Origin of the sequence: Lentzea sp. CA-135723 (assembly GCF_050936595.1) — a bacterium.
Classification (GTDB): domain Bacteria; phylum Actinomycetota; class Actinomycetes; order Mycobacteriales; family Pseudonocardiaceae; genus Lentzea.
In genome coordinates this window covers 6,069,327-6,125,069 of the sequence record NZ_JBNJMK010000001.1, presented here as the reverse complement: position 1 = coordinate 6,125,069, position 55,743 = coordinate 6,069,327, and the positions used below count along the sequence as shown (strand labels likewise).

The following is a 55,743-nucleotide window of genomic DNA, read 5'->3' as shown; positions in this document are numbered from 1 at the left end:
TGCCGGACGCCGACCTCGACGTGGCCGCAGACGCCGCCGTTTCGGCTGGTTATGGCTCTGCCGGCGAACGGTGCATGGCCATCTCGGTCGTGGTCGCGGTGGGCGACACGGGTGACGCGCTCGTGGAGAAAATCGCCTCCCGCACCCGCGACCTGCACCCGTCCGTGCTGCCCGGCACCGACCCGTCCGCGCAGATGGGGCCTCTGGTCACCGGGATCCACCGCGACCGGGTTCAGTCCTATGTGGACGCAGGGGAGGCCGCCGGTGCCTCGCTGGTCGTCGATGGGCGCGGGCATGCGCCTGAGGGTGCCGAGAACGGGTTCTGGCTGGCGCCTACGTTGTTCGACCACGTGACTACTGACATGACGATCTACACCGACGAGATCTTCGGGCCGGTGCTGACGGTCGTGCGCACCGACACGTTCGAGGACGCGTTGGAGCTGGTCAACGCCAACCAGTACGGCAACGGCACGGCCATCTACACCGGTGACGGGCTGGCGGCGCGGGAGTTCCAGCGACGCGTCCAGGTCGGCATGGTCGGCATCAACGTGCCGATCCCCGTGCCGATGGCCTACTACTCGTTCGGCGGCTGGAAGGACTCGCTGTTCGGCGACACGCACGTGCACGGCGCGGAGGGCGTGAAGTTCTACACGCGCGCCAAGGCCGTGACGGCCCGGTGGCCGCAGCAGCACGGCGTGAACCTGGGCTTCCCGACGCACGGCTGAGCCGTTCGGATCAACGACCGCCCCATTCGCATTACGCGAATGGGGCGGTCTTTTCCATTCCAGAAGGACTATTCACTCGATTGTCGTACTAATTCCAATTTAACTTGATCATGGAATACATGCGCGCGAACAATCTCCTCCACGCATGCGCATACCGGCTGTAGTATCGCCATTCGATACCCGACGACCCTTTCCATGAGAACCGCACTCTCACCCCGAATGAGAGAGCAGGCAGCAGGAGGACCCGCCACGATGCCGCCCCGCGAGGACACTCGTCCGTTCGAGATGGCATGTCGCGCGACCTGCAAAGCCGAGTTCGTCAGCGCATTGATCCTGCTCTTCGAGAAAAGCGGGTTGTCATACCGGCGGCTTGCCTTGAAGACCGGCAGACAGGTACCGAGAACCACTGTGTACAACCTCATCAAGAAGAAGCAGTTCCCAGCACGTGAGGTCCAGCTACGAGCGTTTCTCGCAGGCTGCAACGTGCCCCAGGAAGCCATCATCCTGTGGGTCAAGGAGTGGCAACGGCTACTGGCCGACTGAGCGGCCGACTCACCTGAAGCGCGCGACGGCCTCCTGCGCCAACAGGAGGCCGCACCCCGCTGCTCAGCTGGTCCATAGCTCGGCCAGGGGCTTTCGAGACCGAATACTCCGGTCTGACGCAAGAGTAGTACCGCGAACAGCGCAGGGCCAGCAATTGGATCCAGTTTGGACACATAGCCACCCGCAGCCGAGTGGAATGTCCGCCCTCACCTGCATGAGAACATGACAAAGACTGGTCAGTTGGACTCGGTTGGACCAGATTGGACTTTGCCACACGGCGTGGACTAACTGGGACACCTGATGCTCGCGAGACGCTTGCAATCCTCCGAGCGGGTGAGAGCATTGGCTTGCCGGACGGTGCGAGGTCCCACGGTATCGCCAAATACCTCCAGGACCGTTCCCCGCACCCGGTAGTTCGCCGTACTTCGAACTCAGCTGGTCCACCCGGCGTGCGGATTCGCACGCCGGGCTCTCACGTCAGGAGAAAACATGCGTTCCGCCACCAGCGGGGAGCCTCGGTCGTACAAACGGCCTGATCCGCCCAACGCAGGCGCCGTCGCGCTCGCGTTGATCGCTTTCGCGTTCACCGGCTGGATGCTGACCCAGGGCCACTCGCCCGCCGTGTCCGTCGCCACCGCCAGCTCCATCATGGCGGTGACGATGACTCTGAGCCGGGGTCGCATCGTGGGCTTCAGGCCGGTGATCTGGGAGAAGGACGCTCGGTGAGCCCAGAACTCGATCGCTTCCACACGTTGGTTCGCTCCGCGTCCGGGGAGCACCGGCCTGCTGGCCCTCTTGCCCTGTTGCTCGATCGCGCGGAACCGGCTCCCTGGCCCGAGTACGCGGCAGCGATGTTCGAGATGCCGATCGAACTGAGCTTGAAGAGATCGCTGCGCCAGGCCTGGCAAGAAGCAGCTCGAAAGTGCACTCCGCCAGGACGACGTGCGGTCCAGCCCTCGATCCCCACGACGTTGGACGAGCTCCACGCGTCGACCGTGCCCGAGTTCCTCGGGCTGCTGAAGAAGATCCGCGGCCGGTCGGGGCTGTCGCTGCCGAAGATCGCAGGGCTGGCAGGACTGCCTCGCAGTCAGGCCTACTCGATGTTGAGCAGGGGAAACCTGCCGACCAAGCCCGAACAGGTGCGGGCCTTCGTCACCACGTGCGGGCTGCCTGAGCCGCAGGTGGTCCGGGTGATGGAGTTGTGGGCGAAGTTGCAGTGAGGCAACGAGAAAGCCCCCGCCGGGAGAGCGGGGGCTTTCTCGTTTCGTGCCGCGATCAGGCGTCGACCTTCTCGCGTTCCTCGGCCGCCGCCGCAGGGGGCATCGGCTTCGGCAGGAACCGCCTGATCAGCGGGAAGAACAGGATCAGCAGGATGATCACGTACACGACGATCGCCATCGGGCTGTTCACCAGGCCGGTCAGCGAGCCGTCGGAGAGCTGCAACGAGCGGCGCATCTGTTGTTCCGCGGCCGGGCCGAGGATCACGCCGATGATCGCCGGCAGCACCGGCAGGCCGTAGCGGCGCATGCCGAAGCCCAGCAGGCCGATCACGAACATCAGCAGCAGGTCGAAGATGTCCGCGTTGACCGCGTAGGCGCCGACCGAGGCGAAGAACAGGATGCCCGCGTACAGGTACGGCCGCGGGATGCGCAGCAGCTTCGCCCACAGCGGGGCCAGCGGCAGGTTCAGGACCAGCAGCAACGTCAGGCCGATGAACAGCGACGCGATCAACGCCCAGACCAGGTTGGCCTCGCGCTGGAACAGCAGAGGGCCGGGCTGGATGCCGTAGGTCTGGAACGCCGCGAGCATCACGGCCGCGACGGCCGTGGTGGGCAGGCCCAGCGTCAACATCGTGACCAGGGTTCCCGCAGCGGAGGCGGAGGCCGTGGACTCCGGGCCCGCCACGCCTTCGATGGCTCCCTTGCCGAACTCGTCCTTGTGCTTGGAGAGGCGCTTCTCCGTCACGTACGACAGGAACGTCGGGATCTCCGCGCCGCCTGCCGGGATCGCGCCGAACGGGAAGCCGATCACCGGGCCGCGCAGCCACGGCTTCCAGGTGCGCTTCAGGTCCGCCCGCGACAACCAGGGACGGCCGACCGGGATCGGCGTGAACGGCTTGCGGCGCAGGTGGGCGGCCACCCACAGGGCCTCGCCGACCGCGAACAGGGCGACCGCCACGACGATCACGTCGATGCCGTCGGCCAGGTGCAGGGAACCGAACGTCAGGCGCTGCTGGCCGGTCATCTCGTCCAGGCCCACGAGGCCGAGGGTCAGGCCGATCAGCAAAGACGCCACGCCGCGGATGCGGGACGCACCCAGAACCGAGGTCACCGCGATGAACGCCAGGACCATGATGGCGAACAGGTCCGGGGCGCCGATGTCGACGGCGTGCTTGGCGACGAACGGCGCCAGCAGGACGATCAGCAGAGTGCCGATGATGCCGCCGGTGAAGTGGCCGATGGCAGCGGCGGCAAGCGCTTGCGAGCCGCGGCCCGCCCGTGCCATCGGATTGCCTTCGAACGCCGTGACCACAGCGGCTGATTCACCTGGTGTGTTCAGCAGGATCGATGTCGTCGAGCCGCCGAACATGCCGCCGTAGTAGATGCCCGCGAACATGATGAACGCGCCGGTCGGCTCCATGCCGTAGGTGACGGGCAGCAGCAGGGCCACCGCCATGGCCGGGCCGATGCCCGGCAGGACGCCGATCGCGGTGCCGAGCAGCACGCCGATCGCGGCCATCAGCAGGTGGGTCGGCGTCAGCGCGGTCGCGAAGCCGTCGAGAAGTTGGTCCACCTAGAACACCTCCATCAACGGGCCGCCGGGCAGGGGGACGCCGAGCAGGTTGTTGAAGACCGCGAACGTCACGATCGACATCGCCGCGGCGATCAGCGGGTCGCGGACGTAGGCACGGCTGCCGAGCGCGTAGGCCGCGCCCCAGAACAGGATCGCGCCGGAGATCGGGAAGCCGACGACGCCGATCAGCGCGGCGTTCGCCAGGAACGCGCCGCACAGCAGCAGGACCGTGCGCCAGTCGGCGGGTTCGGTCAGGTCGACGTCCTCGCCGCCTTCGGCCTCGCCCTTGCCGCCGCGCAGGACGTCGCGGGCCAGCAGGGCGGCGACGACCAGCAGCAGCGAGCCGACCAGGATCGGCACGGCCTTCGGGCCGACCGGGCCGCGCTGGGCGAAGTCGGTCGGGATCTGCACCGCGTCGGTGAGCACCAGCAGGCCGAGCACGACCAGCAGGACGCAGATGCCCAGCTCGGAGTGTTCGCGAAGCCAGCTCTTGGCAGAAGGCTTCGAAGTCGCGGTCGTCATGCCAGCCCCAAGTCCTTGAGCACCGTTGCCACCCGCTTGTTCTCGTTCTCCAGGAAGGTCCTGAAGTCGTCTCCCGGCGCGAAGGCGTCCGTCCAGCCGTTGCGCTGCAGGGCTTCCGCCCACTGCGGCGTCTTCTGGAGGTTGCGGAACACCTCGACCAGCTTCGCCTTGTCGGTCGGCGAGATGCCGGGCGGCGCGACGATGCCGCGCCAGTTGGTGAACTCGACGTCCACACCGGACTGCTGAAGCGTCGGCGCGTCGATGCCGTCGATGCGGTTCTTGCTGGTCACCGCGAGGACGCGCAACGTGCCGGCCTGGATCTGGTCGCGGTACTCGCCGACGCCGGAGACGCCGAACGCGACCTTGCCGCCCAGCACGGACGCCAGCAGCTCGCCGCCGCCGTCGAACGGGATGTAGTTGACGGTCTTGGGCTGCAGGCCCACGGCCTTCGCGATCAGCATCGGCGCCAGGTGGTCGGGGCCGCCGGGGGCCGAACCGCCGCCGACGGTCACCGTGCCGGGGTTCGCCTTCCACGCGTCGACGAGCTGTTGCATCGACGTGTACGGCGAGTCCTTCGCGACCACGACGATGTCCGGTTCCTCGATCAGCTTCGCGATCGGGGTGGTGTCGAGCAGCGAGTTCGGCGACTTGTTCGTGTACACCGCGCCCACGACGCCGAGGCCCATCGACATGATCAGCTTGCCGTTGCCGCGCTCGCCGACCGTGCGGCCGAGCCCGACCGTGCCGCCCGCGCCGGGGAGGTTGAACACCTCGGCGTTGCGCAGCAGGTCAGCGTCCTCCATGGCCTTCGCCGCCGTGCGGGCGGTGATGTCGTACCCGCCGCCGGGCGCGTTCGGCACGAGCACGCGCAACGACCGCACCTGGTTGCTCTCACCGCTGTCCGCACCGGGCGACAGCAGTGGCGGCACCAGCAGGACGGCGAGCAACGCCGTCGCCACCGACACCCACACCTTCACCGGCACTGTGATCCCCGCCTCTCATCCGCGTGGTTGGACATGTTGCTCTCGTGTAAACCTTGATGTCGCTCTTGCGCTTCTAAGGTTTCTTTCGGTCTTTCTGGTCACGGGAGGTCTCATGCGTCGCCGCCGTTCCCTGGCCAGTCAGCTCCTCGCCTGGCAACTCGTAGTCGTCACGCTGCTACTTTGCGCAGTCGGCGCGCTGACTGTCGTCCAGACGGGCAGCAACTTTCGCTCCAACGAGGAACGCCGGATGCTCTCGGTCGCCGAGACGGTGGCGGCGAACTCGCTGGTCCAGGAGGAGATGGGCAACTGGCGGCTGCTGTCCGCGCCCGCCGAGACCGCGCGCAGCCTCTCCGGCGCCTCCTACGTGCTGATCCTCAACGACAAGCGGCTCGTGATCGCCTCCCCGGACCCGGCGCAGATCGGGACCACTTTGGACACCCGCACCACGGCGCTGGAGGGTCGTTCCTGGACCGGGACCGTGAAGGACTCGATCGAGGCGCACGTGCCGGTGTTCGACCCGACGAGCCGCCAGGTCAACGGCATGGTGATCGCCGGCGCCGAGGACCCCGGCATCTTCGCCGGCGCGCTGGAGCAGCCCGTCGACGTGGTGCGGTACCTGGCGATCGCGCTGGTCATCGGCGTCACCGGGTCGTTGCTGCTGGCGCGCAGGGTGAAGAACCAGACGCTCGGGCTGGAGCCGCACGAGATCACCGCGCTGGTCGAGAACCGCGAGGCGTTGCTGCACGGCATCCGCGAGGGCGTCGTCGGCCTCGACGGGCAGAACCGGATCACGCTGGTCAACGACCACGCGAACGACCTGCTGGCGTTGCCGGAGGACGCCGTCGGCCGGTCCGTCGACGAGCTGGAGCTCAACGACCGCCTGCGCGACGTGCTGACCGGCCGCGCGACCGGCGTCGACCAGCTGGTGCTGCGCCAGGGCGTCGTGCTGACGCTGAACCGGATGCCGATCGACGGCGGCGACGGCGCGGTCGTCACGTTGCGGGACCGCACGGAACTCCTTGCGCTGCAACACGAACTCGACGCCTCGCAGCACGCGACGGACACCCTGCGGGCGCAGGCGCACGAGTTCGCGAACCGGCTGCACACCATCGCCGGGCTGATCTCGTTGAAGGAGTACGACGAGGTCACCAACTACATTCACCAGATCAGCTCGGCGCAGGACCAGTGGCGGACGGAGGTCAGCTCGTCGATCGGCGACCCCGCCGTGGCCGCGCTGCTGATCGCCAAGGCGTCGCTCGCCGCCGAACGCGGCACGGCGCTGCGGATGGCTCCGGACAGCGTGCTGGGCAGGGTCGACGAGGCGTTGTCCGCGGATCTGGTGATGGTGCTGGGAAATCTGGTCGACAACGCGTTGGACGCGCTGAGTTCGTTGAGCACCAACGGGACCGGGAAGTGGATCGAGGTGGGTGTGGTGCAGCTGGACGACGAGGTCCAGGTCGTCGTGCGGGACTCGGGGCCGGGTGTGGCACCGGAGCTCGCGGAGGAGGTGTTCCGGCACGGGTTCACGACCAAGGCGGCATCGCACGGCGAACGCGGCATCGGGCTCGCGCTGATCAGGCGGGCATGCCTGCGGCGCGGCGGTTCGGTGACCGTGTCCGGGTCCGTCTTCACGGCAAGGCTGCCCCGATGATCCGCGTGCTGGTCGTCGACGACGACTTCATGGTCGCGAAGGTCCACAGTGGATACGTCGCGCGCACGGACGGGTTCGAGGTCGTCGGGGTCGCGCACACCGGCGGTGACGCGTTGAAGATGGTCTCGTCGTTGAAACCGCACCTGGTGCTGCTGGACATCTACCTGCCCGACGTCAGCGGACTCGAAGTGCTGAAGTCGTTGCGCGCCAACGAGGACGTGGACGTCATCGTGATCACGGCGGCGACCGACGTCGAGACCGTGCGCAGTGCCATGCGCGGCGGCGTGCTGCACTACCTGATCAAGCCGTTCGACTACTCGGCGCTGCGCGACCAGCTCGCGCACTTCGCGTCGTTGCGGGAGAAGCTGCACCGGCTCGACTCGGCCGGGCAGGCCGACGTGGACCAGGTCTTCGGCGCGCGGCCGACCTCGAAACCGTTGCTGCCCAAGGGGTTGACGCCGGAGACCGCGCGGCTCGTGGAGAACGCCCTGCGGTCACACCCGGACGGGCTGTCGGCGTCGGAGTGCGCTTCCTCGACGGGTGTCGCCCGCGTGAGCGCGCGCCGGTACCTGGAGCACTTCGTGTCGACGGGACGGGCCGAGGTCCGGCTGCGCTACGGCGGAACCGGGCGCCCGGAACGGATCTACGGGTTAGTCCCAGGAGCCTGAACGGCCGCGCTTGGTCTCGGCACGCCGCTTCTTGCCGGCGATGCGGCGTTCCTTCGAGCCCTTGGTCGGCTTGGTCGCCCTGCGCACCGGAGGCGGCGGCGCCGCGGCCGCGCGGAGGATCGCGGCGAGCCGTTCGCGGGCTGCGGCACGGTTCTGCAGCTGCGCGCGGTGCTCGGACGCGGCGATCGTGAGCACGCCGTCGACGAGCCTGCCGGCCAGCCGGTCGAGCATCCGCGCCTTGAGGTGCTCGGGGACGCTCGGCGAGGCAGCCAGGTCGAACGAGAGCTCCACGCGGCTGTCCGCCGTGTTCACTCCCTGCCCGCCCGGCCCACCTGACCTGGAAAAACGTTCGCGCAACTCGGACGCCGGCAGCACCAGCGTCCGAGTCACGGTCACGTCGTTCATGCCTCCAGGTTAGAAGGTGAGGCCCGGCAATGTCGCGATCTTTATCAGGGCGTCCCGGCCGAGGAGCGGTTCCGCCCGCCCGGCCGGACCGTCGTAGGAGGCGCCCATGAAGGGAGATTCCCCTCTGAAGCGCCCGACGTTGTCGCTCCAGATGGCGACGTGGGTGCCGTCGGGCCGGATCGCGATCAGCCTCCAGATCGTGTGCTCGTTCGGCAGGCGGTCGACGAAGGTCACGAACCTGAAGCCGTCGACCTCGCCGTACTGGCACTCGGCGCCCCCGCTGCAGGTGACGTCCCCGGCGCCCTCCCTGCTCAGACTGATCAGCAGACCGCTCGATCCGGCGGCGTCGTCCAGCCGCCCGACCGCCATCCTGAACTCGGCTCCGCCGACGTTGTAGAACTGCAGTGCTTTCGCATAGCCCACGTCCTCGGTGGTGACACCCGCCGGAATGACCTTCGAGTCGCGCAGGATCCGGGTCAGCTCGGCGTTGCGGTCGATCTCGGCGCCGCCCGAGTTGTCCGCCGAGGTCGCCTGGGTGCTGGAGGCCTTCTGGGGCATCGCCAGGTACCCGGCCGTGCCGAAGCCCGCCAGCAGCACGAACGCCAGCGCGCCCGCGATCGCCGCCCGCCTCCGGACCAGCTTCGTCCTGCCCTTGCGGATCACCTCGGAGGTGTGGATCCGCGACGCGGGCTCGTTCTCCAGCAGGTCGCGCAACGCGGCGAGCCCCTTGGCTGCCTGGCTCTTCACCGTGCCCTCCGTCCTGCCGAGGATGCGGGCGGTCTCGGTGATGCTCAGGTCCTCCCAGTAGCGCAGCACGACGACCGCGCGTTGCCCGGCGGGCAACGCGTCGAGTGCCTTGCGGAGGTCGAGATCGGTGGTCGCGTCCGTGACGGCGCGTTCCGGCAGCGCGTCGACGATGCGTTCGCGCTGGAAGAAGCCGCGCCGGGTCTCGTCGATCGCGGTGCGCACCAGCACCTTGCGCGCGTAGGCGTCGACGCTGTCCTTGCGCACGCGCGACCACGCGACGTACATCTTGATCAAGGCCGACTGCACGATGTCTTCCGCGCGGTGCCAGTCGCCGCACAGCAGATAGGCCGTGCGGCGCATGACGAGCGCGCGTGCGTCGACGAACTCCCCGAACTCGCTGTCGCGGTCCAAGTGCCCCCTCCTCGGTCGCCGCTTAGTACGCGACGACCGGGTCAGGAGGTTGCCTCAGAAACGCGGGTGGTCGCCGACGAGGGAGGCGCCGCCCTCGGCGGACTTGGTGATCTCGCCCAGCACCCACGCCGGGACGTGGCGGGCCGTCAGCACGGCGAGCGCGCGGTCGACGTCCTCGGGCGCGACGACGGCGACCATGCCGACGCCCATGTTGAACGCCTTCTCCATCTCCTCGCGCTCCACCCGGCCGCGCTGGGCGATGAGCTGGAAGACCGGCGCGGGCGTCCAGGTGCCGCGGTCGAGCTGGGCGTGCAGGCCCTCCGGCAGCACGCGGGCCAGGTTCGCGGCCAGGCCACCACCGGTGACGTGGGAGAACCCGCGGACCTCCGTCTCGGCGATGAGCGCGAGGCAGTCCTTGGCGTAGATCTTGGTCGGCTCCAGCATCTCCTCGCCGAGGGTGCGGCCGAACTCCTCGACGTGGCCCTCGAGCGGCATCCGCGCGATCTCCAGCAGCACGTGCCGCGCGAGCGAGTAGCCGTTGGAGTGCAGGCCGGACGAGCCCATGGCGATCACGACGTCGCCGTCGCGGACGCGGTCGGGGCCGAGCAGCTTGGACTGCTCGACCACGCCGACGCCGGTGCCGGAGATGTCGTAGTCGTCGTCGCCCATCAGGCCGGGGTGCTCGGCCGTCTCGCCGCCGAGCAGCGCGCAACCGGCCTGGACGCAGCCCTCGGCGATGCCCTTGACCAGCGACGCGATCCGGTCCGGCACGACCTTGCCGACGGCGATGTAGTCCTGCACGAACAGCGGTTCGGCACCGCAGACGACCAGGTCGTCCACGATCATGGCGACCAGGTCGATGCCGACGGTGTCGTGCTTGTCGAGCGCCTGCGCGATCGCGATCTTGGTGCCGACGCCGTCCGTGGAGGACGCCAGGATCGGCTCCTTCCAGCGGTCGAGCTTGAGCTGGAACAGGCCGGCGAACCCGCCGATGCCACCGAGCACCTCGGGCCGGTGCGCCTTGGCCGCCCACGGCTTGAGCTTCTCCACCGCCTCGTCACCTGCGGCGATACTGACTCCGGCGGCGGCGTAGGTGGCCTTGGCGCTGTCGGTCACGTCAACTTCTTCCACTTGGATCTGGGAGCTCAGGGGACGACGCCCGGACTACGGACGGCGCAGGGCGTCTTCGGCACCATAGCCGCTCGCCAGAACGGGAGCCGCCGAGCCCGACACGCCCTTGAGGCCTTCGAGCAGGTGCTTGCCGATCAGCGCGTCCTGCGGCAGTTCGATGGGGTACTCGCCGTCGAAGCACGCCGAGCACAGCCGCGACTTGGGCTGCTCGGTGGCCGCGACGAGCTGCTCCAGCGACACGTACCCGAGCGAGTCCGCGCCGACAGAACGGCGGATGCCGTCGTCGTCCAGACCGTTCGCGATGAGCTCCGCGCGGGACGCGAAGTCGATGCCGTAGAAGCACGGCCACTTCACGGGCGGCGACGCGATCCGGACGTGCACCTCGAGCGCACCGGCCTCGCGCAGCATGCGGACGAGCGCGCGCTGGGTGTTGCCGCGCACGATCGAGTCGTCCACGACGACCAGCCGCTTGCCGCGGATGACGTCGCGCAGCGGGTTCAGCTTCAGCCGGATGCCGAGCTGGCGGATCGTCTGCGACGGCTGGATGAACGTGCGGCCGACGTAGGCGTTCTTGACCAGGCCCGACCCGTACGGGATGCCGCTGGCCTGCGCGTACCCGATCGCCGCCGGCGTGCCGGACTCCGGCACCGGGATGACCAGGTCGGCCTCGACCGGATGTTCCTTGGCGAGCCGGCGGCCGATCTCGACGCGGGTGGCGTGCACCCCGCGCCCGGAGATCGTCGTGTCCGGCCGCGCCAGGTAGACGTACTCGAAGATGCAGCCCTTGGGTTCGGGCGTCGCGAACCGGGTCGACCGCAGGCCGTCCTCGTCGATCGCGATCAGCTCACCGGGCTCGACCTCGCGCACGAAGCTGGCGCCGACGATGTCCAGCGCCGCCGTCTCGCTCGCCACGACCCAGCCGCGTTCCAGCCGGCCGAGCACCAGCGGACGCACCCCGTGCGGGTCGCGCGCCGCGTAGAGCGTGGACTCGTCGGAGAACGTGAGGCAGTACGCGCCCTTGACCGTGGGCAGCAGCTCCAGGGCGGCCTGCTCGATGCCCTTGTCCGCCGCCGCGTGCGCGAGCAGCGCGGTGAGGATGTCCGAGTCGGTGGTGGCGCCGTTGCGGCTGGCGAGGCCGAGGCCCTTGGCCTTCTCCAGCAGCTCCGCGGTGTTCACCAGGTTGCCGTTGTGGCCGAGGCTCAGCGCACTGCCGGTGGCCGTCGTCCGGAACGTCGGCTGCGCGTTCTCCCAGGTCGTGGACCCGGTCGTGGAGTAACGGCAGTGCCCGACCGCCACGTGTCCCTTGAGGCTCTGCAGGACCTGCTCGTCGAAGACCTGGCTGACGAGCCCGAGGTCCTTGAACACGACGACCTGCGACCCGTCGCCGACGGAGATGCCCGCCGCCTCCTGCCCGCGGTGCTGCAGGGCGTAGAGGCCGTAGTAGGTCATCTTCGAAACGTCTTCACCCGGAGCCCAGACGCCGAAGACGCCACACTCCTCACGGGGTTCCTGTTCGGACTGGGAATGGTCGTCGACCACCGAATTGGCTCCCTCACGCACGGGGCTGGCTGCAACCCGAGTGTAAGTGGAGCACCACGTGGTAGACCCCCCTCAGACCCCTGGTGAGGTGATGAAACTCATGCGTTCGGCGGGGTTTCAGGCCTTCTTGCACCCGCTGATCCTCGTCTCGCCGGACTCGCGCCGGGCGGTGCAGCGCACGCCGTCGTTCATGCCGACCGTGGCGGGCATGTCGGTTTCGAGGATCGACGCGCCTTTCAGGTCGTCCTGCTCCGCGTCCTGCGGGAGGTCGCCGACGGGTTCCAGGCGGACTCGCCTCTCGGTGCCGCCGCCGGCGTCGTGGACGTAGAACTCGGTGACCTTGAAGGTCATCTCCGACTGCCAGGAGGAGGCGCAGCCGGAGAGGGCGACCAGGGCGAGGGACGCCAGGAGGGTCTTCCGCGTCACGCCTTTTTGCAGTTCGTCACGTGCGTCACGACGTTCGAGTTCCCGAACGCGTTGCCCTTCTCCTGTTCGACGGCGCAAAGCAGTTCATCGCCGACCTGAGCGTCTTTGGCCTGGTACGTGAGCAAAGGCGTGCTCTTCAGCTTCGCGGGCTCCAGTGCCCCGTCCGGCACTTCTCCCACCAGTTCCAGGTCGAAGAACTCCGACGAACTGCTGTTGTGCGTCGAGACGATCTTGTAGCGGAGTTCCTGCTGCCAGGAGGCCGAGCACCCGGACAGCAGCAGGCAGCCGAGCACCACCGCGGCGAGCTTGCGCATCAGTGCCCCCGTCCGACCTGGAGAACGTCCAGCACGCGCTGATCGCCCGTCATCTCCTTGTAGTTCATGCGGTTCCACAGCCAGAAGTAGACGAGTTCGGCCTCACCCGTCACCTGCGCGTCGCCTTCTTCGCCGGGCGCAGCGGCACGGATCTCCGGCACCTCGTTCTCCGCGAGGGAGATCAGCCACGACTCCGGCACGTCGGTCGGCCGGACCGTCGCGGTGCCGGAGACCATGGTCGGCACGTCGCCGTCGAGCTTGGCCGCGACGATCGTGGTCAGCACCTCGTCGATGCCGTCCGCGCAGAGGTCGGCATCCGTGGCCACCACCCCGCGGACCACGGTCTGCGCGTCGAAGCGGCGCAGCACCGTTTCGTGCGCGATCCGGCGGTGCCACACCCAGGCGAGGTCGGGTGCGGCCGGCGAGAACGTCCACACGGGCCGGTTTCCCGGCACGGCCGTGAGGATCTCCACAGCTGCGGTGACCTGGAGGTCGAGGTACTGCAACGGCGACAGCCCTGCCTGAGGAGGCGCGGGCTGCATGGCCGTCCGGCTGCCGGTGCGCAGGTACGCGGTGGAGGTCTCCAAGAAGCGGCCCAGGTGGATGACGAGGTCCTGAACAGTCCAGCCCGGGCGCGTCGGCACCTGGTCCGCCGGGTCCGCGTCTACCACTGCCTTGCGGAACATCTCCGCCTGCTCGATGAACACAGCGGTCCACCGCTGGGCCGTCCACCCTGTCTGCACCATGAACGACATCGTGCCCGAAACCGCCCATCGGCGAGTGGGGAACCGGCGATGATGTATTTGCGTCGCAGTGATCGAGGACCTACAGGGGGTGGCGATGTTCGGCGTTGAGCCAGAGCAGCTGCGCAGCGCGTCCAAGGAGTTCGGCAACGGCTCCGACGCGGTGCGCGAGGCAGCGGAGATGATCTCGATGCTCAGGCTCGACGCGGGTGCGCTCGGCGAGGTCGGCGCCGCGGCGGAGTTCGCCGACGCCCTGTCGAGGTTCGTCGGAACGCACTCGCAGGACCTCCAGCGCGGTTCTGCCTGGATGACCGATGCGGCCGAGGGTCTCGTGTCGAACGCCGAGGCCTATCAGCGCACGGACGAAGATCACGCGGCCTCGCTCAAGAAGCTCTTTTCGGGACTTGGGGGCGGACAGTGAGCTACACGGACCCCGAGAGCCTCTACGGCAGGCTCGCGTCCGGAGACGTCGGCCGGATCGCCGCTGCCGCCGACCCGATCACCGGTGCGATCAGCGCGGTCGGACGCGCCGGCGAGTCCGTCTCGAACGGTGGCAGGACAGCGGTGAGCAACTGGACCGGTGACGCCGCCGGCAGGTTCACCGCACGTGCTCAGCTGTCCGTCACCGCCGCCAGGTCGGCCGCGGAACGGCTCGGGGCAGGTGTCGACATCGTCCAGGCCGCTTCTCGCGCCTACGGCCAGATGCGCGGTGCCGCCGACCAGGCGATCGGCGTGTGGCGCGGCCGTCCGCCGGGCATGGACGAGGAGCAGACCCGCCAGCTCGCCAACCAGGTCAACGCCCAGCTGGACAAGGTGAAGTCGGGCTACGACAACGTTCTCCGGTCCTACGCGAGCGCGCTCACCAGGATTCCGCCCGGCTTCGAGGAGACGGCGGGCAAGGACGGTGGCTGGAGCCGCGCTGCCGAGCGCGCCGGTGCGGGCGGCGCACTGCCTCCCGTTCCACCGCCCGGAAGCGATCCGAAGGCCGTCTCCGACTGGTGGAAGTCGCTCAGCAAGGAGCAGCAGGACGCACTGCTGAAGACCAAGTACCAGGAGCTCGGCCAGCTCCGCGGTCTGCCGGCCGACGTGCTGAACGAGGCGAACCGCAAGCGGATCCCCGAGGACGCGGCACGCTTCAACGCGGAGAAGGACCAGCTCAAGCAGGAGCTGGCCGACCGCGCCCGCGAACTGGGCGTCGATCCGAACTCTCCTGAAGGCCAGCGCGCTCTGCGCAACGATGCCCAGGGTTCGCAGCTGATGTCGCAGTACGACGAGGCCGCACGGAGAGCGAAGAACGCGGACGACGCCGTCGGCGCCCTGGTGGAGGCCAACAGGCTGAGCACTGAGACCGGCAAGCAGGCGTACGTGCTCGCGTGGAGTCCGGACGGCGCGGGGGCCAAGGAGGGGGCGATCGCCGTCGCGTTCGGCAACCCCGACACCGCCAAGAACGTCGCGGTGTGCGTGCCCGGCACGACGTCCACGCTCAGCAGTTTCGGGCTGGACCAGGCGTCGAACCTCAGCGCGAAGATGGGGCCCGACGGGGCCGCGATCCAGTGGCTGGGTTACGACGCGCCCGAGTTCCTGCCGGGGCAGGTGAACGACCCGGAGCAGGCGATCGAGGGTGGTCAGATCCTCGCCAAGGACGTCGAGGGATATCGGACGAACAACCCGAACGCGCACGTCACGGTGATCGGGCACAGCTACGGCAGCACGGTCGTCGGGTACTCGGCGATGGACAACGGGCTGAAGGCCGACGACATCGTGTTCGTCGGGTCGCCCGGTGTGGGCGCGTCGAACGTGGACCAGCTGTCGGCCGGCGCCGGGCACGTGTACGTCGGTGGCACCGAGCACGACCCCGTCATCCAGGCGACCAGCGGCGACTGGTTCACCAAGGACGGGTCGTCGACCGGGCCGTACGACTCGTCGTTCGGCGCGAAGACCTTCGGCACGTCCGGGGAGTCCTGGATCGGGCACGCGCACTCGTCGTACTACGACAAGAACTCCGAGTCGTTGGACAACCTCGCCAGGATCGCGAACGGCGACGGGGGCAGTGTCAGCGAGCAGCGCTGGCAGGACTCGCCCACGCCGGTCGAGGTGCCCGGTTCCGACCTGCCGGGGGTGGGGCCCGTCATCGACTGGGGGGTCAACACCGGCAAGGAGGTCGTCGACATGGGCGAGGACGTCTGGCGCGGTGGCGGCCAGGTCGTGGACGACATCTCCCACGGTCGCTGGGGGGATGCCGGGCGGAACGCGCTGGGGACCGCGGGTGAGCTGGCCAGTGACGTCGGGGACGTCGTGGTGGACACCGTGGGCAACGCCGTCGAGCTCGGGCGCGATGTCGTCGAGGGCGTTGGCGGGGCCGTCAAGACGATCGGGTCGTGGTTCTAGAACTTCACCACTGGCAGGAGTGCGGAGAGGTCGGCTCGGGTGCCGGAGGCGGTGACCCGGGCCCCGTCCAGCGCGTCCGGCCAGGTCAGTGCTCCGGTCGCCAGTTCGAGCCAGGTGCGGGGGTCGGTCTCCACCACGTTCGGGGGTGTTCCTCGGGTGTGGCGGGGGCCTTCCACGCACTGGACGGCGGCGAACGGCGGGACCCGCACCTCGACGCTGCGACCTGGGGCGATGTGTTCGAGGGTGCGCAGGCTCAGGCGGACGGCGGCGGCCAGCACCGGGCGTTGCGGCTGGTCGGACTCGCCTCGCAGCCACGGGAGGACGGCCTCGACGGCGGCGCGCATCTCGGCTGGGTCGACGGGCTTCGCTGGCACGTCGCCCACCCTAGCGAAGGGGCTGCGGGGGTCCCGGCGCTGTTGGTATATCTGGGGCCGTGATCAGGAACTTCGCCGTCGTCGGTCCCGGGCACGCCACCAGGGAGCGGTTGACGACGGCCCTCGCGGCCGCGCCGGACATGGCGGTCTACCGGATCGGGCGCGGCGCTGACCCGTTGCCGGTGTCGGCCTCGTTCGACCCGGCCGACCAGTCGGGGTGCCGGAGCCTGCTCGACTGGTTCGAGCGCGGCGCGCCTTCCGGTGCCGTGCTGCTGGTCGACGACTGGGAGCTGTGCGCCGGTCTCGATCCCGAGCTCGTGACGACGGTCGACTGGATCGCGGCGTTCGGGCCGCCGCGGGGTGTGCAGGTCGTCGTGACGGCGCGGAAGTGGGCCTCGCTGCCCGATCTGCTGCGGCGGCACCTGCACGGCGAGGCCACGGACTTCCTGGCGCTGCACGGGATCGAGGCGGATCTCACCGGCATCAACCAGCGCGACCTGAAGGCGGCCATCGGGTCGGACGCGCGCGGCTGGCCGGTGTACCTCGACGTCACCACGTGCGGATCGTGCGCAGGCCCTGCGGCGCAACGGGAACAGCTGCTGCTGGCCGCGCTGCTGGGGCTCATGGCGACGCATTCGTCACAGCACCTGAACCTCGCCCTGTTCGACATGAAGAACATCGGCGTGTTCGACGGCCTGGACGCGGCCCCGCACGTGGCGCTCGCGCTCACCGGCGAGGACGACGACGAGACCCTCGAACGGTTCCGGGACGGCCTCACCGCGGAGGTGGCCCGGCGGCGCGAGCACACCGGCGAACCGCTGCCGGCGCTGCTGGTCTGCATCGACAGCGCCGAGGTGCTGCTGGAACGGGTCCCCGGCTACCAGGGCGTGCTGGGACTGCTCACCGCCGGCCGCGCGCTCGGCCTCCACGTGCTGTTCTCCGGCGACACCTTCCCGGTGTCGCACCCGCCCGCCTGGCCGTCCGCGATCCCGCCGCACGACCTGGAGGAGTGGGCGGACGTCCTCCCGGGGTCGCTCGTGGGCACCGGTCCGCCGGCGCACGAACCGGCGCTGCCGCCGTTGCCGCAGGACCTGACCCTCGACACGCTGCCACCGGGCGGGATCGGGGTGCTCGACCTGCCGTTGGAGCAACGCCGGGAGGTGCTGTTCCCCGGCTTCACCGACCAGCCGAAGCACGGCGCGATCGTCGGGAAGGCGGGCACCGGCAAGACCACGACGCTGCGCACGCTGGCGGCCCTGCTGGGCGACGACCTCGCGCGCTTCCAGTTCCTCGACGGCCCCGGCGAGCCGCTCGACCTGCAACGCCACATCATCGTCACGGCCTACAACTGGGACCAGGTGCCGCCGTTCATCCGGGAGAACCTGGCGTTCGGCATCGAGTTCCGGCTGGAGGACCCGAGCACGTCCCTGGTGGACGCCGAGCTGGCGGCCGAAGTGCCCGACCTGCCTGGGTTCTGCCTGTCCGTGCCGCACGGGCTGCACGCGCAGATCGCCCGCCCATGACCCATCTCGCGCTCATCGGCCCACCTCACCTCACCACCCGGCGGATCGCGGGCCTGCAGGGCGTCTACCGCATCGGACGCGGCGAGCTGCCCGGTGTCGCGGTCAGCTTCGACCCCGGTGACGAACGACGGCGGCAGAACCTGCTGGCCTGGTTCGAACGCGGCGCGGAGCCGGGTGCGACGCTGCTGGTCGACGACTGGAAGCACTGCACCGCGACGGATCCCGGGCTGGCCGACGCCGTCCGGTGGATCGCGGCTGCCTCGTGGAACGTCCGGGTGATCATCACCGCCCGGTCGGTGGACGAGCTGCCGGACCGGGTACCGCTGCGGGTCGAGGTGCTGGACTTCCTGGCGCTGCACGGGATGACGCGGTTCACCAAGGCCCTGGCGTGGAAGGGGCGGTGGTGGAAGGTGCCGGTCGGCGTCGACGCGGCCGGGGCGCCGGTGGTCGTGGAACTCACGCACTTCGCCGACGGCAAGTGGCGAACCGGGTCGCACCTGAGCGTCACGAACGCGCAGGCGTTCCGGAGTCTGGTGCTGGGGCTGATGTGCACGCACTCGCCCAAGCTGTTCCAGACGATCTTCGTGGACGCGCGGGACAGCGGCGTGTTCGACGGGCTCGACCAGGCACCGCACGTCGTCGCGCACCACCGGAACGCCGATCTCCCCGAGGTCGCCGCGATGCTCATGGCCGAGGTGGAACGGCGGCTGGAGATCGTCGGCAACACGTGGACGGTGTTCGACCACCGCGGTTTCGACCAGGTGCTGCCGCAGCTGCTGGTCTGCGTCAGCGGCGTCGAGGACCTCAGCGCGTTCACCGACATCGCCGAAGAGGTGGGCAAGTCCGGCGTGCAGCTGCTGTTCGACCGGCCGCACGACGTGACGGACGTGCTGGTCGACGACTGCACGGCCCCCGCGAACCTGGACGAGATGGCCCGCACACTGCCCGCGCTCATGCTCGAAGCAGAACCCGCGCCGGACTTCTTCTCGTTGCACGACATGCCGAACACGCACGTGTGGCGCCCACGGCCGGTCAAGTTGCAGTACCGGGTCGCGGTGGGCGTGGACGAGTTCGGGCAGAAGATCGAGATCGACCTCAAGTCCGCCCACCTGCAAGACGGCATGGGCCCGCACGGCGAGATCATCGCGCCGGACGACAAACGGGCCGAGGGCGTGCGTGCGCTCGTGCTCGGCCTGATGGCCCGGCACTCGCCCGACGAACTGCAGGTCGTCTTCCTCGGCGGCGACCTGTTCGCGGGCCTCGACGGGGCTCCGCACGTCCGGCACGGCCTCGTCGACCTGCTCGCGGACCACGAGACGAGGGCCAGAACGCTGGCGGAGGCCAGGTCCCGCACCATCTGGGACTACCGGGCGGGCCAGGGCACGATGCCGGAACTGCTGGTGTGCGTGAACAAGGCAGGCAAGCCACCACCCGAGCTGCTCACCGCGCTCCAGACGCTGAGCCGGGAAGGCCGCACCTACGGGCAACACCTGCTGCTGTGCGACACGACGCCCGTGCGGCTGCCGGACGTGCAGACGTCGTTCCGGCTGGAGTGGGACAACGGCTGGACGCGGCGCATCGGGCGGTCGGTGGAGAACGTCGTGCTCCCCACCGACCTCAACGACCGGGCGTGGTCGTTGCCCGTCGCGATGAGCTAGCTGCGACGCAACTTCCGTTGCGCGTCATAGAGGTTGCGCGGCGCCACATCGGTGGTGCCGTACAGCTCCAGCCGCGAGTTCAGCTCGCCGGTGAAGTCCGGCTTGTCGATCTGGCCGAAGTCGCGGACCTCCGAGATCGCCACGGTGGCGCTGCACGGCGCCACCTGGTCGATCCGGACGTTGCCGGCCCGCTGGTTGGTGACGGTGACGTTCCAGTGCGTGAAACGGGCGCCGTACAACGGTCCCGCGTTCGCGCTGCCGCCGTGCGCGCCGACGTTGTTGATGGTGATCTCGGTGCGGACGTTGGCGAACGGCAGGCCGCGGTGCGTGTCGAAGACGTCGTGGTCCATCCGGCCGCGGGTCCAGACGTTGCCGCACGACAGGCCTTCGACGTTCAGGCCGTGGTTGCCCGCGCCCGCCTGCGAGGGTTCGGACGGCGCCTCGATCACGAACCCGTCGGTCAGGTTGTCGTGCGACTGCTCGCGCACGGCGTACGCGTGGTGGTGCCCACGGCCGGAGACGCGGGTGTTCAGCAGCGAGATCCCCTTGGAGGACACCAGGAGGAACCCGTTGTCGACGTCCTGCACGTGCACGTCGTCGGCCCAGCAGTCCCACGCGCACTGGAACGCGACCCCGTTGTACCCCTTGTCCAGCAGGTGCTTCGGGGTCGGCACCTTGAACATCTCGATCTTGATGCCCTCGACGCCCGCGCCCGTGACGACCGGCGCCATCGTGGTCAGCCGCGCCTTCCACTCCGGGCGGATCTTGAGCGGCAACGGCTGCGCGAGCTTGACCCTGTCGCCCCGCACCCACTCCACCCGCACCGGCCACAGGAACGGGAAGTACGACAGGAGCTTGTCCTTGTCGTCCCAACGGTAAGTGGCCGTTCCAGGTACATCACCGCACATGTGCTTCGGCAGCGAGTACTCGGAGTCGTCCAGCCGCAACAGAACCCGCTGCCCGGCGCGCAACGACCGTCCATTCTCGACGGTCACGACGAACGAGCCCCGCGCCGCCGAGCCCACGACGTCGGTCAGCAACGAACCTTGCTCCAGCTCGTTGCCCGTCCAGCCCTCGAACGGCCACTCCCGCGCCTTGATCGCGTCGACCAGCGGCTGGTAGCGGTCCCGGTGGCAGACCCACACCAGGCCGCCCGACCAGCTCCACGCCGAGTTCTCCGACCCGTACCGGCTGCGGTTGATGCCGACGATCTCCTCCAGCGACCGCGTGGCGTAGAAGGTGGTGCGAGAGCTCCCCGCGCCGCGCAGCACGACGTTGTCGTAGCCGATGCGGATGATGTCGTCGATCCGGTAGCGGCCGGGCGGCACGTAGACGGTGCCCCCGCCCAGGCGGCCGACGAACTCGACGGCCTTGTTGATCGCGGCGGACGCGTCGGCGGAGCCGTCCTTGCGCGCTCCGAAGAACAGCACGTTCGCCAGCACGGGACGACGGGCGGGCTTCTCACCCGTGCGGTAGCCGGCGTAGGCGATGTTCGGGATCTGCGGGTGGTTGAAGGGATTGGCAACGAACTCTTGCCACAGCGAAGCGGAGGACTGCGCAGAAGCAGTCCCCGTCATCGTTGACGTCCCGACCAGTGCAGCCCCTGTAGCCAGCAGGAACAGCCTTCTGTCGATGCTCATGTCGCCGTCTCCAAGGGGTCTTGGCCACGGCGGCGGTGATCAGATCAAACCAGACATCAGAGCCCGGCGGAACGAGCCGCTTCCGCGATCAGCTCGTCGACCTGGTGCAGCATCCGGCGCCCGTCGGTCGGCGTGAACGTGCTCCACGGCGGCTGACCGCTCGACGCACGGCGTTGTTGCAGGTAGCGGCCCTCTTCGGTGTCGAAGAACGCCACCACGCGCTCCGGCCGCCAGCGCTTGCCGTACTTGTCGCGGGCCGCTGCCCCGAAGTTTCCGGTGTGCACGAGCCCGGTGAACATCTTCACCAGCGCCTTCGCGTCGTCCTCGCGCAGCCCGATGCCCCGGAACGCGGCCTCCATCGACTTCGGCGAGCCGTCGGTGTTCGCGATCGCCTTCTCGATGTCCGCGCTCGGCAACGTCACCGAAAGGCCAGTTCCGGAGGGGTGCTGAGGCAGCACGGAGAGCACGGCCGAGGCGAGCCCGGAGCCCGCCCACGGCTGGAACGTCAGCTGGTCGTCCCGCAACGTCGCGAGCGCGCCCCAGTCGCCGTTCGACACGGCGAGGACGCGCAGGCTGTGGCCGAGCCAGAGGCGGCCGTCCGCCTCCCGCTCGGGCTTCACGAACATCCGCAGCAACCCGTCCAGCTCGGACGAGAGCGCGCGGGAGTTGCCGAGGCGCCGGTGGTCCAACTGCGCGAAGACCCGGTTCTCGAGCTGGATGCGCTCGTCCCGCGTCTTACCGGGCGTGGGGACCTTCAGCACGAGCGGCATCGGGCCGACGTTCATCCGTTCCCACACCACGTCGAACTCCTCGGCGGAGAGAGCGATCGGCTCTCTCTCCGCCGGAGCGCCGAACAGGCTCACTCTGACGCGCCGCCGATGACCGGCGGAGCGACCATGCGCTCGTCGCCGAACACGTCGTCGGTCTCGACCAGGTAGTCGGCCGCCTTGTGCTCGATGTCGTCCTCGCCCTCGCCCTTCTGGCCGTGGGCACCGCCCGCGCCACCGGCACCCGCGGCACCGGCCTTGCCGGCACCAGCGCCCGCACCGGAGCCCATGGCACCGCCGCGCACGCCGTCAGGACCGTGGCCGCCGACACCGGACAGGCCGCCGGGCATGCCACCGGGCTTCATCGCGCCCTGCTGGCCGGACGCGCCGAGCGAGCCGGACATCGGCCCGAAGGCCTTGCCCGAACCGCCGGTGCCCAGCTGGCCACCGCGCAGGTTGCCCGCGCCGGTACCGCCGGGGCCGCCCGTGCCGGGCCGGGTGAACACCGGGCCACCCGGCGTGACCGGGGTGGGGGTCGGCGTCGGGTGCGGGGTGTTCGTGGGCGGCGGGGTGTAGGTGGGAGGCGGCGTCGGCGTGGTCGTCGGCGGCTGCGTCCACGAAGTGTGCGTGGTGTCGGTCGGCGGAGGCGTCCAGCCGGTCGAGACCTGCTGCTGCACACCGGTGTTCTGCGGGCCGGACGTCCACGACGGCGAGGTCGTGGTGCCGGTCGGCGCGCCGCTGCTCGTCTGCGTGTAGCCGACCCGCGTGCTGCCGGTGCCCGTGTCGCCGGGCGGCGGCGTGTCGATGACGACGGTCGGCGGCGTCGGGAAGTCGCCCAGCGTCGAGGAGTTCCAGCGGCTGTCCGACTGGTAGTCCTCCATGACCTGGACGGCCTTGGCGGCGGCGTTGTCGGCCGCGGCCTCCTGCCGTTCGTGGTCGACCTGCTGGCTCACGACGTGCGCCATGCCGACCGGGCCGGTCAGCGCTCCGGCCGCGATGTCGAGGAGGCCGGGCTTCTCGGTCGTGACGGGCACGACCTCGGGCATCTTCTTGCGCGCGTCGGCGATGTACTCGCCCTGCAGGCGCGCGGAGGACTCCATGGTGGTCGCGCCGGTCTCGGCGAACCCGGCCCACTCGGCCAGCGGCGACAGCGCGCCCATGGCGGAGTCGGCGGCGTCGGACTCCCAGTCCGCGCCCATCTTCTTCAGGCCCTCGTGCAGGTCGGAGTCGATCTGCGCGAGCGTGGCGGCGATCGTCTTCCAACCGGCCTCGACCGGGATGGAGGCGGAGACGCCCGGACCGGAGTTGATCATCTTGTACAGCTCGGGGTGTCCGTACCCCTGGAAGCGGTGGTCAGTCATCGGTCAGTCCCCCTCTCAGCCCTGGTCCCGCAGGTGCTTGCCCCACATGGCCGCGTTGTCGCCCTCGACCTGGCGGTACTGCTCCTCGATCATCCTGAGCTGGTCGATCACGCCGGTGAGCTGCTGCTTGTAGAAGTTCAGCGCGGCCAGAGCCTTCTCGGAGGTCTGTTCGTTGAACGCCTTCGAGGTCTCGCTGGAGATCGGATCGCCGGCCCACGGCTTGGTGGGCAGCGCGTGCACAGCCTGCTCGATCTTCGCGTCGAACTCCGCCAGCGCCTTCTCAAAGACCTTCCGGGCCTGGGGAATCGCTGATGGGTCCACCTTCAGCTTGCGCTGACCGAACGAGGGCGGCGTCGAGACGCCACCTCCACCATCCGCCAGAAACACGGCACACCCTCCTCAGTACGGCCCCAAGGGAACGGACCGTGTGTGCATTTGGGACGACTGTAGCTCTGATGCATTACGCGAGTGACCGGTTCCCGGTATAAGGCGCGTAGATCTACTCAACTGTCATTTGGTCGTCAGCACGGTCGTGACGGCCTCGGCGAGAGCCTTGCCCCGCTCGCACGCGCCGTCCCGGGTCGCGGTCTGCTCGCCGAGGGCCCCGAACGTGTCCACCAGCAACAACTGGCCGTCGTTGGCGTCGACGTAGATCTCGCAACCGCCCACGGATCCGGGCGAATCGGTCTGCGTGAGGTAGGCGGGATACCCGGCCACCTTCAGCTCCGTGAGCTTCGCCTCACCCGTCGTCCTCTTGAGCCGGTCCACACCGCCGTTGAGCAGCGTGTGAATGGCGCCGAGGTACTTGCGGTCCACGTAGCTCTGGTTGCACCGCTTGCTCCCCTCCCCGTAATCGGGCAGCGGAGTACCCGCGTCGACGACGTTCAAACCCAGCGCCGTCTTCTTGTCCGGGGTGATGAGCGTGCACGGGTCGATCGTCTTCAGGTCGACGGCCTTCGGCCTCGCCACCGGGGCCGTTCCGGCTGAAGTTCCGGTCGCCGGCGCTCCGGTGCCCGAGTCCCCCGCGGAGGGCTTGCCCGGTTCGGTCGAAGAACACCCGGTCAGGACCGCTGCCAGCAGGAACGGGACGGCAAGTCGACGCATGGCGGCCAAGCTATCGGATCACCGGGCACGGAGGGTGGCGATTGATGTGTCCCGCGTCACCCGTAAGGCGCATTGCCGGTGACCTCACTAAAAGGAAACCTTCTTTACGATACCCCGAAGCGCCGCCGCCCCGATGCGTCGAGGAGCGACATGCTGCGCAACCGACCACTACCGACTCTGGTCGTGGCGGCGGTGGGTCTGGCCTTGCTCGTGCCAGGTACCTCAGCCAACGCGGGCCCCGTGCCCGGCACGGGAGCGGCGCTCAAGGTGGCCGCCGTCCCCGGACAGACCTCCACCATCCCCGACTGGCGCATGCAGACGAGCGCCACCGCCACCCAGTCCGGCACGGTGATCTCCGGCCCCGGCTACTCCGACTCCGGCTGGCTGACCGTGCCCGCGCGGTCGACCGTGATGGCCGGGCTGGTCGCCAACAACAAGTACGGCGACGTCAACTACTCGGACAACCTGAAGAAGGCGAACGCCAACGACTTCAAGGTGCCGTGGTGGTACCGCAAGGTCTTCCAGGCGGACCCGCAGCCGGGCGTGAACACGTTCCTCAAGCTCAACGGCGGCGTGATCTCGCGCGGTGAGGTGTGGCTGAACGGCACGAAGGTCGCCGGCACCGACACCGTCATCGGCGCGTACCCGACGTACGAGTTCAACGTCACCAGCTTGCTGCGCAAGGGCGACAACGCGGTCGCGATCAAGGCGTCGCCGTCCGACCCCGCCAAGGACCTGGTGATCCACTTCATCGACTGGTCGCAGCTCCCGCCCGACCGCAACCAGGGCCTGTTCCGCGACGTCGACCTCGCGCAGAGCGGCGCCGTCTCGTTGCGCGGCCTGCACGTGCTGTCCGACCTGCCGTTGCCGAACCTGAACACCGCGACCGTCACGGTGAAGGTCGACGCGCGCAACAACACCGGCAGCGCGGTCACCACGACCGTCTCCGGCAGCGCGGCGGGCCAGAACTACAGCCAGAACGTCAGCCTGGCCGCGAACGAGACCAAGACCGTCACGTTCCCGCTGACCGTCACCAACCCGCAGATCTGGTGGCCGTACCAGATGGGCGCGCAGCCGCTCTACGAGGCGACGGCGGCCGCGACGGTCTCCGGTGCCGCGTCGGACCAGCAGAGGACGATGTTCGGCATCCGCGAGGTCACCTCGAAGATGATCAGCGGCAACATCCAGTACCAGATCAACGGCAAGCCGATCCTGATCCGCGGCGGTGGCTGGGCGTCGGACCTCTTCCTGCGCACCAACGTGCAGAAGATCGCCGACGAGATGACGCTGACGAAGTCCATGGGCCTCAACACGATCCGCCTCGAGGGCAAGCCCGAGAACGACGAGATCTACGACATGGCCGACCGCATGGGCATCCTGCTGATGACCGGCTGGGAGTGCTGCTCGAAGTGGCAGAGCACCGGCGGCTTCTCCGACGAGGACAAGCGCGTCGCCGGGGCGTCCGCCGAGGGCGAGGCCAAGCGGATCCGCAACCACCCCAGCGTGTTCACGTTCCTGATCGGCTCGGACGAGGCGCCCGTCGCCGCCGTCGAGAAGATCTACCTGGACGCCCTGAAGCGGGCCGACTGGCAGACGCCGATCGTCACGGCGGCCGCGCGCCGCAGCTCCCCGCAGCTCGGTGACTCGGGCATGAAGATGGACGGCCCGTACTGGTGGGAGCCGCCGGTTTATTGGTACAACAACCAGAAGGGCGGGTCCGCGGGCTTCGCGTCGGAGATCGGGCCCGGTCTCGCGATCCCGGAGATGGACGAGCTCAAGAAGTTCCTGAGCCAGAACGAGATCAACAAGCTGACGGACTACAACGCGTCGCAGTACCACCTGTCGCCGTCCGGCAACTTCAGCAAGATCGGCTTCTGGGGCACGGCGCTCGACAACCGCTACGGCAAGCCGGCGAACGTCGACGACTTCGTCAAGAAGGCCCAGCTCCAGCAGTACGAGACGAACCGCGCGCAGTTCGAGGCGTTCGGGCGCGACTTCTCCGACACCGGCGCGAACCAGGCGCAGGGCGTCATCTACTGGATGCAGAACGACCCGTGGCCCAAGCTCTTCTGGCACCTCTACAACTACAACCTCGCCACGGCGGGTTCGTACTTCGGTGCCAAGACGGCGAACAAGGCCCTGCACGCCCAGTACTCCTACGACGACAAGTCGCTCGCCGTGGTGAACATGGGCCTGGAAGCCAAGCAGGGCCTGCAGTTGCAGGTCACCGTCTTCAACTCGGACGGCACGCAGAAGGCCAACGAGACGCGGTCCGTCCCGGCCAAGGCCAACGGGTCCGTGCGGGTCGGGAACCTGCCGCAGCCGTCCGGGCTGTCGACGGCGTACTTCGTCCGGTTGCTGCTCAAGGACTCCAGCGGCAAGGAGATCGACCGCAACGTGTACTGGCTGTCCACCAAGGCGGACACGCTGAACTACAACGGCGGCGACTGGTACTACACGCCGCAGGCCCAGTACACAGACCTGAAGTCGTTGAGCTCCTTGAAGGCCGGTCAGGTGTCGGTGTCCACGACGACCACGCCGGGTGCGGACGGCAAGCAGGCCACCTCGGTGACGATCAAGAACACCGGCACGTCGGTGGCGTTCTTCCTGCGGGCGTCGCTGCGCAAGGGGCAGGGCGGGCCCGAGGTGCTGCCCGCGGACTGGTCCGACAACTACATCACGCTGTTCCCCGGTGAGACGCAGACGATCCGAGCCGAGTACCGGACCGCCGACCTCGGCGGCGCGCAGCCGGTGGTCGAGGTGTCGGGCCACAACGTGAGCAAGCGCTAGGCCCCGTAACGGGTCGCGACGACGGCGGGTCGTTCCACGGGACGGCCCGCGTCGAGCGACCACGCCAGCCGCACGTACTGCGCGTGCGTCCAGGCCAGTGGGGTGGCCGAACCTGTGCCTCGGCCATCCCACACCTGCTCGGGCAGCATCAGTCCGCTGTTGGCGGTCGCGGCGATCTCCTTCAGGCGTTGCGCTGCGGTGGCTTTCTGGCCGTTGAGCAGCTCGTACTCACCGCGTTCGCCGGTGAGCAGCGGCCACAACCTGCCGTACGTGCGGGTCGCCGTGGGCCAGTTGATGCCCCACGGCCTGCCGTCCGCCGTCTCGCCGTAGCCGTCCTGCGTGAACCGGTGCCAGTAGCCCTGTTCCTTCAGTTGCTGGTCCACGACTCGCACGGTGTTGCGGACGGTCGGGTCGTCGGCGCGCTTCAGGCCGAGCCGCACCAGTTCGAGGAAGCTCGGGTCGACGACCGCGCGCTGGTCGATGTCGGTGGGGTTGTTGTCACCGAGGTTGTACTTCGTCGCCGCGTCGGGCTGTCCGTCCTTGGTGAGCCGCAGGTAGTACGGCTTCGGCTCGTACGGGCCGGTCCTCGTCGCGGTCCAGCCCTCCACGCGCTTCTGCCACGCGTCGGCGGCCTGCAGGTACTTGTCGGCGTTCTCCCCGTTGCGCTGCAACAGGTCCGCGAAGCACACGAGACCGGCGACCGCGGACGCGATGGTGGCGGGCGAGTAGCCGTCCTGGTTCTCCCAGCGCTCCTGCTCGCTGAACGGCGCGTTCGGGTAGGTCAGCAGGTAGTCGGCGGAGCGGCGCAGCGAGTCCACTGTGGACTTTTTGGTTCGGCCCAGGTGCCAGGCGAGCAGCAGTGGCGCGGCGACCTGGTCGAGCTGGACCTTCAACCACACCGGGGTGCCGTCGACCCGCGTGTTCTGGGGCAGGTGACCGTCCGGTTGCTGCTGCTTCTGGAGCATGAAGTCCAACGAGCGTTCGGCGAACCCGCGGTCGCCGGCCGCGATCATGGCCGTGGACACGTGGTAGAGGTCGCGCGGCCAGACCAGCGCGTACGGGCCCAGCTCGGGCGCCAGCTCCCGGTCGAACCCGAACGCCCACGGGAAGCTCGGCGACGCGATCGACGCTCCGGGGTGGGTCTTGTCCTCCGTCGCGGCGAGCACCATCACCGACATGTCGTAGAGGCGGCGGTCCGCGGACCTCGGGCGCTTCAGCCCGTCGAGGTAGGAGTGCCAGCCCTGCGCGTACTCCTTCGCCGCGTCCCGGAAGCCCCTCTTCACCGCTGCCTCGGCGACGCCCTCGCCGAAGCCGACCGCGAACGTGCCGCGGGCACGCCGGACCGGCTCGCCGGGCAACGTGCTGGCCACCGAACTGCCGGCCTTCATCGAGATGTGGTCGATCGACACCCTGACCGGGCGTTGTGCCTTCAGGTCGACGTCGGCGAGAACGGCCGCGCGCCGCGGATCGGTGACGTAGGTGATCTCGGCCTGCCAGCCGTCGCCGCGCAGCCGTTGCCGGAAGGTCAGCGACCTGTCGTCCGCCGGTTCGGTGTAGGCCCGACCGGGCTTCCCGTCCACCAGCAGGCGCGTCTCGCGGGTGGCGGGCGTGCTCAGGTCGGGGAAGAAGATCTCGGAAAGCCCCTGGTGGCCGAGGGTGAACCAGACCGGGCTCGCCGCGGACCTGGCCGTGCCGTAGCCCTGCTTGTCAGCCGGTAGCGGCACCACCTCGGCGGAAGCGCGAGCTGCCGGGGCCGACATGACCAGGAGGAGCACGACGAGCGCCAAGGGCTTCATGGCACTCGGAGTTCCCCGGTCTAGAGATCACCACGCAGCAGGCTGTCGATGTTCTCCGGCGGCCCCGGCCTGGCGAAGAACCAGCCCTGGCCGGTGTCGCACCCCAACCGCAGCAGCCGGGCGGCCTGCGCGGGCGTCTCCACACCCTCGGCCGTCACGCCCAACGACAGGGCGTGCGCGAGCTGCACCAGGGTCGCCACGATCTGCGCGTCGACCGGGTCCTCCTCGTTCTCGGCCCGCAGCCCCTCCATGAACGAGCCGGCGATCTTCAGCTCGTGCACGGGCAGGTGCTTCAGGTACGCGAGGTTCGAGTAGCCGGTGCCGAAGTCGTCGATCGCGATCCGCACCCCCATGTCGCACAACGCCCGCAGCGCCTCCAGCGGCTCGTCGGCGGTGCCCATGATCGCGGACTCGGTCAGCTCCAGCTGGAGGTGGTGCGGCGGCAGCGCGCACTCGTCCAGGATCTGCTTGACGTCCCGCACGAGCTCGGGGTCGCGGGACTGGCGCACGGCGAGGTTCACCGACACGAACGGCGCCGCGTCACCGAACTCCTCCAGCCAGCGCCTGGCCTCCTCGCAGGCCTTGCGCAGCACCCACCGTCCCAAGGGGACGATCAGGCCGGTCTCCTCGGCCAGTTCGATGAACCGGTCGGGGGCGAGCCTGCCGAACTCCGGGTGCTGCCAGCGCACCAGCGCCTCGACGCCCGTCACCGTGGAATCTTCCAGGCGCACCAACGGCTGGTACTCGACGTAGAACTCGCCGCGTTCCAACGCGCGCGGCATCGTGGCGGAGAGGGTGAACCGGGCGACCTCGCGCGCGTTGCGCTCCGGGTCGTACAACGCCCAGCGCGCCTTGCCGTCCGCCTTGGCCCAGTACAGCGTGATGTCGGCGTCGCGCATGAGGTCCGCGGACGTCGTGCCGGACAGCTGCCGTTCGACGATGCCGATCGACGCCGAGACGGACAGCTCGTGGCCCGCGATGCGGATCGGCGCCTCGAGCTCGGTCAGCACGCGGTCGGCCACGTCGACGATGTCCTGCTCGCCGGACGAGCCCTCGACGAGGATCACGAACTCGTCGCCGCCCATGCGCGCGACCAGCTTGCCCTCGCCGGACACGGAGTGGTCGAGCCGGCGGCCGACCTCGACCAGCAGCTGGTCCCCCGTGTCGTGGCCCAGCGAGTCGTTGATGACCTTGAAGCCGTCCAGGTCGAGGTAGCAGAGGCCGGCGCGCACGTGCTTGGCCCGGTTGTTGAAGACGCGGCCGAGGCGTTCGAGGAACAGCGCCCGGTTGGGCAGGCCGGTCAGCGGGTCGTGCAACGCCTGGTAGCGCAGGCGGTTCTGCAGCAGGTGGCGGTCGGTGACGTCCTCGATCATCGCGACCTGGTACTGCGGCTCGCCGTGGTCGTCGCGGACCAGCGACAGCGTGAGGTGCGTCCACACCTGCTCGCCGTCGGCGCGGTGGAAGCGCTTCTCGGCGCGGTAGTGGTCGCACTCGCCCGCGATCAGCTGGTCGTAGAGGCGCCACACGCTGCCCGCGTCCTCGGGGTGCATGAGGTCGCGCACGTTGTACTGGCGCATCTCCTCGACGCTGAACCCGAGCATGTCCTGCAACGCCTGGTTCACGTCCAGGATCCGGCCGTCGATGTCCGCGATGCCGATGCCGATCGCGGCCTCGGTGAACATGGCGCGGAACCGGGCCTCGGACGCGCGCAGCATCGACTCGGCCTGGTCGCGGGCGTCCAGCACGGCGGCCCTGATGGCCTCCTGCTCGGCCAGCGTCCGCTCCCGCAACGCGCGGGCGTACCCGGCGGCCAGCGAGCCCTGCAGGGCGGCGAGCCGGGACTGCAGCCGGTCGTCGCCGGCGAAGCCCAGCTCGGAGAGCAGGTCGTCGCCGAGCAGCTGGACCGTGCGGCCGAGCGTGTCGGTGCCGGTGAAGTGCGCGTCGACCAGCCGGGAGCCGATCTCGTAGCCCGGCGCGGTGCGGAACGGGCTCGCGAACAGGGCCGCGACCAGCTTCTCGGTGAGGTCCTGGAGGTGCTGGGCGACCTCGGCCCTGGTCATCGGCACGTAACTCGACCCGATCACGGCCGTGGCCCAGCTGCGCGCGAACGAACCCGCACCGGCCAGTACGGCCGGGCTCAGTCCTGAGCGATCCTCACGCACCCGCTGGTCAACCCGATCGGTCATCTTCTCGGCCCTAACGCCACGAACGCGGAGCATACGGCCGGTCGCCGTCCGCAGTCATCTCTACGCCTTCCGGCCTACCGCGGCGAACCCGGGAAACCGCTGTCCCGACTCCTCGACGTCGGCCGGTGACTCGGGCTGCCAGGCGGGCACCCGCACCACGCCGGGCTCGACCAGGTCGAAGCCCTTGAACAGGCTGGTGAGCTCCACCGGGTCGCGCAGCGTCATCCGGGTGACGTCGCGGTCGTAGATCCGGCGCGCCTCCTTCGAGGCGTCGGTCTCCTCGTCCGCCTCGTAGCCCGCGTGCGAGATGGCGAGGAAACTGCCGGTCGCGAGCCTGTCGCGGTAGCCGCCGATCATGCCCCACGGGTCGTCCTCGTCCGACACGAAGTGCAGCAGCGCGATCATCAGCACCGCGACCGGTGCGTCGAAGTCGAGCCGCTTGTCGACCTCGTCCGAGGCCAGCACGCCCATCCAGTCCCGCACGTCCGCCCGCAGCACGCTCACGTGGTCGTTGCCGCCCAGCAACGACCGGCTGTGCGCGACCGCGACGGGGTCGATGTCGACGTACACGACCTGGGCCCGCGGATCGGTGGCCTGCGCGATCTCGTGCACGTTGCCGACGGTCGGGATTCCGGAGCCGAGGTCGAGGAACTGCCGCACGCCCTGCTGCAGCAGGTACCGGACGGCCCGGCGCAGGAACGCGCGGTGGTTCAGCACCACGCCGCGCAGCTCGGGCATGGTCTCCAGGGTGTGCTGGCCGACGGCGCGGTCCGCGGCGAAGTTGTGCGCCCCGCCGAGCCAGTAGTCGTACACGCGCGCCACGCTCGGCCGTTCCAGGTCGATGTCCCCCGGCGCCCAGTTCGGCCGCTCCACTCGCTCACCCCAACCGCGTTCGGACCGTTCCAACCCATCATGCACCCGCCTCTTGGCAGAATGCGGACCTCGTGAGGAAAAGTTTGCTGCTGTCGACCATTCTCGCGTCCATCGGCGCGTTTGTGCTGGTCGGCGGCGCGCTGCTGCTGATCGACCCCGGCGCGCCCAAGCACGAGGCGATCAAGACGGGCGGTCTCGCGGGCGGTGCGATAGTCGCGTTGTACGCGCTGTGGCTGAACGACCGGCGGCGCAAGGTCGAGGAGGCGCGGCAGGAGCTGGAGAGCCAGCGCATCGACCACGACCGCTCGCGGGTGGCCGACGAACGGTTCGCGCGCGCCGTCGAACTGCTCGGCCACGAGACGGCGCAGGTGCGCGTGGGCGCGATGCACGCGTTGGCGGGCCTCGCGAAGTCGCGCGCCGACTACACGCAGACCGTCCTCGACATCCTCTGCGCGTACCTGCGGCAGCCGTACCGCAAGACGCAGAACGATCCCGAGGAGATCGAGTTGGAGGTCCGGCTGACCTCGCAACGGCTGATCGAGGACCTGCTGCCGCGGCTGGATGCCAAGAACCCGCCGATCTACGACCTCAACCTCACCAAGGCGCACCTGGAGTTCATGGACCTGTCGTACCGGCAGGTCGGCGACCTCTACATGCGGGTCGCGCACTTCGAGGACTCGAACTCGTTCCACCACATGAAGATCCACGGCCACTTCTACGTGACCGAGGCGACCATGAACGGCCGGTTCCACATGCACCACACCGAGGTCGTCGGCCGCGGGTGGTTCAGCCGGTTCAAGGCCGAGGGGCTCGCGATCTTCACCGAGACGAGGTTCGGCGGGGAGACCAAGTTCCTGAACTCCGAGTGGGCCGAGGTGAAGGCGGACGGCTGCACGTTCGCCGTGGCGGCCGACCTGCCAGAAGCGTGGAGGAACTGACGTGAAGTGGCTTTTCGCCGTCGTCTCCGCCGCCGTGGTCACCGCCGCGACGGCGGTGCTGCTGTGGCTCGTCAAGGCTCCGCCGGTGGAGATCGTGAAGACGGCCGGGGTCGCGGGCGGTGCCGTCGTGGCGCTGTACGCGTTGTGGCTCAACGACCGCAAGCACTCGCTGGAGAGCGAGAAGGTCGCCGACGAGCGGTTCGCGCGCTCGGTCGAGCTGCTCGGCAACGAGGCGGACCAGGTGCGTGTGGGCGCGATGCACTCGTTGGTGTGGCTGGCGAACTCCACCCCGCGCTACAAGCAGACCGTGCTCGACGTCCTGTGCGCGTACCTGAGGCGGCCGTTCAAGCACCCGACGTGGGCCGAAAACGGCGCCGACCCGGACACCGTCCTCGTCGACGCCGACCCGGACGTCCAGCGCGAGCAGCAGGTGCGGCGGACCGCGCAACGGCTGATCCGCGATGTGCTCTCGTGGGGCGACAAGGGCCGCAAGGAGTTCTACGACCTCGACCTGACCGGTGCCGCGCTGGAGTACTTCCAGCTGGACGGCAGGCGGGTCAACAGGTTCATCGCGCGGCGGGCGCAGTTCTACGGCATCACCGCGTTGCCGCGCATGGAGATCCGCAAGCCCACGCTCCTGTCCGGCAGCACCTTCCACGGACGGCTGAACCTCACCGAGACGAGGTTCGCCGGCGGGGTCGCGTTCTCCGAGGTCACGTTCCACGGCGAGGTCGACTTCCGCGCGGCGGCCGTGGGCACGTTCCTCGCGCTCACCGAGCCCGCGCCGTCACGGCAGGTCGGCGAGCTGGAGGTGCTGCCGGAGACGGCGATGCGGACCGCGCACGAGGGCTGGCGGCTAGCCGGCAGCCCGCAGCCTGCCCGCCCGCGCCTCGAAGACCATGTCGAGCAGCACCCCGGCGGCGGCGCTGACGGTGTTCGAGGTGACGACGACGGTCTCGGCGACGGGCGTGTCCCCGCGCAGGCCGGCGAAGTGCGCGCGATCAGTCTTGAGGGTGAACGACTGCGGGACGAGGGCGACGCCGAGCCCGAAGGCCACGAAGTCAAGAAGTGAGTGCACGTCGTTGACCTCGACGGCGACGCGCCGGTCGACCCCTGCCCCTGCGAGCGTGCGGTCGACCTGGTCGCGCGTGCCCCAGTCGGGGTTGAAGTCCACGAAGGACTGACCGGCCAGCTCCTGCAGCGCCACGGACTCCCGGCCGGCGAACGGGCTTCCCGGCGCGCACGCGAGCACCAGCGGCTCACCGGCGAGGGCGGACACCCGCAGGTCGTCGGCGATCTTCGGCTGGCGGGTGACGAACGCGAGGTCGAGCCTGCCCGCGCGGACCTCCTCGACGAGGTCGGCGTTGCCGGACTGGCGCATCCTGATCTCCACGCCTGGGTGAAGTTCGTGGAAGTGGGCGAGGACGGCCGGCAGGTGCACGACGTGCAGGCACTGGAGGCTGCCGACGGACAACGTGCCGCGCAGCAGGCCCTGCACGGCGGCGACGGCGTCCTTGGCGGACGAGATGCTGGCCAGGGCCCGCCGCGCCTCCGGCAGCAGGGCGCGGCCGGCCTGGGTCAGCTCGACCTGACGGGTGGTGCGCAGGAAGAGCGGTGCGCCGAGTTCGACCTCCAACGCCCGGATCGACGCCGAAAGGCCTGACTGGGCGACGTGCATCCGGCGTGCGGCCCTGGTGAAGTGGCTTTCTTCGGCGACCGCGAGGAAGTATTCGAGCTGCCTGAGTTCCACGATTCATCACCTGCGGTGCTCAATGAGATCACTTCTCTGCGTTGGACAGCTTAATCGCCAGGGTCCAGAGTGGGGTACATGCAGAAGCGTCGTATCGGAGAAGTGGAAGTCAGCGCCATCGGCCTGGGCGGCATGCCCATCTCCGCGCAGGGGAGGCCGGAGCGCTCGCAGGCGATCGAGACCATCCACGCCGCGCTGGACGCGGGCGTGACGCTCATCGACACCGCCGACGCCTACTCGCTCGACGACACCGACTTCGGGCACAACGAGGAGCTCATCGCCGAGGGGCTGCGCGGCCGTTCGGAAGAGGTGTTCGTGGCGACCAAGGGCGGTCACACGCGCGTGTCCGGCGGCGGCTGGGAGCTCGACGGGCGGCCGGAGTACCTGCGCAAAGCCGTCGACGGGTCGTTGCGGCGGCTCGGCGTCGAGCAGATCTTCCTGTACCAGTTCCACCGGCCGGACCCGAAGACGCCGATCGCGGAGTCGGTCGGCGCGCTGAAGGAGCTGCTGGACAACGGCAAGATCCGCTACGCCGGTGTCTCGAACTTCAACCCGGACGAGATCGTGCTGGCCAACGACATCCTCGGCGGGCGGCTCGCGGCGGTGCAGAACCAGTTCTCGCCGGTGTTCCGATCGAGCGAACCCGAGCTGGAGCTGTGCGCGAAGCTCGGCATCGCGTTCCTGCCGTGGAGCCCGTTCGGCGGGATCGGCAAGGCGGGGGCGTTGAGCGGTCCGTTCAAGGAGGTCGGCGACGCCCACGGCGTGAGCGCTCACCAGGTCTGTCTCGCGTGGATGCTCGCGAAGTCGGAAGTGGTAGTCCCCATTCCGGGTGCTTCTCGCCCGGCGAGCATCCAGGATTCGGCCCAGGCCACCCACCTGGAGTTGACCGCCGAGGAACTGTCCCGCCTGGACGGGTGACCCCGGTAGCAAATTGCGACAAATGGTCGCACGATCTAGTCCATGCGGACCTTGATCAGCATCGTGGCGATCGTCGCCGGCATGTCGCCGGCACCCGCGTCCGCGGCGCCCTTGCCCGAGGGCTCCGCGGACCACACAGCGGGCTCCCAGATCCTCAAGCACGAAGGCACGGGCGACCTTCGTTCCGACGACTCCCCGCCCACCGAGGGCAAAGTGCCCGGCATGGACGTCAGCAGCCACCAGGGCGACGTCGACTGGAAGTCCTCGTGGGACAAGGGCGCCCGGTTCGCCTACGTCAAGGCGACCGAGGGCACCACCTACCGGAACCCGAAGTTCACCCAGCAGTACAACGGTTCCCTGAACGTCGGCATGATCCGCGGCGCGTACCACTTCGCGCTGCCGGACCGGGCGAGCGGCGAGGCGCAGGCGAACTTCTTCGTCGACAACGGCGGCGGGTGGTCACCCGACGGGCGGACGCTGCCGCCCGCGTTGGACATGGAGTACAACCCGTACGGCGACACTTGCTACAACATGAGCCAGGCCGCCATGACCACGTGGGTGCGTGCGTTCAGCGACACGGTCTACGCGCGCACGAAACGTCATCCGGCGATCTACACGTCCACGAGCTGGTGGAACAAGTGCGTCGGCGGCTCGTACAAGTTCGGCGACGACAACCCGTTGTGGGTGGCGCACTACAACTCGAAGCTCGGGGCGTTGCCGGTGGGCTTCGACTTCCACACGATCTGGCAGTGGCAGGCGGCCGGGCTCTTCCCCGGCGACCAGAACCTGTTCAACGGCAGGTTCGAGCAGCTGCAACGGATCGCGTCGAGCTGAGCGGGGCCCCTGGATCGCAGGGGCCCCTTCAGCGGTTTTCTAGCCGAACAGGGCGGGGAGGGTGCCCTCCCAGGCCTCGCGCAGCTCGTCGAGTCCGAGCTCGCCCAGGTTCTGGATCTCCAGGGCGTTCGACTCCGGGTCGACGACACCGACCTTGCGCCACGGCAGGCGGCGCGCGGTGCACATGTCGACGAAGCGCTGCTCCTCCGTGCGCGGCACGGCGACCAGCACGCGGCCGGCGGACTCGCTGAACAGCTCGGTGAACAGGTCGCCCTGCAGGAACACCCGCGCGCCGACCTCGCCGATCAGGCACGTCTCGACCAGCGCCTGGGCGAGACCGCCCTCCGCCAGGTCGTGGGCGGCGCTGACCATGCCGTCCCGCGAGCCCGCGACGAGGACCTGGGCGAGCAGCTTCTCCCGTTGCAGGTCGACCTTCGGCGGCAGTCCGCCCAGGTGGCCGTGGACGTGGTGCGCCCACTCCGAGCCGCCGAACTCGGCCTTGGTCTCGCCGAGCAGCAACAGCGTCTCGCCGGCCTCGGCACCGATCCCGGTGGGGATGCGGCGGCGCACGTCGTCGATCACGCCGAGCACGCCCACGACCGGCGTCGGCAGGATCGCCGTGGTGCCGGTCTGGTTGTAGAAGCTGACGTTGCCGCCGGTCACGGGGATGCCGAGCTCCGCGCAGCCGTCCGCGAGGCCCTTCACGGCCTGCTCGAACTGCCACATGACCGCCGGGTCCTCCGGCGAGCCGAAGTTGAGGCAGTTGGTGACGGCGACGGGCGTGGCGCCGGTGGTGGCGACGTTGCGGTAGGCCTCGGCCAGCGCGAGCTTCGCGCCCTCGTACGGGTCGAGCTTCGTGTAACGGCCGTTGCAGTCGGTGGAGAGCGCGACGCCGCGGCCGGTCTCCTCGTCGATGCGGATCATGCCGCTGTCGCTCGGCTGGGCGAGGACCGTGCCGCCGCGGACGTACCGGTCGTACTGCTGGGTGACCCACTTCTTGGAGGCCAGGTTGGGGCTGGCCGCCATGATCTTGACGAGTTCCAGGAGGTCGTCCGGCCTGGGCAGGCTGTCCGGCGTGTTCGCCTGGAGCTCGTCCTGGTCGGCGGGGCGCGCGATCGGGCGTTCGTAGACCGGGCCCTCGTGCGCGACCGTGCGCGGAGGCACGTCCACGACGACCTCGTCGTGGTAGGTGATGACCAGCCGGTCGCCCTCGGTGACCTCGCCGATCTCGGTGGCGATGACGTCCCACTTCGCGCAGACCCGCAGGAACGCCTCGACGTTGGCCGGCTCGACCACCGCGCACATGCGTTCCTGCGACTCGCTGCTGAGGATCTCGGCCGGGGTCATGTTCTCGGCCCGCAGCGGCACGCGGTCGAGGTATACGTGCATGCCGCCGTCGCCCGCCGACGCGAGCTCACTCGTGGCGCAGGACAGGCCCGCGCCGCCGAGGTCCTGGATGCCGACGACGAGGTCCTGCGCGAAGAGCTCCAGCGAGCACTCGATCAGGACCTTCTCCGTGAACGGGTCGCCGACCTGGACGCTCGGCAGCTTCTTGCGCTTGCCGGCCGTGTCGTCGAACGTCTCGCTCGCGAGGACGCTGACGCCGCCGATGCCGTCGAGGCCCGTGCGCGCGCCGTAGAGGATGACCTTGTTGCCGGTGCCGCTCGCGTGCGCGAGGTGCAGGTCCTCCACGCGCATCGCCCCGACGCACAGGGCGTTGACCAGCGGATTGCCCTGGTACGACTCGTCGAACACGACCTCACCGCCGATGTTCGGCAACCCGAGGCAGTTCCCGTAACCACCAACGCCCGCGACGATGCCGGGCAGCACGCGCTTGGTGTCCTCGGCGTCAGGCTTGCCGAACCGCAACGGGTCCATGACCGCCAACGGCCGTGCGCCCATCGCGAGGATGTCCCGGACGATGCCGCCCACGCCCGTCGCGGCGCCCTGGTAGGGCTCGACGTACGACGGGTGGTTGTGGCTCTCGACCTTGAACGTGACGGCCCAGCCGTCGCCGACGTCGACCACGCCGGCGTTCTCGCCGATGCCCGCGAGCATCCTGCCGCGCATCTCGTCCGTGGTGGTCTCACCGAAGTACTTCAGGTGCACCTTGGACGACTTGTACGAGCAGTGCTCGCTCCACATGACCGAGTACATGGCGAGCTCGGCGTCGGTGGGGCGGCGGTGGAGGATCTCCTTGATGCGGGCGTACTCGTCGTCCTTGAGGCCCAGCTCCTTGTAGGGCTGCTCCTGGTCGGGCGTCGCCTCGGCGTTCTTGACGGTGTCGATCACGCGTTCACCACCGTGTCGAGCAGGGACAGGAACATGCCGAGGCCGTCGTCCGTGGGCCCCGTCAGCGCGTCGATGGCGTGCTCGGGGTGCGGCATGAGGCCGACGACGTTGCCCTTGGCGTTCGAGATGCCCGCGATGTCGTTGCGGCTGCCGTTGGGGTTCTCACCGACGTACCGGAAGACGATCCGGTGCTCGTCTTCGAGCTGCTTCAGCGTGTCGTCGTCCGCCTGGTAGCTGCCCTCGCCGGACTTCAACGGCACGAGGATCTCGGCGTTGCGGTCGTACCGGGTGGTCCACGAGGTCGTGTTGTTCTCGACCTTCAGCCACTGGTCGCGGCACACGAAGTGCAGCTTCTCGTTGCGGGTCAGCGCGCCGGGCAGCAGATGGGCCTCGGCGAGGATCTGGAAGCCGTTGCAGATGCCCAGCACCGGCATCCCCTTGTGCGCGGCCTCGACCACTTCCTGCATGACGGGCGCGAACCGCGCGATGGCCCCGGCCCGCAGGTAGTCGCCGTAGGAGAACCCGCCGGGCACGATCACCGCGTCGACGCCTTTGAGGTCGTGCTCGGCGTGCCAGAGCGGGACCGCTTCCCCGTCCGCGTACCTGACCGCGCGTTGCGCGTCTACGTCGTCGAGCGTGCCGGGGAAGGTGACGACACCGACCCTCATGCCTCGACCCTGCGCACGGTCCAGTCCTCGATCACGGGGTTCGCGAGGAAGGTCTCGGCGATCTTGGCGAGCGTGGCGTCGTCGACGTCGTCGGCGACCTCCAGCTCGAAGTGCTTGCCCTGGCGGACGGCGGTGACCCCGTCGAAGCCGAGACGAGGCAGCGCGTTCGCCACCGCCTGGCCTTGGGGGTCGAGGATTTCGGGCTTCGGCATGACGTCGACGACGACTCGGGCCACGACAGACTGCTCCTGAGGTTCGGAGAGGGGCTGGCGGTACCTCGGGAGCCTACCTGACCTGGGAGTTCATCCTCCCGACACGTGTTCGGGGGCACATCGTCACGGCTCCACCTTCGGGTGAACGACCTTGCCTCGACGGGGCCGTTTGGTAGTCTGGTGACAGCTTCGGCCCGTAAGCCGGAGAAGTGAGCACGGTGCCCGTCCGGACGGTCGGCCGCCGTGCTTCGCGCTTTCTAGGGCTTCCTCGTGTCGACGACCTTGCCGATCAGCGGCTGAGCACGGCGCAGCCAGTCATCTCCAGCGCCATAGCACCACGCGATGATGTCCGGGATCCACAACAACGGATCGCCCTCACTGGGCAGGTGCTCGTAGACCAGGCCAGTGCCCCGCGCGTACTTGCCGAGGCTGGTCCTGATCGTCAGGAGATCGTGCTCGTCGCGCGCCTCACGGCTGTCGAGCACGAGGCGTCCCGCACCCACGTCGAGCAGATCGCCTGTCAACCGCGCCACGCACGCCTGCCGCGCTCGTTCCTCACCCTTCCGGCAGCAAGCCAGGTAGAGGTCGACCTGAACCGAAGTGCGGACGAGCGCCGACAGGATCTGCTTGCGCCGGCCGGGTGTCTCCTTCTTGAAGTGGAGCTCGCGCTGGTTCGGCATGCGCAGCCCGTTGAGCAACTTTCGAAGTTTGGTCAGCTCGCGTGGCTGAACCACGGCAGCCGCCAGCAGGTACGTGTTGTTTCGCCGCGACTCGTCGACGAAGGCGTGCAGACTCACGGAACGTCCATCGGCAGGTGGCGAACACCAGTTCACCAACTCCAACCGATCGGGTCCGAACGACTCTGCATTGGACCTATTCCAACGAGCTATTTCGCCTAAAGCGAGACCACTGGCAGCCGAGGCCGATCGGACGGATGCTGGAGATCATGAAGATCCTCGTGCTCGGCGGAACCGTGTTCCTCAGCAAGGCCGTCACGGCGGAGGCCGTCCGCCGTGGCCACGAAGTGTTCTGCGCTGCCCGCGGCGCCTCCGGCGGCGTGCCGGACGGCGCCACGCTCGTCCAGGTCGACCGGGATCGGCCCGGCGCGTTCGAGAAGCTGGCCGGTGAGCAGTTCGACGCCGTTGTCGACGTGTCGAAGTACTCGGTGAACTGGGTTCGGGACGCCATCGCCGCGTTCGGCGGGACGACGCCGCACTGGACGTTCGTGTCCAGCATCTCGGTCTACGCCGACCACGGCACGGGCAGCGACGAACTCCTGCCCGCACTCGAAGACGATCCGAACGAGGAGTTCACGTCCGAGCGGTACGGCGGCGTCAAGGTGGCCAGCGAGATCGCGGTGCGGGAGGCGTTGGCCGGGCGCGAGTTCATCGTGCGGGCCGGGCTGATCACCGGGCCCGACGACCCCAGCGACCGGTTCGGGTACTGGCCCGCGCGGATGGCGCGGGGTGGCCGGGTTGTCGTGCCGGACAGTCCTGACCTGGGTTTTCAGCACATCGACGCGCGGGATCTGGCTCAGTGGATCGTGTTCGCGGCCGAGGAGCGGGTGACCGGGACGTACGACTCGACCGGGCCCGTCATGCCGTTCCAGATGGCCATCGGGGAGATCGCCGGGGCCACGGCGCCGCCCGGGACGCAGTTCGTGCCGGTCAAGGAGGCCGTGCTGCAGGAGTTGAAGATCAACCCGTGGGCCGGGCCGCGGTCGTTGCCGCTGTGGTTGCCGGCGGCGTGGGCCAAGATGGTCGGGCGGGACGTGAGCAACGCGCTGGCCAACGGGCTGCGCACCAGGCCGCTGGCCGAGACCGCGCTCGACTCGCTCGAGTACGAACGCGGCCTCGGGTTGGACCGGCCCCGCAAGGCCGGGCTCACTCAGGAGGAAGAGCTCGAGATCCTCACAGCAGTGAGTTGATCTGCGCGGCGACGAGGTCGATGCGCACGCCCTGGTTCGGGCAGCCGCCGAAGTGGTGGAGTCCGATCACCTTGTGCGTGCGCCTCGACAGCACGGGTGAGCCGGACGAGCCGCCCTCGGTGTCGCACATGTAGCTGATGTCGGACTGCGACGAGCTGCCGTTCACGCGTACGGCACGCACGACGCAGTAGCCACCGCCGTTGTTGTTGTCGCGCAACGACAACTTCTTCAGCTTTCCGGCCGGGTGGCCGACGATGTACATCTCCTCGCCCACGGCCGGGACGCGCGCGTCCAGTTCGAGGTAGCCGAACGAGCTGATGGCGGCGAAGTTGTTCACGGTGAAGAGGGTGTAGTCGAGCGCCGCGCTGTACTTCAGCACGGACGCCGCCAGCACCTTCGTGACGGTGGCCGAGGCCGTGCCGCCGCAGGTCGGGCACTGGTAGTTGAACCACACCTCGATGCCGGAGGTGCTGGTGAAGCAGTGTTCGTTGGTCAGCATGCGGTTGTTGGGGCCGACCCGCCACGCCGTGCACAGCGAGCTGCCGTTGCGCAGCAGCTTCGCCACGGACGCGGTCTTGCCCCACTCGGTCGGGTTGCTGGACTGGTAGCAAACGGCGTCCTTGTAGTCGTTCGTGCCGCAGATGCTCTGCACGGACGGCTGGGACGACATCTCCGCCTCGGTGTAGCCGCGGGTCAGCTTGTCGACCCGGACGCGCGACAGCGGGTTCGTCACCGAGACCACAGCCGATGAGCCGGTGATCGACATGGCCCAGAAGCCGGAGGCATCGACGGTCGCCGTCAACGACGACCGAAGATCTCTCGTGTACGTGTACTTCTCGGTGCCGTCAGGGTTCGACACCGTGAGCACATCACCTGGCAGGATCCGCAGGTCCGTGAAATGCAGCTTCACGTATCCGGAGCCCGGTCGTTCGATCACCGTCGAACGATTCGCGCCACCCACGCGGACCGAGACGCTTTCCTCGGTTCCGATTTCCTGCGTCTGCGGCGAAGCAGCCTGAGCAGGTGTAGAGGTGGTGGTAGCAGGGACGATGGACGTCATCGGCAGGGCGAGCGCCAGTGCCGTGAGGAGTTGCAGGGTTTTCCTCATGCCTTTCGATACTTCCGACGTCACCTGGTCGTGTCAGCCCGCCGAACGTCGGTAATGGAGGATTTCGTGAAACTTGTCCATTTCGGTCATGCCTGCGTCCTTCTCGACAACGGCACGACGCGCGTCCTGATCGATCCCGGCGCGTTCTCGGCGGGCTTCGAGGACCTCACCGACCTCGACGCGGTGATGGTCACGCACCAGCACGCCGACCACCTCGACGAGCAACGGCTGCCGGCGCTGCTGAAGGCCAACCCGCAGGCGCAGCTGATCGTGGACGAGGGCAGCGCGCCCAAGGTCGAGAACCCGACCGTCGCCCGGCCGGGTGACATGCTCAAGGTCGGCAACGTGTCCGTGAAGGTCGTCAACGGCACGCACGCGACCATCCACCCCGACATCCCGGTCATCCCGAACGCCGGGTACGTGTTCGACGACGGCGCGTTCTACCACCCCGGCGACGCGCTCTTCGTGCCGGACGAGGACGTCGACGTGCTCGGCCTGCCGGCCATGGGCCCCGTGGATGCGGGTCAGCGAGACCGTCGACTTCCTGCGCACGGTCAAGCCCCGGGTCGCCGTGCCGATCCACGAGAAGCTGCTGGCCAACCCGGGGTTCGTCTACAACCTGATCACGGGCCTGAAGCCCGAGGGCACGGACCTCAGGCCGCTGACGCCAGGCGAGGCGACGGCAGTTTGACGTAGGTGGTCGGCGTGGCGTCGTGGGCGAGCGCGATGTCCACGGCGTCGAGCACGGCCTGCCGGGCACCGGGCCGGTGCAGGTCGCGGGCGTCCACGGTGATCCGGGTCAGCCCGCCGCGGCGCGCGGACCGGGCCGTCGCGTAGACCAGCGCCAACGACCGCAGCTCACCGAAGCTGCTGCGTTCGGTCAGCGCGTGCAGGCGGCCCAGCGTCGCGAGCCCGCTGCCGACCTCGCGGACGGCGGTCGAGTCGGCGCACCGCTGGAACTTGTGCTTGGCCAGCGCGAGCAACGTCCCGGGCGACGCCACGCACCGCCGTGGGGCGAACGTGTCGGCGTTGAGCCCGATCGCGTCCAGCTGCAGGCGAGCTCCCGTCAACAGCAGCCCGGCCTCGTACGCCGGCAACCGCCGTTCACCGAGGCCGTGCAGCACGACGGCATCGCCCAGCGCGGACCGCTGCCGCACCCATTCCTGCGCCCTGCCGAGCTCGCGGGGGACCACGAGCAGCGACAACGGCACGCGCCGCGGGTCGAGACCCGCCGCGAGATCAGCGCATCGGTCGAGTGTCTGCGGACCGATGCCGGACAGAGAGACCACGAGCTGTGAGTGCACCTGATGAGTGCGCCACGCCGTGGTGACATCCGCGTGAAACCAGCGAGAACTCAGGCGAGCCAGTCAGCGAAAGACCGGCCAGTAAGGCGCTCGTAGGCCTCGATGTAGCGCGCACGGGTGGCTTCGACGACGTCGGCGGGCAGCGGAGGCGGCGGCACGTCCGACTTCCGGTCCCAGCCCGACTCCTCGGACGTCAGCCAGTCGCGCACGAACTGCTTGTCGAACGACGGCTGCACGCGGCCCGGCTCGTAGCCCTCGGCCGGCCAGTAGCGCGACGAGTCCGGCGTGAAGACCTCGTCCGCGAGGATCAGCTCCCCGGAGGCGTCCAGGCCGAACTCGAACTTCGTGTCGGCGAGGATCAGGCCACGCGTCAACGCGTACGCGCGCGCCTCGCTGTACAGCTCGATCGTGCGGTCACGCAGCTTCGTGGCGAGCTCGACACCGTGCTTCGCGGCGACGACGTCGAACGACACGTTCTCGTCGTGCGCGCCGATCTCGGCCTTCGACGCGGGCGTGAAGATCGGCGGGTCCAGTTCGGACGCCTCGACCAGGCCGGCGGGCAGCGCGATCCCGCACACCGCGCCGGTCGCCGTGTAGTCGGCCATGCCGGAGCCCGTCAGGTACCCGCGCGCCACGCACTCGACGTCGACCATCCGCAGCTTGCGCACCAGCAGCGCCCGGCCGCGGACCTCGGCGGGGATGCGCGGGTCGTCGAACGCCACCAGGTGGTTCGGGGCGAGCCGCTCGAACCAGAACACGCTCATCGCCGTGAGCACGCGCCCCTTGTCGGGGATCTCGGAGCTCAGGACGTGGTCGTACGCGGAGATGCGGTCGGACGCGACGAACAGCAGCAGCTCGTCGTCCACGTCGTACAGATCGCGAACCTTGCCGCGGGCGACGTGCTGGTAGTCAGCGAGCGTAGGCACGGCCTGAGCCTACGGGCCAGGTTTCGGAAAGCACGAACAGGCCCTCACCACTACAGATCAAGGCAAAAGAAGCTTAAGGTGCACCCGTGCTCACAAGAAAGGCCTTGTGGATCCCAGCTTTGGCCAGTGCAGCGTTGCTGATCGTGCTGGGTGTGGCCGGGTGGAGCTTCGACTCCAGCCCCATTTCGTCTCCCGCCTCAGGTGGCTCGCTGAACTCCAGCGTGCCCCAGGCCGTGAGCATCGTGCCGACCCCCGACGTCGCCGACATCACGGTCAAGACATCGTCGTCATCACCCTCGACGACCACCACCACGCCGAAGACGACGACGCCGAAACCGCCGCCGGCTCAGCAGCCTCCGCCCGTGCAGCAGCCGCCGACCTCGGAGACCCCGCCGCAGCGCGGGCTGACCGTCGCCGAGAACGGCACGTGCAACCCGGAAGGCGCGCGCGGGATCGACATCCTCGAACGAGAACTGGTGTGCCGCAAGGATCCCAGCCGGGGCGACCGGTTGCGCTGGCAGAAGGCCTAGTCGCGGGGCAGGGCCTGGGCCCACTCCAGCACGTCGACCTTGTCGCCGACCGCGATCGTGCCGGAACCGGCCACGGCCGCCTTCATCCCGAACGTCACGCCGCCGTCCGGGTCACGCCGGTAGGTGGCGAGCGTCCTGGTCGGTTCGGGGCCGTCGCGCAGTCCCGTCTCCTGGTCCACCATCGGCACCGCGCACCGCACGCAGTCCTTGGCGTAGCCCAGTTCCACGTCCCCGATCACCGCCCGCCGCACGCGGTCCTCCGTGTGCGGTTCCGGCCAGCCGGACACGACCACGTTGGGGCGGAAGCGGTTCATCGGCACGGGCGCGCCGCCGTGCTCCAGGATGCGCGCGTTCAGGCCGTCCAATGAGGACAGCGAGATCATCAGCACCGCGTGCGCGTCCGCGTAGCCGACGACGCCCGCCGTCTGCCCGCCGGACTCCCGGTGCAGGTCAGGCGGTGTCCGCACGAGCCGGACGGACCTGCCGAGCGCGTCCGAGAACGCCTGCGCGGCCTCGGTTCCCTGGTCGATGCCGGTGCCCTGCCACTTGTGCACGGTGACCGGCACCCGCGGCCCGTCGGCGAGGATCGGGAACGACCGTCCACCGTGGAGCAACGCGGTGTCCGTGAGGCGCGGCCGCAGCGCCGCCATCGCGGGAACCTTGCGCTGCGACAGGAACAAGCCGTCGTCGTCGACCAGCATCATCATCCGGTCGCCGCGCAACCCGGTCGGGTCCACGGCCGAGGAGGCGACGGAGTACCCGCCGCACCCCTTGACCGGGTAGACGACCAGGTCGGACACGATCACAGGATCGGCTCTGGCTCGTAGGCGGGGTACTTGTCGACGACCGCGGCGACCTGCTCGACGATGGCCGCGACCTGCGCCGACGCCACGCCGGTGAACGACAGGCGGTCGGCCAGCAGGGCCTCCAGGGCGGCCTTGTCGAGCGGCAGCCGGTCGTCCGCGCCGAGGCGGTCCAGCAGGTCGTTCTCCGCGAGCCCCTGCTCGCGCATCGCGAGCGCGACGGCCACCGCGTTCTCCTTGATGGCCTCGTGCGCCGTCTCCCGGCCGACCCCCGCGCGCACGGCCGCCATCAGCACCTTCGTCGTGCCGAGGAACGGCAGGTAGCGGTCCAGCTCACGGGCGACGACGGCCGGGTACGCGCCGAACTCGTCCAGCACCGTCAGGAACGTCTCCAGCAGCCCGTCGAACGCGAAGAACGCGTCGGGCAGCGCGACCCTGCGGACCACCGAGCACGACACGTCGCCCTCGTTCCACTGGTCGCCCGCGAGCTCGCCGACCATCGACAGGTAGCCGCGCAGGATCACCGCGAAGCCGTTCACGCGCTCGCACGACCGGGTGTTCATCTTGTGCGGCATCGCGCTGGACCCGACCTGGCCGGGCTTGAAGCCCTCGGTGACGAGCTCGTGGCCCGCCATCAGCCGGATGGTCTTCGCGACCGACGACGGCGCGGCGGCGAGCTGCACGAGCGTCGAGACGACGTCGAAGTCGAGCGAGCGCGGGTATACCTGGCCGACGGACGTGAGCACGCGCTCGAAGCCGAGGTGGCCCGCGACCGTGCGCTCCAGCTCCGCGAGCTTCTCCGGCGTGCCGAGCAGGTCGAGCATGTCCTGGGCGGTGCCGACCGGGCCCTTGATGCCGCGCAACGGGTAGCGCGCGATCAGTTCGTCGAGGCGGGAGAACGCGACCAGCAGCTCGTCGGCGCCCGTCGCGAACCGCTTGCCGAGCGTCGTGGCCTGCGCGGCGACGTTGTGCGAACGGCCGGCCATCACCAGGTCGGCGTGCTCGGCGGCGAGGCGCGCGAGGCGGCCGAGCACGGCGGCGACCTTGGAGCGGATGAGCTCGAGCGACCGCAGGACCTGCAGCTGCTCGACGTTCTCGGTCAGGTCGCGCGAGGTCATTCCCTTGTGGACCTGCTCGTGGCCCGCGAGCGCGTTGAACTCCTCGATGCGCGCCTTCACGTCGTGCCGGGTGACCCGCTCGCGCGCCGCGATCGACTCCAGGTCGACCTGCTCCAGCACGCGCTCGTAGTCCGCGACCGCCGTGGCGGGGACGTCGATGCCCGCGGCCGCCTGCGCCTTGAGCACGGCGAGCCAGAGCTGGCGCTCCAGCACGATCTTGTGCTCGGCGGACCAGAGCGTCGCGAGCGACGTGGAGGCGTACCGACCTGCGAGGACGTTGGCGATGCGGGGCTTCGTCACGTCCTTGAGGTTAGTGCACCCGGCGGCTACTCCCAGCGGATGTTCGGCGCCGTGACCAGCTCTGTGAGCACTCCCACGCGCAACGGCACGGTCTGGCGGATGCCGTCGTTGTTCGACGGGTTGTAGGCGTAGGCGCCCATCCGCACGACCAGTCCGCTCCCGTACTTGCGCGCGACCTCGGCCACCTGGATGTCGGGGGACCCGTTGAGCTCTTCCTTCTCGACGACGGTCGAACCGTCCGGCTGCGGCGTCTCCTTGCAGTACGTGGCACCGCTGCAGAAGGAGTTCGTGTTCAGGCCGTTGGTGGACACCGTCACCTGCAACGCGGTCGGGCCGAGGCCATCGGTGAAGTGCACGAAACCCGCGAAGTCGGTGACGTTGTCGTTCCACTGCAGAGGGGGCTGGGGCGAGTTGTTCCGGTACGCGATCGGGCCGGGGGTGAACGTCGCGTAGAGGCTCTCGAAGTTGTTCATCTTGGCCCCGAGGTTCGCGACGATCTCGTCGCCGATGCGCTGCGCCCTCCGTGCCGGACGCTCGGAGGGGGCTGTCGACGCGCTCGTCGGGCTGTCCGTGGCGAGCTGCGCGTTCTCGCCGTTCTTCGGCAGCAGGCCGGGCAGCGAGAACGACACGACGGCGATCATCGCCGTAGCCACGCCCACAGCGACCAGTGCTCGTCGGCGACTTTTTTTCTGCTCCACCCGCCTGATCAGGGTGTCGGGGTCGAAGTCGAGCGGCGGCTCGTCCCAGACGGCCAGCAGCATTCCCTCGCGGATCTCCTGCTCACTCACGACGCGACCCTCCCCGAACTGCTGTCGAGCTTCTCCACGATGGTGCGCAGGGTGGCGAGACCGCGCGCCGTCTGGCTCTTGACCGTTCCCTCGGTGCACCCCATGGCCACCGCCACCTCGGCGACCGACAGGTCCTCGAAGTACCGAAGCACGAGCACGGCCCGTTGGCGCGGTGGGACCTGGAGCAACGCGGTGTGCACCAGCTCACGCGCCCACAACTTCGCACTGGTGGTGTCCGGGTCCACGGTGGCGTCGGCGGCGTCGGGCAGCTCTCCGTCGCGCTGCTCGGCTCTGCGCCACGGCCTGCGCTTCTCGTCCAGCCAGGTGCGCAGCAGCACCTTGCGGGCGTAGGCGATCAGGTTGTCGAGGTCCTTGATCCGCTTCCAGGCGAGGTACATCTTCATGAGGCTCGACTGCATCAGGTCTTCCGCTGTGTGCCAGTCGCCGCAGAAGAGGTACGCGGTACGTCGCAAAGACGCGGCATTGGCTGCCGCGAATTCGCGAAAGCCCTGTTCGTCGGCCTTGCGCATGCGTTCCCCTCTCGCGTCCTCAACCAGGGGAACGCATCAGAGCAACGCGGGGTTGCATCACTCGTGACGCGAAAGAGCCGAACGGAGCATCCTGCCCGCGACGCCCCGCGGATCGGACTTGAGCTCGATGAACGAGTTGACCACCGAGCCGTCGACCAGCGCGATCAGCTCCTCGACCCGTTCGCCGTCCACGTCACGGCCAGAGCGGGCGAACACGTCCGCGACGAGCCCGCGCAGTTCGGTCGAGAGCGTGCGCATCAACGGCCGCAGGTACGGGCGGCGGCCGGTCGCGACCAGGCGTTCGTAGCGCAGCAGCACGGCCTCGATGTCGGTGGCGTCCTCGCCGACGAGCAGGTCGAGCATGAACTCCACCAGCACGTCGTCGGTCATCTGCTCGGTGATCGACGAGAGCCGTTCGCGGAAGCTCGCGAGCTCGCTGCGGCCGTGGTGCTCGACTGCCGCGGTGATCAGCTCGTCGAGGGAGTCGAAGTAGTACGTGGTCGACGCGAGCGGCAGGCCGGCGCGTTCGGCGACCGCGCGGTGCCTGACCGCGTCGAAGCCGCCCTCCGCGAACAGGCCGGACGCGGCCTCCACGAGCGCCTGCCGCCTGCGCTCACCCTTGGGGGTTGCTGCCGTCATAGTCGAGCCAGGGTACTGGGCGTTCGGTCAGAACCTGGGGGCCAGTGCGGCGGCGACCCTGCGGACCTGCCCTTTCAGCGGTCCGTCGCCCTGCGTGAACACGTAGAGGTCCTGGCCCTTGGCGGTCTTCTGCTTCTCCGTCCCGGCGGGCGGTTCGAACGGCTGCGGCGTGACGATCGCGGTGATCGTGAGCCCGTCGATCCTGAACGCGGCCGAGCGCGAGTCGGGGGAGCAGGTGAGCGTGGGCGCCTCGGCACCCTCCGGCGGAACCGAAAGCTCGACGGCGAGGGCGTCGGCGAGCTCTCGGTCCACACCTGCACAGCCCTGCACTGTGCTTTCACCGGCACTGAGGCCGGTGCTTCCCAGCGTGGACCCGTCTCCCTGCGTGGGCGAGTCCTTGCCGGCGAAGTTCGTCTGCGGGTTCGCCATGTTCGGAGACATCGGCGATTCTGCCTGTTCGTTCCGGTCTTGCCCAGAACCCGCGCTGTTCATCGTGTTCGCGTCGTTGGTGACCCAGCTGTTCGTGGCGATGACGCCGCCGAAGCCGAGCACCACGACGAAGGCGGTGCCCGCGGCGATCGAGTTGCGCCTGCGCTGCGTCGCCTTGCGTGAGCCCGTGCGGATGTCGCCGACGTCGAAGGACGCCGGTGGCGCGTCGTGTGCGGCGTCGCGGAACAGGTCCGCGAGCTTCTGCTCGTCCATCTACGTCCTCCTCTCGCTGGTCGCGGCGCTCACGACGCCGGTCGCAGGTCGTCGATGGCGTCACCCAGAGCTTCCCTGAGCGCCGCCAGTCCGCGCGCGGTCTGACTCTTCACAGTTCCTTCCGAGCACTTCAGCGCCTCGGCCGTGGCCGTGACGTCGAGGCCCTCGAGGAACCTCAGCACGAGCACCGCCCGTTGCCTCGGCGGGACTCTGCGCAGGCCCTTCAGCAACGCCTCACGGGTCGCGACCGTCTCGCCGATCTCGTTGTCCGTCGTCGGCGACTCGGGCATGTCGTCGGTGAACTTCTCACGCCGCCACGGACGGCGAGACTCGTCGATCACCGCGCGCACGACGCTGCGGCGGACGTAAGCGTCCAGAGCCTGCTTGTCCCGGATCTTGCGCCACCTCCTGTGCAGTGCCACGAACGCCGTCTGCGCGAAGTCGTCAGCGCGGTGCCAGTCGCCGCACAGCAGGTATGCCGTTCGGCGCACAGCCTCACGGCGAGCCACGAAGTACTCCGCGAACTCCTGCTCGTCGCGCTGATCCACGCGGACTGCTCTCCGCTCGTTCATCGAGTTGCACTGACAGGACGGAACCTGGGGCACCAACGGTTGCACGAACCACCGGCGAGAGCTACATCACCCCCTCGGTCGTTCACCTGATGTGATGTGATCGGGGTTGTGAAGCCCATTGACCTGCGCTCGGACACCGTCACCCAGCCCGACGACGCGATGCGCCGGGCGATGGCGGCGGCCGAGGTCGGCGACGACGTCCTGGACCACGACCCGACGATGGCCGCGCTGGAGGAGCGGGTCGCCGCGCTGCTCGGCGTCGAGGCCGCCCTGTGGGTTCCCTCCGGCTCGATGGGCAACCTGATCGCTTTGTACCTGCACCTGTCGCGTGGGGATCGGTTCCTCGCTCCTCTCGGGGCGCACGTGCTGGACGCCGAGCTGGGGACCGCCGCCTGGCTGGCCGGTGGGATGCCGCACGCGCTGGTGTCCGTGACGCCTGATGCCGTCGTCGCGGCTGCTGGTGGGGAGTCGCCCTACTACGGGCTGCGGACGACGTTGTTGTGCTTGGAGAACACGCACAACGCGGCCGGTGGCACGGTCACCTCGGTCGCCGATCACGCGGCGTTGGTGGCCGCTGCCCGGTCTCGTGGGCTGGCGGTGCACCTGGACGGGGCCCGGTTGTGGAACGCGGCCGTCGCTCTGGGCGTGTCGCCCGCCGATCTGGTCGGCGGCGCAGACACCGTGCAGGTGTGCCTGTCGAAGGGGCTCGGGGCGCCGGTCGGGTCCGTGGTGGCCGGGTCCGCCGCGTTCGTCGTCGAGGCCCGGCGGGTGCGGAAGATGCTGGGTGGCGGGGTGCGGCAGGGTGGCGTTCTCGCCGCGGCCGGGCTCGTAGCGCTGGACAGGATCTCGCGTCTTTCCGCTGATCACGAGGGTGCCGCGGCGCTGGCCGGCGGGCTTCGGGAGCTCGGGTGGGACGTGGTCGAGCCCGCGACGAACATCATGCTGGCGGCCGTTCCGGACCTGGACAAGACGTTGCTGTCGTTGCGCGAGGCCGGGGTTCTCGCCAGTCCGATGTCGGGCAAGGTGCGGTTCGTGACGCACGGCGACGTGGACGCGGCCGACATCGCCGAGGTGCTGCGCCGGGTGCGGGAGGACGTCTGATGCGCTGGGTCGTGTTCGACTTCGGCGAGGTGATCAGCCGGCGGAACCCGGCGCTGCCCGCGCTGGCCTCGCGGCTCGGGGTGTCGCTGGAGGCGTTCGAGGCTGCTTACTGGGACCGGAACGCCTACGACCGCGGTGGGTCGGATGCCGCTTACTGGGCGTTGATCGGGTCTTCGCTGGGACTGACGTTCTCGGCGGACGAGGTGCGGGAGCTGACCGCTCTCGACAACGCCGGGTGGCTGGACGATCCGGTGGCCGAGACCGTGACGCTGATCGAGGACCTGGCCGCGCTGGGGGTGCCGCTGGCGTTGCTGTCGAACGCGCCGGTGACGTTCGCGCGGCTGGCTTCCTCGACGCCGTGGGCCGGCCACTTCCGGCACCTGGTGTTCTCGGGTGATCTTCTGATGGCCAAGCCGGATGCGTCGATCTGGGCGCACACGTCGTCGTTGCTCGGCTCGTCGGACGTGATCTTCTTCGACGACCGCCAGTCCAATGTGGACGGTGCGCTGCTGGCGGGCTGGGACGCGCGGTTGTGGACGTCAGCCGCCGCTGCGCGCGTTGAGCTCCTTGCGGAGTTCGGCGATCTCCGCCCGTAGGTTCCTGAGCTCCTCGGCCGCTTCGAGCTCGGCGTTCTCGACGCCGCGCAGCTTCTCGACGAGCCAGCTCGCGATCGTTCCGGTGATGACACCGAGCAACGCGATCCCGCCGACCATGAGCAGCCCCGCGACCAGCCGCCCCTCACCCGTGACGGGGTAGCGGTCGCCGTACCCGACCGTCGACATGGTGGTCAGCGTCCACCACAGCGCGTCGCCGAACGTGGTGATGCTGGCGTTTTCCGCGTGCCTTTCCGCATCGAGCACGGCGAGGCTCGCGCAAAACGCGACGATTGCCGTCACGCACGCGACATAAATGCTGACGCGCTGCCGGATCTTGTCCTGGAACTTCTTGTTGAGCAACGTGATGACGGTGATGAGGCGAAGAACCCTGAGCTGCCGCACCATCGGCAGCACGACCGCGGCAAGATCGAAAAGGTGCGTCCTGAGGAATTTCAACTTGTTCTGCGCGAGCGTCATCCTGGTGGCGAAGTCGGCCGCGAACACCGCCCAGATCAGCCACAACACGACTTCGAGGGCGAAGTGCATGGCCCCGTGGTCGTCGAGAACCTGCCACGCGTAGGCGGCGAGAAACACCACGGCGAGTGCCGTCAACGGCCACTCGACCTTTCGCTCCCACCGCTCGAGGCGGGCCTCGTTCGCCAGCAACACCGCCCCATGGTGAGCGGTGTCCGGTCATTTATCCAGAGTCATCGCCTGGATTTGATCGCACCGTAAGCCGCGGTGCCTGCGAGGAGTAGCCCTCCAATCACAGCGAGCCAGAAAAGACCTTTCACGACAGCCCCGACCACGGCCAGCACGATCCAGATCGCCACCAGCCACCCGATGATCGCCCACATAGGACCTCCCTCTGCACCGTGAACGTCCGGCGCCGCGATTTTGTTGCGCTCGTCGGTCTCGACTCCTGACTTGCTGCGCCTCAGAGCCAGGCCTTCAACCGCCGCAGCGCCTCCTCGACGTCCTGCGTGGCCCCGGCGAACGACATCCGCACGAAGTGGTGCCCGTCCACGGGGTCGAAGTCGATCCCGGGCACGATCGCAACCCCGGTGTCCGCCAACAACCTCCGGCAGAACCCCATCGAGTCGTCAGTCAGATGCCGAACGTCCGCGTACACGTAGAACGCCCCGTCGGCAGGCGCCAGCCTCCCGATCCCCAGATCCGTGAGCCCCGCCACCAGCAGATCCCGGTTGACCCGATACCGCTCGAGATGCCCAGCCGTCTCCGCGTACGAATCGGCGTGAAACGCCTCAACCGCCGCATACTGCGCCAACGCCGGCGGACACAACGTGAAGTTGCCGGTCAAACAATCCACGGCCCGCCGCAACCGCTCAGGCAACAACATCCACCCGAGCCGCCACCCGGTCATGGCAAAGGCCTTCGAGAACGAGTTGACGACAATCGCCTCCCGACTCGTCTCCCAAGCACACCGCAACGGCTCCCCATAACTGATCCCGTGGTAGATCTCGTCACTGATCAGCTGAACCCCGTTGCCCTCACACCACTCCGCAATGGGCTCAACGTCCGCGACCGTCCCAGTAGGATTGGCCGGACTGGCAACGATCACCCCCTTGAGCCCAGGATCGAGCATCTCGACCGTGGGCTGAAACCGAGTCTCAGGCCCACAAGGCAACTCGACGACCTCACACCCCAACGCCTTCAGGATGTTCCGGTAAGCCGGATACCCGGGCCGCGCCAACGCCACCCGATCCCCAGCATCGAACGCGGCCAAGAAAGCCAACGTGAACGCCCCAGAAGACCCAGTCGTCACCACCACGTCATCCGCGGCCACCTCAAGCCCGTACTGCCGCCCGTAATGCCCGGCAATCGCCTGCCGCAACTCAAGAATCCCCAACTGCTCGGTGTACCCGAGCGCCTGCTCCCCCAACGCCCGCACCGCGGCATCCCGCACGGGCCGAGGCGCAGGACTGGAAGGCTGGCCGGCCGCCAACGAGATCACGTCCCCGTGCGTGCGCTGCCGCAGCGCGGCAGCGGACAACACGTCCATGACGTGGAAGGGCGGGACGTCAGCGCGAGCAGCCACGGTCAGCATGCCGCCAGGCTAGCTCCCTAACCGCCGCCCAGGCCGCCGTTCTCACCGGCACCGGCGTCCCGCTTCACGCGGCCACCCGTCTCGCGCTGGCGGCCTCCAGACGCTCTTCCGCGCACCAAGCCGGCTCCCCTGGCCCGCCTGGCGCCAAGCCGCCTCGCGCCAACCCCGACCTTCCCAGCCCAACTCCCGCTGAACTGGGCCTCCGCCAGCCCATCTCCCACCGGCCCGCCTCCCGCCAGCCCGCGCCTCCCGCGGACTTGCTTCTTGCCGCCCGGCCGCCCACATCCCTCGCCCCCACTCACATCCCTCGCCGTCCACTCACCACGCCCGTCCGCCCTCCTCCGCGGCCGCCCTCACCTCCCAGCCACAGCACCTCAACCTCAGCCGGCCCCACCGTCACCCTCTCCGTCTGCCCTACATCTCCGGTCCGCCCCCCGCGCTTCCGCATATGCGGGAGAAACTGCAACAGTGTTATGGGACATCGATCACCCGAGTGGGTGTGGACAACTGAAACCCGGCTCATTTCCGTCACGACGTACCTGACGGAGATGGGCCGGGTTTCAGGACAAAGCTCACCCGATCGTGGGTGTTAATACCCTTGGTAGCCGCCGCCCTGCGACATTGCCTTCAGGCCGGGGTGGCCTTCGAAGCCGCCGTAGCGCGAGAAGGTGTAGCGGACGCCGGCGATGATGTTGTCGATCGGATTCCAGATGTCGTCGTGGCCCGGCAGCTTGTGGGCGTTGAAGGTCGAGTCGATGCACTGCATCAGGCCCTTGGAGGGCGTGCCCGCCTGGGCGTTGGAATCCCAGAGGTTGATGGCGTGCGGGTTGCCGCTCGACTCCTTTTCGATGATCTTCCAGATCTCGTCGATGTTCTCGTCGGTGACCGGGATTCCGTTGGCCTGGAGGATTTTGATGGCCTCGCGGATCCACTCCTCGACGTTGCCGGGCGGCGGGCTGCCGGAGGGCGGGCCGCCGCTGGAGCCGAGGCCGCCCACACCGCCGCCGCCCTCGCCGCCTCCACCACCACCGCCTCCTCCGCCACCAGAGGCGCCGCCA

At 69.0% G+C, this 55,743-nt stretch carries 55 protein-coding genes and 3 pseudogenes (2 of these 58 running past the window's edge); 20 read left to right on the top strand and 38 right to left on the bottom strand.

Annotation, left to right across the window (positions count from 1 at the left end; translation table 11 throughout):
- The 4 genes from ACQEU1_RS28360 to ACQEU1_RS28345 all read left to right on the top strand — a co-directional run.
- Positions 1-725, top strand: the final stretch of a protein-coding gene (locus tag ACQEU1_RS28360; protein WP_433208002.1) for a CoA-acylating methylmalonate-semialdehyde dehydrogenase. It extends 769 nt beyond the left edge of the window; the window shows 725 of its 1,494 coding nt (coding positions 770-1,494); its start codon lies off the left edge, out of view; it ends in the stop codon at positions 723-725.
- Positions 726-944: 219 nt separating this feature from the next.
- On the top strand, positions 945-1,268 hold the full coding sequence (locus tag ACQEU1_RS28355) for a hypothetical protein (RefSeq protein ID WP_433207999.1): 324 nt from the start codon (positions 945-947) through the stop codon (positions 1,266-1,268).
- A gap of 489 nt (positions 1,269-1,757) precedes the next feature.
- Positions 1,758-1,994 carry a hypothetical protein gene (locus ACQEU1_RS28350; RefSeq protein WP_433207996.1) on the top strand — a complete coding sequence of 79 codons (237 nt, stop codon included), beginning with the start codon at positions 1,758-1,760 and terminating at the stop codon, positions 1,992-1,994.
- Positions 1,995-2,239: 245 nt separating this feature from the next.
- Positions 2,240-2,488, top strand: coding sequence for a helix-turn-helix domain-containing protein (locus ACQEU1_RS28345; protein ID WP_433207993.1), 249 nt, complete (start codon positions 2,240-2,242; stop codon positions 2,486-2,488).
- 55 nt (positions 2,489-2,543) lie between these two features.
- Here the strand turns inward: ACQEU1_RS28345 and ACQEU1_RS28340 are convergent, their stop codons facing one another.
- From ACQEU1_RS28340 to ACQEU1_RS28330, 3 genes are read right to left on the bottom strand one after another with little or no spacing between them, the layout of a single operon-like run.
- Positions 2,544-4,007, bottom strand: coding sequence for a tripartite tricarboxylate transporter permease (locus ACQEU1_RS28340; RefSeq protein ID WP_433211840.1), 1,464 nt, complete (start codon positions 4,005-4,007; stop codon positions 2,544-2,546).
- Between the two features lie 54 nt (positions 4,008-4,061).
- Positions 4,062-4,583 carry a tripartite tricarboxylate transporter TctB family protein gene (locus ACQEU1_RS28335; protein WP_433207990.1) on the bottom strand — a complete coding sequence of 174 codons (522 nt, stop codon included), beginning with the start codon at positions 4,581-4,583 and terminating at the stop codon, positions 4,062-4,064.
- The gene (locus ACQEU1_RS28330; protein WP_433211837.1) at positions 4,580-5,548 is read right to left on the bottom strand and encodes a Bug family tripartite tricarboxylate transporter substrate binding protein; all 969 of its coding nucleotides are present in this window, start codon (positions 5,546-5,548) and stop codon (positions 4,580-4,582) included. Before ACQEU1_RS28330 ends, ACQEU1_RS28335 begins: the two co-directional genes overlap by 4 nt.
- Before the next feature lie 130 nt (positions 5,549-5,678).
- Here ACQEU1_RS28330 and ACQEU1_RS28325 point away from each other — a divergent pair, with 130 nt between their 5' ends.
- Both ACQEU1_RS28325 and ACQEU1_RS28320 read left to right on the top strand, forming a co-directional pair.
- Entirely contained in the window at positions 5,679-7,217 is a 1,539-nt protein-coding gene (locus ACQEU1_RS28325; RefSeq protein ID WP_433207987.1) for an ATP-binding protein, read from the top strand.
- On the top strand, positions 7,214-7,885 hold the full coding sequence (locus ACQEU1_RS28320) for a response regulator (protein ID WP_433207984.1): 672 nt from the start codon (positions 7,214-7,216) through the stop codon (positions 7,883-7,885). Before ACQEU1_RS28325 ends, ACQEU1_RS28320 begins: the two co-directional genes overlap by 4 nt.
- On the opposite strand, the gene arfB is transcribed toward ACQEU1_RS28320, so the two are convergent.
- From arfB to ACQEU1_RS28285, 7 genes and pseudogenes are all read right to left on the bottom strand, one after another.
- Positions 7,868-8,290: an alternative ribosome rescue aminoacyl-tRNA hydrolase ArfB gene (arfB, locus tag ACQEU1_RS28315; RefSeq protein WP_433207981.1), complete on the bottom strand. Its 423-nt coding sequence runs from the start codon at positions 8,288-8,290 to the stop codon at positions 7,868-7,870. The genes ACQEU1_RS28320 and arfB overlap by 18 nt on opposite strands.
- 699 nt (positions 8,291-8,989) lie before the next feature.
- Positions 8,990-9,448: pseudogene (locus tag ACQEU1_RS28310) on the bottom strand (SigE family RNA polymerase sigma factor); the annotation flags it as partial.
- A gap of 54 nt (positions 9,449-9,502) precedes the next feature.
- Positions 9,503-10,564: a phosphoribosylformylglycinamidine cyclo-ligase gene (gene purM / locus ACQEU1_RS28305; protein WP_382443852.1), complete on the bottom strand. Its 1,062-nt coding sequence runs from the start codon at positions 10,562-10,564 to the stop codon at positions 9,503-9,505.
- A gap of 48 nt (positions 10,565-10,612) precedes the next feature.
- The gene (gene purF, locus ACQEU1_RS28300) at positions 10,613-12,118 is read right to left on the bottom strand and encodes an amidophosphoribosyltransferase (RefSeq protein WP_433207978.1); all 1,506 of its coding nucleotides are present in this window, start codon (positions 12,116-12,118) and stop codon (positions 10,613-10,615) included.
- Positions 12,119-12,235: 117 nt separating this feature from the next.
- The gene (locus ACQEU1_RS28295) at positions 12,236-12,544 is read right to left on the bottom strand and encodes a hypothetical protein (protein WP_433207975.1); all 309 of its coding nucleotides are present in this window, start codon (positions 12,542-12,544) and stop codon (positions 12,236-12,238) included.
- Positions 12,541-12,858 (bottom strand): hypothetical protein, encoded by a 318-nt coding sequence (locus ACQEU1_RS28290; protein WP_433207972.1) that lies wholly within the window; start codon positions 12,856-12,858, stop codon positions 12,541-12,543. Before ACQEU1_RS28290 ends, ACQEU1_RS28295 begins: the two co-directional genes overlap by 4 nt.
- Positions 12,858-13,604, bottom strand: a complete 747-nt coding sequence (locus ACQEU1_RS28285) for a maleylpyruvate isomerase N-terminal domain-containing protein (RefSeq protein WP_433207969.1) — start codon at positions 13,602-13,604, stop codon at positions 12,858-12,860. The genes ACQEU1_RS28290 and ACQEU1_RS28285 overlap by 1 nt, the downstream gene beginning before the upstream one ends.
- Positions 13,605-13,698: 94 nt before the next feature.
- Here ACQEU1_RS28285 and ACQEU1_RS28280 point away from each other — a divergent pair, with 94 nt between their 5' ends.
- Together ACQEU1_RS28280 and ACQEU1_RS28275 are read left to right on the top strand one after the other, a co-directional pair.
- Positions 13,699-14,022, top strand: coding sequence for a type VII secretion target (locus tag ACQEU1_RS28280; RefSeq protein WP_433207966.1), 324 nt, complete (start codon positions 13,699-13,701; stop codon positions 14,020-14,022).
- Positions 14,019-15,989: an alpha/beta hydrolase gene (locus ACQEU1_RS28275; protein ID WP_433207963.1), complete on the top strand. Its 1,971-nt coding sequence runs from the start codon at positions 14,019-14,021 to the stop codon at positions 15,987-15,989. Before ACQEU1_RS28280 ends, ACQEU1_RS28275 begins: the two co-directional genes overlap by 4 nt.
- Here the strand turns inward: ACQEU1_RS28275 and ACQEU1_RS28270 are convergent.
- A complete protein-coding gene (locus ACQEU1_RS28270; RefSeq protein ID WP_433211834.1) occupies positions 15,986-16,333 on the bottom strand; it encodes a sterol carrier family protein in 348 nt (115 codons plus the stop codon). The genes ACQEU1_RS28275 and ACQEU1_RS28270 overlap by 4 nt on opposite strands.
- An 89-nt stretch (positions 16,334-16,422) precedes the next feature.
- On the opposite strand from ACQEU1_RS28270, the gene ACQEU1_RS28265 reads away from it, so the two are divergent.
- Together ACQEU1_RS28265 and ACQEU1_RS28260 are read left to right on the top strand one after the other, a co-directional pair.
- On the top strand, positions 16,423-17,886 hold the full coding sequence (locus ACQEU1_RS28265; RefSeq protein ID WP_433207960.1) for a hypothetical protein: 1,464 nt from the start codon (positions 16,423-16,425) through the stop codon (positions 17,884-17,886).
- Entirely contained in the window at positions 17,883-19,544 is a 1,662-nt protein-coding gene (locus ACQEU1_RS28260; protein ID WP_433207957.1) for a hypothetical protein, read from the top strand. The genes ACQEU1_RS28265 and ACQEU1_RS28260 overlap by 4 nt, the downstream gene beginning before the upstream one ends.
- Here the strand turns inward: ACQEU1_RS28260 and ACQEU1_RS28255 are convergent.
- From ACQEU1_RS28255 to ACQEU1_RS28235, 5 genes are all read right to left on the bottom strand, one after another.
- The gene (locus ACQEU1_RS28255; protein ID WP_433207954.1) at positions 19,541-21,184 is read right to left on the bottom strand and encodes a glycosyl hydrolase family 28-related protein; all 1,644 of its coding nucleotides are present in this window, start codon (positions 21,182-21,184) and stop codon (positions 19,541-19,543) included. The genes ACQEU1_RS28260 and ACQEU1_RS28255 overlap by 4 nt on opposite strands.
- Before the next feature lie 56 nt (positions 21,185-21,240).
- A complete protein-coding gene (locus tag ACQEU1_RS28250; protein WP_433207951.1) occupies positions 21,241-22,047 on the bottom strand; it encodes an ESX secretion-associated protein EspG in 807 nt (268 codons plus the stop codon).
- A complete protein-coding gene (locus ACQEU1_RS28245) occupies positions 22,044-23,312 on the bottom strand; it encodes a PPE domain-containing protein (RefSeq protein ID WP_433207948.1) in 1,269 nt (422 codons plus the stop codon). Before ACQEU1_RS28245 ends, ACQEU1_RS28250 begins: the two co-directional genes overlap by 4 nt.
- A 15-nt stretch (positions 23,313-23,327) precedes the next feature.
- The gene (locus tag ACQEU1_RS28240) at positions 23,328-23,699 is read right to left on the bottom strand and encodes a transcriptional regulator (RefSeq protein WP_433207945.1); all 372 of its coding nucleotides are present in this window, start codon (positions 23,697-23,699) and stop codon (positions 23,328-23,330) included.
- 123 nt (positions 23,700-23,822) lie between these two features.
- Entirely contained in the window at positions 23,823-24,416 is a 594-nt protein-coding gene (locus tag ACQEU1_RS28235; protein WP_433207942.1) for a DUF3558 domain-containing protein, read from the bottom strand.
- Positions 24,417-24,566: 150 nt separating this feature from the next.
- Here ACQEU1_RS28235 and ACQEU1_RS28230 point away from each other — a divergent pair, with 150 nt between their 5' ends.
- Complete coding sequence (locus ACQEU1_RS28230) at positions 24,567-27,206, top strand: glycosyl hydrolase 2 galactose-binding domain-containing protein (RefSeq protein ID WP_433207939.1); 2,640 nt, start codon at positions 24,567-24,569, stop codon at positions 27,204-27,206.
- Here ACQEU1_RS28230 and ACQEU1_RS28225 read toward each other — a convergent pair.
- The 3 genes from ACQEU1_RS28225 to ACQEU1_RS28215 are packed head-to-tail and all read right to left on the bottom strand — an operon-like array spanning position 27,203 to position 32,061.
- On the bottom strand, positions 27,203-29,002 hold the full coding sequence (locus ACQEU1_RS28225; protein WP_433207936.1) for a glycoside hydrolase family 15 protein: 1,800 nt from the start codon (positions 29,000-29,002) through the stop codon (positions 27,203-27,205). The two genes, ACQEU1_RS28230 and ACQEU1_RS28225, sit on opposite strands and share 4 nt — an antisense overlap.
- A gap of 20 nt (positions 29,003-29,022) precedes the next feature.
- Positions 29,023-31,188, bottom strand: a complete 2,166-nt coding sequence (locus ACQEU1_RS28220; protein ID WP_433207933.1) for a putative bifunctional diguanylate cyclase/phosphodiesterase — start codon at positions 31,186-31,188, stop codon at positions 29,023-29,025.
- 60 nt (positions 31,189-31,248) lie between these two features.
- The gene (locus ACQEU1_RS28215; protein WP_433207930.1) at positions 31,249-32,061 is read right to left on the bottom strand and encodes an SAM-dependent methyltransferase; all 813 of its coding nucleotides are present in this window, start codon (positions 32,059-32,061) and stop codon (positions 31,249-31,251) included.
- Between the two features lie 71 nt (positions 32,062-32,132).
- On the opposite strand from ACQEU1_RS28215, the gene ACQEU1_RS28210 reads away from it, so the two are divergent.
- Together ACQEU1_RS28210 and ACQEU1_RS28205 are read left to right on the top strand one after the other, a co-directional pair.
- Positions 32,133-32,999 (top strand): pentapeptide repeat-containing protein, encoded by an 867-nt coding sequence (locus tag ACQEU1_RS28210; RefSeq protein WP_433207927.1) that lies wholly within the window; start codon positions 32,133-32,135, stop codon positions 32,997-32,999.
- A gap of 256 nt (positions 33,000-33,255) precedes the next feature.
- Positions 33,256-33,735: pseudogene (locus tag ACQEU1_RS28205) on the top strand (pentapeptide repeat-containing protein); the annotation flags it as partial.
- 120 nt (positions 33,736-33,855) lie between these two features.
- On the opposite strand, the gene ACQEU1_RS28200 reads toward ACQEU1_RS28205, so the two are convergent.
- Positions 33,856-34,749, bottom strand: coding sequence for a LysR family transcriptional regulator (locus tag ACQEU1_RS28200; protein WP_433207924.1), 894 nt, complete (start codon positions 34,747-34,749; stop codon positions 33,856-33,858).
- Positions 34,750-34,827: 78 nt separating this feature from the next.
- On the opposite strand from ACQEU1_RS28200, the gene ACQEU1_RS28195 reads away from it, so the two are divergent.
- Both ACQEU1_RS28195 and ACQEU1_RS28190 read left to right on the top strand, forming a co-directional pair.
- Positions 34,828-35,667, top strand: coding sequence for an aldo/keto reductase (locus tag ACQEU1_RS28195; RefSeq protein ID WP_433207921.1), 840 nt, complete (start codon positions 34,828-34,830; stop codon positions 35,665-35,667).
- A gap of 42 nt (positions 35,668-35,709) precedes the next feature.
- A complete protein-coding gene (locus ACQEU1_RS28190; protein ID WP_433207918.1) occupies positions 35,710-36,501 on the top strand; it encodes a lysozyme in 792 nt (263 codons plus the stop codon).
- A 39-nt stretch (positions 36,502-36,540) separates the two neighbouring features.
- On the opposite strand, the gene purL is transcribed toward ACQEU1_RS28190, so the two are convergent.
- From purL to ACQEU1_RS28170, 4 genes are all read right to left on the bottom strand, one after another.
- Positions 36,541-38,793, bottom strand: coding sequence for a phosphoribosylformylglycinamidine synthase subunit PurL (gene purL, locus ACQEU1_RS28185; RefSeq protein ID WP_433207915.1), 2,253 nt, complete (start codon positions 38,791-38,793; stop codon positions 36,541-36,543).
- Entirely contained in the window at positions 38,790-39,461 is a 672-nt protein-coding gene (purQ, locus tag ACQEU1_RS28180) for a phosphoribosylformylglycinamidine synthase subunit PurQ (protein WP_433207912.1), read from the bottom strand. Before purQ ends, purL begins: the two co-directional genes overlap by 4 nt.
- Positions 39,458-39,697, bottom strand: coding sequence for a phosphoribosylformylglycinamidine synthase subunit PurS (purS, locus tag ACQEU1_RS28175; protein WP_030477798.1), 240 nt, complete (start codon positions 39,695-39,697; stop codon positions 39,458-39,460). The genes purQ and purS overlap by 4 nt, the downstream gene beginning before the upstream one ends.
- A 233-nt stretch (positions 39,698-39,930) precedes the next feature.
- Positions 39,931-40,470 carry a hypothetical protein gene (locus ACQEU1_RS28170; RefSeq protein ID WP_433207908.1) on the bottom strand — a complete coding sequence of 180 codons (540 nt, stop codon included), beginning with the start codon at positions 40,468-40,470 and terminating at the stop codon, positions 39,931-39,933.
- Between the two features lie 149 nt (positions 40,471-40,619).
- On the opposite strand from ACQEU1_RS28170, the gene ACQEU1_RS28165 reads away from it, so the two are divergent.
- Positions 40,620-41,600 (top strand): NAD-dependent epimerase/dehydratase family protein, encoded by a 981-nt coding sequence (locus ACQEU1_RS28165; RefSeq protein ID WP_433207905.1) that lies wholly within the window; start codon positions 40,620-40,622, stop codon positions 41,598-41,600.
- On the opposite strand, the gene ACQEU1_RS28160 is transcribed toward ACQEU1_RS28165, so the two are convergent.
- Positions 41,584-42,537, bottom strand: coding sequence for a trypsin-like serine peptidase (locus tag ACQEU1_RS28160; RefSeq protein ID WP_433207902.1), 954 nt, complete (start codon positions 42,535-42,537; stop codon positions 41,584-41,586). The genes ACQEU1_RS28165 and ACQEU1_RS28160 overlap by 17 nt on opposite strands.
- Before the next feature lie 237 nt (positions 42,538-42,774).
- Between ACQEU1_RS28160 and ACQEU1_RS28155 the strand changes: the two are divergent.
- Positions 42,775-43,399: pseudogene (locus ACQEU1_RS28155) on the top strand (MBL fold metallo-hydrolase).
- On the opposite strand, the gene ACQEU1_RS28150 reads toward ACQEU1_RS28155, so the two are convergent.
- Together ACQEU1_RS28150 and ACQEU1_RS28145 are read right to left on the bottom strand one after the other, a co-directional pair.
- Positions 43,362-43,997 carry a DUF2334 domain-containing protein gene (locus tag ACQEU1_RS28150; protein WP_433207899.1) on the bottom strand — a complete coding sequence of 212 codons (636 nt, stop codon included), beginning with the start codon at positions 43,995-43,997 and terminating at the stop codon, positions 43,362-43,364. The pseudogene ACQEU1_RS28155 and the gene ACQEU1_RS28150 overlap by 38 nt on opposite strands.
- Positions 43,998-44,062: 65 nt before the next feature.
- Positions 44,063-44,938, bottom strand: coding sequence for a phosphoribosylaminoimidazolesuccinocarboxamide synthase (locus tag ACQEU1_RS28145; RefSeq protein ID WP_433207896.1), 876 nt, complete (start codon positions 44,936-44,938; stop codon positions 44,063-44,065).
- Between the two features lie 86 nt (positions 44,939-45,024).
- Here ACQEU1_RS28145 and ACQEU1_RS28140 point away from each other — a divergent pair, with 86 nt between their 5' ends.
- On the top strand, positions 45,025-45,468 hold the full coding sequence (locus ACQEU1_RS28140; protein WP_433207893.1) for a hypothetical protein: 444 nt from the start codon (positions 45,025-45,027) through the stop codon (positions 45,466-45,468).
- Here ACQEU1_RS28140 and ACQEU1_RS28135 read toward each other — a convergent pair.
- From ACQEU1_RS28135 to ACQEU1_RS28105, 7 genes are read right to left on the bottom strand one after another with little or no spacing between them, the layout of a single operon-like run.
- Positions 45,465-46,268 carry an MOSC domain-containing protein gene (locus tag ACQEU1_RS28135; RefSeq protein ID WP_433207890.1) on the bottom strand — a complete coding sequence of 268 codons (804 nt, stop codon included), beginning with the start codon at positions 46,266-46,268 and terminating at the stop codon, positions 45,465-45,467. The genes ACQEU1_RS28140 and ACQEU1_RS28135 overlap by 4 nt on opposite strands.
- A 2-nt stretch (positions 46,269-46,270) precedes the next feature.
- The gene (gene purB, locus ACQEU1_RS28130) at positions 46,271-47,689 is read right to left on the bottom strand and encodes an adenylosuccinate lyase (RefSeq protein WP_433207887.1); all 1,419 of its coding nucleotides are present in this window, start codon (positions 47,687-47,689) and stop codon (positions 46,271-46,273) included.
- A gap of 26 nt (positions 47,690-47,715) precedes the next feature.
- Positions 47,716-48,477 carry a hypothetical protein gene (locus tag ACQEU1_RS28125; RefSeq protein WP_433207884.1) on the bottom strand — a complete coding sequence of 254 codons (762 nt, stop codon included), beginning with the start codon at positions 48,475-48,477 and terminating at the stop codon, positions 47,716-47,718.
- Positions 48,474-49,007: a SigE family RNA polymerase sigma factor gene (locus ACQEU1_RS28120; RefSeq protein ID WP_266035830.1), complete on the bottom strand. Its 534-nt coding sequence runs from the start codon at positions 49,005-49,007 to the stop codon at positions 48,474-48,476. The genes ACQEU1_RS28125 and ACQEU1_RS28120 overlap by 4 nt, the downstream gene beginning before the upstream one ends.
- Positions 49,008-49,064: 57 nt before the next feature.
- Positions 49,065-49,646: a TetR/AcrR family transcriptional regulator gene (locus tag ACQEU1_RS28115; RefSeq protein WP_433207880.1), complete on the bottom strand. Its 582-nt coding sequence runs from the start codon at positions 49,644-49,646 to the stop codon at positions 49,065-49,067.
- Positions 49,647-49,673: 27 nt separating this feature from the next.
- Positions 49,674-50,348 (bottom strand): hypothetical protein, encoded by a 675-nt coding sequence (locus tag ACQEU1_RS28110; RefSeq protein ID WP_433207877.1) that lies wholly within the window; start codon positions 50,346-50,348, stop codon positions 49,674-49,676.
- 29 nt (positions 50,349-50,377) lie between these two features.
- Positions 50,378-50,896, bottom strand: a complete 519-nt coding sequence (locus tag ACQEU1_RS28105; protein ID WP_382443888.1) for a SigE family RNA polymerase sigma factor — start codon at positions 50,894-50,896, stop codon at positions 50,378-50,380.
- A gap of 123 nt (positions 50,897-51,019) precedes the next feature.
- Between ACQEU1_RS28105 and ACQEU1_RS28100 the strand changes: the two genes are divergently transcribed.
- Entirely contained in the window at positions 51,020-52,021 is a 1,002-nt protein-coding gene (locus ACQEU1_RS28100; RefSeq protein WP_433211831.1) for a GntG family PLP-dependent aldolase, read from the top strand.
- Positions 52,021-52,617: an HAD-IA family hydrolase gene (locus tag ACQEU1_RS28095; RefSeq protein WP_433207874.1), complete on the top strand. Its 597-nt coding sequence runs from the start codon at positions 52,021-52,023 to the stop codon at positions 52,615-52,617. The genes ACQEU1_RS28100 and ACQEU1_RS28095 overlap by 1 nt, the downstream gene beginning before the upstream one ends.
- Here ACQEU1_RS28095 and ACQEU1_RS28090 read toward each other — a convergent pair.
- From ACQEU1_RS28090 to ACQEU1_RS28075, 4 genes are all read right to left on the bottom strand, one after another.
- Positions 52,561-53,286: a potassium channel family protein gene (locus tag ACQEU1_RS28090; RefSeq protein WP_433207871.1), complete on the bottom strand. Its 726-nt coding sequence runs from the start codon at positions 53,284-53,286 to the stop codon at positions 52,561-52,563. The genes ACQEU1_RS28095 and ACQEU1_RS28090 overlap by 57 nt on opposite strands.
- 38 nt (positions 53,287-53,324) lie before the next feature.
- On the bottom strand, positions 53,325-53,474 hold the full coding sequence (locus tag ACQEU1_RS28085) for a hypothetical protein (protein WP_030465871.1): 150 nt from the start codon (positions 53,472-53,474) through the stop codon (positions 53,325-53,327).
- A gap of 80 nt (positions 53,475-53,554) precedes the next feature.
- Positions 53,555-54,685: a pyridoxal phosphate-dependent aminotransferase gene (locus tag ACQEU1_RS28080; protein ID WP_433207868.1), complete on the bottom strand. Its 1,131-nt coding sequence runs from the start codon at positions 54,683-54,685 to the stop codon at positions 53,555-53,557.
- Positions 54,686-55,274: 589 nt separating this feature from the next.
- Positions 55,275-55,743, bottom strand: the 3' end of a protein-coding gene (locus tag ACQEU1_RS28075; protein WP_433207865.1) for a transglycosylase SLT domain-containing protein. Its footprint extends 698 nt past the window's final position; 469 of the gene's 1,167 nt are visible here — the last part of the coding sequence; the start codon falls outside the window, past its right edge; the stop codon is at positions 55,275-55,277.

What these genes read in the sequence shown, in the direction of transcription:
- ACQEU1_RS28355 (WP_433207999.1), top strand. Translation starts at nt 945, where the DNA reads ATGAGAGAGCAGGCAGCAGGAGGACCCGCCACGATGCCGCCCCGCGAG.
- ACQEU1_RS28350 (WP_433207996.1), top strand. Translation starts at nt 1,758, where the DNA reads ATGCGTTCCGCCACCAGCGGGGAGCCTCGGTCGTACAAACGGCCTGAT.
- ACQEU1_RS28340 (WP_433211840.1), bottom strand. Translation starts at nt 4,007, where the DNA reads ATGGCCGCGATCGGCGTGCTGCTCGGCACCGCGATCGGCGTCCTGCCG.
- ACQEU1_RS28335 (WP_433207990.1), bottom strand. Translation starts at nt 4,583, where the DNA reads ATGACGACCGCGACTTCGAAGCCTTCTGCCAAGAGCTGGCTTCGCGAA.
- ACQEU1_RS28325 (WP_433207987.1), top strand. Translation starts at nt 5,679, where the DNA reads ATGCGTCGCCGCCGTTCCCTGGCCAGTCAGCTCCTCGCCTGGCAACTC.
- ACQEU1_RS28320 (WP_433207984.1), top strand. Translation starts at nt 7,214, where the DNA reads ATGATCCGCGTGCTGGTCGTCGACGACGACTTCATGGTCGCGAAGGTC.
- arfB (WP_433207981.1), bottom strand. Translation starts at nt 8,290, where the DNA reads ATGAACGACGTGACCGTGACTCGGACGCTGGTGCTGCCGGCGTCCGAG.
- ACQEU1_RS28290 (WP_433207972.1), bottom strand. Translation starts at nt 12,858, where the DNA reads ATGCGCAAGCTCGCCGCGGTGGTGCTCGGCTGCCTGCTGCTGTCCGGG.
- ACQEU1_RS28285 (WP_433207969.1), bottom strand. Translation starts at nt 13,604, where the DNA reads ATGGTGCAGACAGGGTGGACGGCCCAGCGGTGGACCGCTGTGTTCATC.
- ACQEU1_RS28280 (WP_433207966.1), top strand. Translation starts at nt 13,699, where the DNA reads ATGTTCGGCGTTGAGCCAGAGCAGCTGCGCAGCGCGTCCAAGGAGTTC.
- ACQEU1_RS28270 (WP_433211834.1), bottom strand. Translation starts at nt 16,333, where the DNA reads ATGCGCGCCGCCGTCGAGGCCGTCCTCCCGTGGCTGCGAGGCGAGTCC.
- ACQEU1_RS28260 (WP_433207957.1), top strand. Translation starts at nt 17,883, where the DNA reads ATGACCCATCTCGCGCTCATCGGCCCACCTCACCTCACCACCCGGCGG.
- ACQEU1_RS28255 (WP_433207954.1), bottom strand. Translation starts at nt 21,184, where the DNA reads ATGAGCATCGACAGAAGGCTGTTCCTGCTGGCTACAGGGGCTGCACTG.
- ACQEU1_RS28245 (WP_433207948.1), bottom strand. Translation starts at nt 23,312, where the DNA reads ATGACTGACCACCGCTTCCAGGGGTACGGACACCCCGAGCTGTACAAG.
- ACQEU1_RS28235 (WP_433207942.1), bottom strand. Translation starts at nt 24,416, where the DNA reads ATGCGTCGACTTGCCGTCCCGTTCCTGCTGGCAGCGGTCCTGACCGGG.
- ACQEU1_RS28230 (WP_433207939.1), top strand. Translation starts at nt 24,567, where the DNA reads ATGCTGCGCAACCGACCACTACCGACTCTGGTCGTGGCGGCGGTGGGT.
- ACQEU1_RS28225 (WP_433207936.1), bottom strand. Translation starts at nt 29,002, where the DNA reads ATGAAGCCCTTGGCGCTCGTCGTGCTCCTCCTGGTCATGTCGGCCCCG.
- ACQEU1_RS28220 (WP_433207933.1), bottom strand. Translation starts at nt 31,188, where the DNA reads ATGACCGATCGGGTTGACCAGCGGGTGCGTGAGGATCGCTCAGGACTG.
- ACQEU1_RS28195 (WP_433207921.1), top strand. Translation starts at nt 34,828, where the DNA reads ATGCAGAAGCGTCGTATCGGAGAAGTGGAAGTCAGCGCCATCGGCCTG.
- ACQEU1_RS28190 (WP_433207918.1), top strand. Translation starts at nt 35,710, where the DNA reads ATGCGGACCTTGATCAGCATCGTGGCGATCGTCGCCGGCATGTCGCCG.
- purQ (WP_433207912.1), bottom strand. Translation starts at nt 39,461, where the DNA reads ATGAGGGTCGGTGTCGTCACCTTCCCCGGCACGCTCGACGACGTAGAC.
- ACQEU1_RS28165 (WP_433207905.1), top strand. Translation starts at nt 40,620, where the DNA reads ATGAAGATCCTCGTGCTCGGCGGAACCGTGTTCCTCAGCAAGGCCGTC.
- ACQEU1_RS28120 (WP_266035830.1), bottom strand. Translation starts at nt 49,007, where the DNA reads ATGCGCAAGGCCGACGAACAGGGCTTTCGCGAATTCGCGGCAGCCAAT.
- ACQEU1_RS28115 (WP_433207880.1), bottom strand. Translation starts at nt 49,646, where the DNA reads ATGACGGCAGCAACCCCCAAGGGTGAGCGCAGGCGGCAGGCGCTCGTG.
- ACQEU1_RS28110 (WP_433207877.1), bottom strand. Translation starts at nt 50,348, where the DNA reads ATGGACGAGCAGAAGCTCGCGGACCTGTTCCGCGACGCCGCACACGAC.
- ACQEU1_RS28095 (WP_433207874.1), top strand. Translation starts at nt 52,021, where the DNA reads ATGCGCTGGGTCGTGTTCGACTTCGGCGAGGTGATCAGCCGGCGGAAC.
- ACQEU1_RS28085 (WP_030465871.1), bottom strand. Translation starts at nt 53,474, where the DNA reads ATGTGGGCGATCATCGGGTGGCTGGTGGCGATCTGGATCGTGCTGGCC.
- ACQEU1_RS28080 (WP_433207868.1), bottom strand. Translation starts at nt 54,685, where the DNA reads ATGCTGACCGTGGCTGCTCGCGCTGACGTCCCGCCCTTCCACGTCATG.